The organism is Pantoea phytostimulans (assembly GCF_046118715.1).
Taxonomy (GTDB): Bacteria; Pseudomonadota; Gammaproteobacteria; order Enterobacterales; family Enterobacteriaceae; genus Pantoea; species Pantoea phytostimulans.
This window is the reverse complement of the sequence record NZ_CP173698.1, coordinates 3,914,926-3,972,596: the sequence shown is the minus strand read 5'-3', so window position 1 is coordinate 3,972,596 and position 57,671 is coordinate 3,914,926. Positions and strand designations below refer to the sequence as shown.

Here is a 57,671-nt window from a genome sequence, read left to right as displayed (position 1 = left end):
GAGATCGCCTGCAGTTGGATATGAAAGGCGGCAGACAGGCGGATCGCCGCAGAACCGTCGCGATCCTCGTGTGCCTGTTTTTCTTGTTCGATTAAACCGCTGAGCGCCACCAGATGCGGCGGTTGCAGATGCTCCAGTACCGCGGGCAAGTTGGCGCACTCCATTAAACTGCGAGTACGAAAGATATCGCGCGCCTCGTCAACGCCTGGGGTTGCGACATGTGCACCGCGTTTGGGCGTCAGGGTGATCATTTGCACCGCGGCGAGGCGTTGTAACACCTTGCGAATGCCCGTGCGGCTAACGCCAAAAACCTCTGAAAGCGCTTCTTCTGGCAATTTACTGCCTGGCGGTAGTTGATGTTCAACGATGGCGTTCATCAACGCCTGATAGATAGGTTCATCTTTATCATGCAGATCGGAGGCCGTTCTCTGGCCTGTTTCACTCTTCATTACCCGCTCCGGTAAGTCTCTGTGTGCAAACTATCGTATACGTGAAAAAGAAATTTTGTATACAAGAAAACAAATTTGGCCTGGATCCTGCAATACCGTTTCACGCTGTAATTAATTTTCATCGTATCAACAGAGGAGCAGGTTTCATGCCAAATCATACAACGGTGGCCAGCAAGGCCTCTGAAGCCAATGCACATTACAGCCCAAGGCTGTGTAATGAAGACCTGGCACCGACGCGCGATCAAAACTGGTCGTGGTACAACATTTTCTCTTTCTGGATGTCGGATGTGCATAGCATGGGCGGCTATGTTGTGGCGGCGAGTTTCTTTACGCTGGGCTTAGCCAGCTGGCAGGTTTTACTCTGCCTGCTGGTCGGGATTTGCATTGTGCAGATCTGCGCAAACCTGGTGGCAAAACCGAGTCAAATGGCAGGCGTTCCCTATGCAGTGATTTGCCGTCAGGCGTTTGGCGTGTTTGGTGCCAATATTCCTGCGGTGATTCGCGGTTTGATCGCCTTTGCCTGGTACGGCATTCAGACTTATCTCGCCGCTAATGCCTTAATGCTGGTGCTGCTGAAATTCTTCCCTGTGCTTTCGCCGATGACGCAATCAAGCTGGCTCGGCTTATCCCTGCTGGGCTGGTGCTGCTTTGGCGTGATGTGGTTATTACAGGCGATGGTGTTTTGGCATGGCATGAGTGCCATTAAACGCTTTATTGACGTGGCGGGCCCGGCGGTATACGTGGTGATGGTGGCGTTAGCGGGTTGGATTGTATACAAAACGGGTTTCGATGGGATTTCACTGACGCTTGCCAGCAAGCAGCTGACAACCGGTGAACAGAGCTGGCAGATGCTCACCGCCACTGCGCTGGTGGTCTCCTATTTCTCCGGCCCTTTACTTAACTTTGGCGATTTCTCACGCTATGGAAAAAGCATGGGCGAAATTCGTCGTGGCAACCGCTGGGGCTTACCGTTTAACTTCCTGCTGTTTTCTATTGTCACGGTGGTGATTGTTTCTGGAACGCAGTCGCTGTTTGGCAGAATGATTACCGATCCGATTGAAACCGTGAGCATGGTGGGTAACGATCTCGCGGTCGCTATTGGCTTGCTAACCATGATCACCGCGACAATTGGCATCAATATCGTGGCGAACTTTGTCTCTCCGGCTTTCGACTTTTCCAACTGCTCACCGCAAAAAATCAGCTTCCGTACCGGCGGCATGATTGCGGCAGTAGGCTCTGTTTTGTTAACGCCATGGAACCTGTTTCAATCACCTGAACTGATTCACTACACACTGGATGTGCTGGGTTCGTTTATTGGGCCGCTGTTCGGCATTCTGTTAGTCGATTTTTATGTGATTAAACGCAGCCGTATCTATGTTGATGAGCTGTTTAACGATACGCCGCAAGGTCGCTATTGGTACCGCGGAGGATTTAACCCGAAAGCGATTGCAGCGCTGCTGCCTTCAGTAGGGATTTGTCTGGTGATCAGCTTTATTCCTTCTCTGCACGCCGTCGCGAATTTCAGCTGGTTTATTGGTGTGGCTTTGGGCGGCGGTTGCTACCGTTATCTGGCGCGTGCCGATCGTGAAGTAGATGAGAAAATGGCTGATTACCGTGGTAGCGTCGCGGTGCAGAAAGAGTGATTTGAGGTGGGGAGTGAATGCACTTTATTTGTGCACGCTCTCCTGCCTGCTTTTAGGGAAGTGAGCAAAATGCCGATTCGCCACCGCCTATCCAAAAGCTAAAAAGCAAAAAGCCGATTCATTTCTGAATCGGCTTCTTTAAATAGATTGGCGGAACGGACGGGGCTCGAACCCGCGACCCCCTGCGTGACAGGCAGGTATTCTAACCAACTGAACTACCGCTCCGCGCTTTGTTCCCCGTCGAGAACGAGGCGCATAGTAATAGCAGCTAAATCCGCCGTCAACGCTTTTTCTTTCATAGCTTATCGTTTGCTGTTTTTTTCATCTGGACGGTGTTTTCCTCAACAAAATCACCCGGTTCACCCGCGCCACAAACAGCTGCCGCCCTTCTTCATCACTAAGTCGAGACGTGATTCGTGCGCCACCACTTCTTCTTCGTTGGCAGAAACCACACGCAGTGCCGACGCTGGACGCACAATGCGCTGGATGCCGCCTTCCTGGTTTTGCTGCGACTTGTCCCCTTCCATGGAAAATGTCAGTGAGGTTTGGCCGCCGGTCATGGTGAGGAAGACTTCAGCAAGGATCTCGGCATCAAGCAATGCGCCGTGCAGCGTTCGTTTGCTGTTATCTATTTCATAGCGCGAACACAACGCATCCAAACTGTTGCGCTTGCCAGGAAACATTCTGCGCGCCATCGCGAGACTGTCGGTGATCTTGCAAAACGTTTCCGTTTTCTCGATTCCCCGCTGCAGCTTGCTGAACTCGTAATCCATGAAGCCGATATCAAACGAGGCGTTATGAATGACTAATTCAGCGCCACGAATGTAATCCAGAAACTCGTCAGCGATTTCGCTGAAGCTGGGCTTGTCCGCCAGAAATTCATCTGCAATACCATGCACGCCAAAGGCTTCGGGGTCCACCAGCCGATCGGGCTTCAAATAGAGATGAAAGTTATTGCCGGTCAGGCGACGGTTGATCACTTCCACCGCACCGATTTCGATGATGCGGTGACCCTCATAATGAACCCCGATCATGTTCATGCCGGTGGTTTCTGTATCGAGTACGATCTGGCGGTTATTTGCAGTGCTCATAGGACCTGTTTTATGTCAGACTTGGCGTTTTGTCAGAAGGAAGTCTACCAGAGATGCGCAAACAGGTAGAAATATTCACCGATGGATCTTGCCTTGGTAATCCCGGCCCAGGCGGTTACGGTGCCATTTTACGCTATGGTCAACATGAGAAAACGTTCAGCGCGGGCTATCGCCTGACCACCAATAATCGCATGGAGTTGATGGCTGCGATTGTTTCGTTGGAAGCACTGACTCAGCCTTGCAATGTGGTGCTAAGCACCGACAGCCAGTATGTACGTCAGGGCATTACCAGTTGGATTCATAACTGGAAAAAGCGTGGCTGGAAAACGGCAGATAAGAAACCTGTCAAGAACGTCGATCTTTGGAAACGTCTCGATACCGCACTCAGTACCCACAAAATTGAGTGGGAATGGGTTAAAGGTCACGCCGGGCATCCTGAGAATGAGCGCTGCGATGAACTGGCTCGCAGCGCTGCAGGCAACCCCGCTTTTGAGGATATCGGTTATCAGCCTGAATCTTGATCTTTTGCCTGACGAAACTGACGCGTGGCGTTAACCGTTTGACGCACCTGCGATTTGCTCAGGCTCTTTTTGGCTTTGGTTGGCGTTAGCGGGAAAGTCCGCTTACGCGCCACCACAATATTCAGACAACCCAGCGCCGGTAAATGGGCGCTGATCAGCTTGCCGCCCTGCCGATGCCACGGCAAAACCTGAAAGCGCGTGCGGAAAACGACTTCATAATTCAGCAAGCCTAGCCAGTCGAGTAAACGCATCTGACTGAACATCCGGCCACTCCACGGCGCTTTTCGGTGAACCATCGGCACAAACTTACTGATGCCGAGTAAGCTAAACGGATTGAAGCCGCTGATAATCATCCAACCATCATCGATTAATACCCGATCAACTTCGCGCAATACACGATGAGGATCTTGATTCCACGCCAGCGTATGCGCCAGCAAACAGGCATCAACGGATTTAGATTCAAACGGTAATTGCGAAGGATCTGCCCGTACCTGTAACAGGTCACCTTCACTGCCCACATTAACCTGATGCGAGATAGCGCAGTTTTCGGTATTGATTTCTGCACTCAGGTTGCCAAGCTTAAGCATATGAAAGCCATAAAGCTTTCCGAGATAGGGTTGAAGTTGCTGCGTCAGCGCGTCGCGAAAATATTCTCCCCATGGCATGTCTTGCCATGAGAGCGGCGCGGTCAGAATTTGGCGTGTTTTAGCGGGCTTCATGCTTTACCATCTTCCTTTTCCTACGACCTGCGAGAGGTGATTATGAATCTTACCAGTATTCCGGCGTTGCAAGATAACTACATCTGGACGCTGACAGATAATGAAGGAAAATGCCTGATTGTCGATCCAGGCGAAGCGCAGCCAGTGGTGGAAAAAGTCAAAGCCAATGGCTGGCAACCTGTCGCAATTTTGCTCACGCATCATCATAACGATCACGTAGGTGGTGTGAAAACCCTGCTTGAACACTTCCCTGACATTGAGATTTTCGGACCACAAGAAACCGCAGATAAAGGTGCAAAAACCCTGGTAAGTGAAGGGGATCAGGTGAGTGTGTTAGGCATGACCTTTGACGTGATCGCTACCCCCGGGCACACTTTAGGACATATCTCATATTACAGCGCCCCTTACCTTTTCTGTGGCGACACAATGTTTTCTAGCGGCTGCGGCAGGCTTTTTGAAGGAACTGCCGAGCAAATGTATCAATCATTTCAAAAGCTTAATACATTACCTGAAGAAACTTTAGTCTGTTGTGCTCATGAGTATACGTTATCCAATTTAACCTTTTCTGCGGCTATTCTGCCTCATGACCCGCAAATTATGGCTGAATTCCAGAAAATTAAGGACTTACGTGCCAAAAACGGCATTAGTTTGCCCACAAAACTGGCGCACGAACGGTCAATAAATTTATTTTTGCGTACGCAAGACCCTGATTTACAACGCGCTTTGAACGTTGACCCTTCAGGAAGGCCGATATGGCATACATTTGCCGTTCTACGCGAGAAGAAAGATAGTTTCTGACATTTCGGGTTGTGTTGTGAAAAGTCGTCAAGTATAGTTGCTCGTCTTTTAAGCGACTATTGACACACACATGAAGGCTAAAGCGATATTACTCGCCTCGGTCTTGCTGGTTGGATGCCAGGCTTCACGGAATGACGCCAACATCCCAGAACAGCATGCCCAGAGTCTGTCTTCAGCTGGTCAAAGTGAAAATGGAAAATACGGAGACGAATTATTGTCACCGCGATGGCAGGAAGATGGAACTGGCCTCGCAGACGACAGTGATCTCTGGAGTTTCATTAGTGACGAGTTGAAGATGGGGATTCCGGAAAACAGCCGGATCCGCGAACAAAAAACAAAGTTTTTAAAGAATAAGAGCTATCTCCACGATGTAACATTACGGGCAGAGCCGTACATGTACTGGATAGTCGAGCAAATACAGAAACGTAAAATGCCGATGGAACTAGTACTGCTACCCATAGTGGAGAGCGCTTTTGACCCTCGCGCAACATCATCCGCCAATGCCGCAGGCATTTGGCAGATCGTTGCTGCTACCGGGCGAAACTATGGTTTGAAACAGAACCAATACTATGATGGTCGACGCGATGTGGTCGCTTCAACCAAAGTTGCACTGGATATGATGCAACGCCTTAACACGATGTTTGACGGTGACTGGTTATTAACCATCGCGGCTTACAACAGTGGTGAAGGGCGTGTATTGAAGGCGATGAAACAGAATAAGGCGCGCGGTAAGCCCACCGATTTCTGGCATCTTTCGCTTCCACGTGAAACCACGGTTTACGTCCCTAAAATGTTGGCTTTGAGTGAACTGCTCAAAAACAACAAGCGTTACGGTATTAAACTGCCAGCACCTAATGAAAGCCGCGCTCTGGCGCGTGTTGAAGTAGGTCAGCAGATGCAGTTGACGCAAGCCGCTGAAATGGCCGGTATGTCGCTCAGTAAATTAAAGAGCTTCAATACGGGCTATAAAGGGGGTGCTACAGCACCAAATGGACCGCACTATATTATGGTGCCTAAGTCCAACGTCGCAAAGTTGCGTAATTCACTGGCTTCCGGTGATATCGCAGCCGTACAGCCAACGCAGCTAGCGAAAGCCAGCGCAACCGGTGGGTACAGAGTGCGCACGGGTGATACGCTTTCCGGTATCGCTAATAAGCTGGGCGTCAGCATTGCCACACTGAAGCAGCAAAACAACCTGCGCAGTGCAGCTATCCAGCCCGGTCAAACATTGAACGTGGGCACTAGCGGCACCAAGCTGGCTGATAACGGCAACAGCATCACCTATCGTGTTCGTAAGGGTGATTCTCTTGGCAGTATTGCAAAGCATCACGGCGTCAATATCAAAGACGTGATGCGCTGGAACAGTGTGCTGGATAACTCAAAAGATATTCAGCCAGGCGATAAGTTAACGCTGTTTGTAAATAATAGCGCAACACCAGATACCTGATACGTCGAAAAGGCTGACAATTGTCAGCCTTTTTCTTTTATACCTTTCTGCTTTACATCAGTTCAGCGTTTCGAGTTGAACTCTACCAGTAATGGATTGTGATCCGAGGCACGAGTCACTAACACTGATGCTTCGCTAACATTCATGTCGCGATAGAAAACAAAATCCAAGGGACGCCCAAACGCTTTACGGCGATGGTCGGCAGTAAACATCACCTCTTCCAGATCCATTTGCTGTGCAAACCGATACAGCGCATTGATACGCTGCCGACTCCAGGCATTAAAATCCCCTGCCATGATAACCGGCCCACGATGATGCGTGATCTGCTCACCAATCGGTCCCAACTGTTTACTGTAAACATCAACGCCAAGGCTAAAATTCACGGCATGGATGTTTACGACCATTAGCATTTCACCGGTCGGTAAAGGATAAGCAGTAATGAGCGCCGACTTTGCGAGCCGTAAGAGCGGTTCACGCTCTCGTAACGGGCAGCAATAGACAGGATGCGCCGAAGCTAAGGTCATGACTCCTGAGGGATGCTGTGGCAGCACGAAAGCAGGAACCTGATCGGCTGCGAGATAGTTGCTGGTAGCAAAACGTACCAGCTCTGGCGTAGTCTGCGCCTCCTGAAGCAAAACCAGATGCGCGTCTTTACCGAATCCCTCTAACACTGTCATCCAGTCTGCACGCTGCTGCTTGAAAATATTCCATACCAATACCTTTAAGTTAGGATTGGCAGGCAGCGGAGCACCGGGAGGAAGCGCTTGTCCGAGATGAAGCATTGCACCCGGCGGGAAGATCTGTTCCGCTGGCTGTCCCGCGACATATCGCATTGCATAAGTTTTTTTCCGCACTTTCCCGCCTGACTAATTACTCAACAAAGTATATCTCTTGTCTGTTATAGGGATTTTAGTACGGGGTTTCAATCAATGTCGGTGAATGTCGGAATTCATCTCATTCCTAATGTGCAAAACAGCCGGCGGATTGCAGGCTGTTTCGGGTTTTATTCCATCACTGGCTCGGAGCTAGGCCGATCAAGGCGGCCACTTAGCCGAATCAATAACAGAGCAGAAAAAACGATAAGCGCGCCAATCCACGGCGTTTGAGACAGCCCATAATGTTGAACTACATAGCCTCCAATTGTCGATCCTAACGCAATACCGACATTGAAAGCGGCGATGTTCAGTCCTGACGCAACATCAACCGCGCCGGGTGTATAACGTTCCGCTTTCTGTACTACATACACTTGCAGGCCAGGCACATTGCCAAACGCAAATATTCCCATCACCAACACGGTTGCTAAAGCTGCCCAATGAAGTGAGGCAGTGAACTGAAATAGGAGCAACGATAGCGCCAACGCAGCAAAAATCAGGCTGAGCGCCCGTACCGGGCCTTGTGTATCTGCCAGCTTGCCACCCCAAATATTACCGATCGCGACAGACACGCCATAGCCGAGCAAAATAATGCCTACTGCCGAAGGTGAGAACCCCGCTAACTGCTGCATGACAGGCGCTAAAAATGTAAAGGTGGTAAAAACTCCGCCATATCCTAGCGCGGTAATGGCGTAGATCAGCATCAAGCGAGGATTAACTAAGACCTGTGCCTGTTGTAACAGACTCGTGTTTTTGGGTTGGGCGATATTACGCGGAATAAGTATAGCGCTCGCGATTAAAGCTATGACACCCAGCAACGATACAGCGAGGAAACTTTCGCGCCAGCCAAAATGTTGACCAATAAAGGTTCCCATCGGAACACCCGTCACTAAGGCAACGGTTAATCCACCAAACATGATAGCAATGGCGCTGGCGGCTTTATCTTTACTGACCAGGCTGGTGGCAATTGTTGAACCAACAGAGAAGAAAACGCCATGCGCCAGCCCTGTCAGCAAGCGAGCAATGATCAGCGTGTTGTAATCGGGGGCTCGCCAGGCAACGATGTTGCCCATCGTGAACAGCGCCATTAATCCTACAAGTAAATATTTACGCGGTAATTTTCCTGTCAGCGCAGTCAATACTGGCGCGCCTACCGCAACGCCTATTGCATAGATCGATACCAGCATTCCTGCTGAAGGTAAGGTAATGGTCATCTGTTCGGCGATCGTCGGGATCAATCCTACAATGACAAATTCAGTTGTTCCTATAGCGAATGCGCTGATGGTTAGCGCCCAAAGAGCAAGTGGCATAATTAACTCCATCCAATGATTGATGGCCGCTAGTATTGCCGCATGCTTTAATAACAAAAAGATGCAAAATAACAATAGTCTTTTGTCTGGAGGGAAATAGTGAAAGCATCTTCTGAAGAGCTAAAAGTGTTTGTTAGCGTGGTTGAAAGCGGGAGCTTTAGTCGCGCCGCCGAGCAACTGCACATGGCAAACTCGGCTGTAAGTAGGACCATCAAGAAGTTAGAAAATAAGCTCGGCGTTGCGTTGCTTACGCGAACAACACGACATTTAGCGCTAACACAAGAAGGCGAGCGTTATTTCAGACGGGTGCAAAGTTTCTTACAAGAAATGACATCGGCAGAAAATGATTTAATTGAAAGCCGTTACGCACCAAAAGGTTTATTACGAGTGGATGCAGCAACGCCGGTTATTCTTCATCTACTTATGCCAATGATTAAACCCTTCCGCGAACGTTATCCTGATGTCACTTTGTCGTTAATTTCCTCTGAAAGCTTCATCAATTTGATTGAACGCAAGGTGGATGTGGCTATTCGAGCAGGTAATTTAACGGACTCAACACTGCGAGCCAGACTGCTATTTATTAGCTATCGAAAATTGGTAGCTTCACCTGAATATCTTGAAAAAAGGGGGACGCCGCACAATGTTACAGATTTAGATCGCCATGAGTGCCTGGGCTTTGTTGATCCTTCGCGTCTAAATCGCTGGCCTGTTGCCCAGGAAAGCGGTGAGCTTTACGATATTCATTTGGGAATGTCTTCTAATAGCGGCGAGACCATCAAACAGCTTTGCCTAAACGGCAATGGCATCGCATGTTTGTCTGATTACATGATCGATAAAGAAATTGCTGAGGGAAAGTTAATGGAGGTATTAGCTGAGCAGCGGCTCCTTGTAGAAATGCCGTTTAACGCGGTTTACTACAGCGACATGGGAGTAAGCCAGCGCGTGCGTGCATTTATTGATTTTCTTAGTGAGTGGATGAGTGAACAGCCCTGGCGCGTGCAGGACTGTTTAAGCAAAACTTAATCCCAGTCAGGTGCCAGTCCTTCAGGACTAACCAAACGATGATTACGATCTAATGAAGCAATCTGCATCATATCATCTTCATCCAGTGTGACTTTTATAGCGTCAAGATTACTGACTAAGTTATCACGCTTGGTTGAAGATGGAATAACTGCGTACCCGAGCTGCATAGCCCATGCCAGAACAGCCTGAGCTGCAGTTATCTGATGCTTCATCGCAATCGCTTGAATAACCTCGTTTTTCAAAGCTTCACCATATGCCAGCGTCATATAAGAAGTGATGGGAATAGCATGAGTATTTGCAAAATCTACAACCTGGCGGTTCTGTAAAAAGGGGTGAAGCTCAATCTGATTTGTAGCGATATTTACAGCACCAACCGCATTAATCGCCTGCTGCATAAGATCTATCGTAAAGTTTGATACGCCTATTTGACGCGTTAACCCTTGCTGCTTCGCTTCCATAAGAGCTTGCATGCTTTCAGCTACTGAAATTGCTGCGCCTGGAGAAGGCCAATGGATCAGCGTTAGATCGATATAATCAGTTCTTAGCTTTTCTAAACTCTCTTTGAGACTGGTAATCAAATCGTCTTTCGAAAGGTTTTCGACCCATATTTTCGTGGTAATGAATAAGTCATTACGAGCAATGTCACTTTCAGCGATCGCCTGACCAATAGCCGCCTCATTTTCATAGATCTGAGCGGTATCAATGACGCGATAACCAACGTCTAAGGCAGTTTTTACTGAATGAATAACGACATCATTTTGCAAACGGAAGGTCCCAAGACCAAAAGCGGGAATAGACATTTTATCCTCATTAATGTGAACGGAATTATATAATGAGGTCATTTTGACAGGGTTATTCTTGCTGATTAAGTCGCTGAGAAGCAGAAGATAATTGATTTTTAATCAACCTACCGTTTTTTGCACAAATGAAAAAGCCCTGACTTTTCAGTCAGGGCTTATCAATTAAGTGGCGGAACGGACGGGGCTCGAACCCGCGACCCCCTGCGTGACAGGCAGGTATTCTAACCAACTGAACTACCGCTCCACCGATTCTGTACTGCCGCCCGCGCTGCAGGCTGCAGGTGTTTCGCCCCCGCCGCGTCACCCGCGGGGTCACGACCAGCGTGCTGGTCTTAAATTGATGCCTGGCAGTTCCCTACTCTCGCATGGGGAGACCCCACACTACCATCGGCGCTACGGCGTTTCACTTCTGAGTTCGGCATGGGGTCAGGTGGGACCACCGCGCTACAGCCGCCAGGCAAATTCTGTTGTCCCGCGCCGCTTTCGCCGCGCAGGGTTATCCGTCGAACAAGCTGAAAATCTCTGTCTCTCAACCAAAACGCCTCTGGCGTTGTAAGGTTAAGCCTCACGGGTCATTAGTACCGGTTAGCTCAACGCATCGCTGCGCTTACACACCCGGCCTATCAACGTCGTAGTCTTCAACGTCCCTTCAGGACCCTCAAGGGGTCAGGGAAAACTCATCTCGGGGCAAGTTTCGTGCTTAGATGCTTTCAGCACTTATCTTTTCCGCACTTAGCTACCGGGCAGTGCCACTGGCGTGACAACCCGAACACCAGCGGTGCGTTCACTCCGGTCCTCTCGTACTAGGAGCAACCCCCCTCAGTTTTCCAGCGCCCACGGCAGATAGGGACCGAACTGTCTCACGACGTTCTAAACCCAGCTCGCGTACCACTTTAAACGGCGAACAGCCGTACCCTTGGGACCTACTTCAGCCCCAGGATGTGATGAGCCGACATCGAGGTGCCAAACACCGCCGTCGATATGAACTCTTGGGCGGTATCAGCCTGTTATCCCCGGAGTACCTTTTATCCGTTGAGCGATGGCCCTTCCATTCAGAACCACCGGATCACTATGACCTGCTTTCGCACCTGCTCGAGCCGTCACTCTCGCAGTCAAGCCAGCTTATGCCATTGCACTAACCTCACGATGTCCGACCGTGATTAGCTGACCTTCGTGCTCCTCCGTTACTCTTTAGGAGGAGACCGCCCCAGTCAAACTACCCACCAGACACTGTCCGCAGCCCGGATTACGGGCCTACGTTAGAACATCAAGCATTAAAGGGTGGTATTTCAAGGTTGGCTCCACGCGGACTGGCGTCCGCGCTTCAAAGCCTCCCACCTATCCTACACATCAAGGCTCAAGGTTCAGTGTCAAGCTGTAGTAAAGGTTCACGGGGTCTTTCCGTCTTGCCGCGGGTACACTGCATCTTCACAGCGAGTTCAATTTCACTGAGTCTCGGGTGGAGACAGCCTGGCCATCATTACGCCATTCGTGCAGGTCGGAACTTACCCGACAAGGAATTTCGCTACCTTAGGACCGTTATAGTTACGGCCGCCGTTTACCGGGGCTTCGATCAAGAGCTTCTCCTTGCGGATAACCCCATCAATTAACCTTCCGGCACCGGGCAGGCGTCACACCGTATACGTCCACTTTCGTGTTTGCACAGTGCTGTGTTTTTAATAAACAGTTGCAGCCAGCTGGTATCTTCGACTGGCTTCAGCTCCGGGAGCAAGTCCCTTCACCTACGCGCCAGCGTGCCTTCTCCCGAAGTTACGGCACCATTTTGCCTAGTTCCTTCACCCGAGTTCTCTCAAGCGCCTTGGTATTCTCTACCTGACCACCTGTGTCGGTTTGGGGTACGATTTTGTGTTACCTGATGCTTAGAGGCTTTTCCTGGAAGCAGGGTATCAGTTACTTCAGCACCGTAGTGCCTCGTCGTCACGCCTCAGCCTTGAGGCCGTCCGGATTTACCTGGACTGCCAGCCTACACGCTTAAACCGGGACAACCGTCGCCCGGCTAACCTAACCTTCTCCGTCCCCCCTTCGCAGTAACACCAAGTACAGGAATATTAACCTGTTTCCCATCGACTACGCCTTTCGGCCTCGCCTTAGGGGTCGACTCACCCTGCTCCGATTAACGTTGAACAGGAACCCTTGGTCTTCCGGCGAGCGGGCTTTTCACCCGCTTTATCGTTACTTATGTCAGCATTCGCACTTCTGATACCTCCAGCAGACCTCACAGTCCACCTTCGACGGCTTACAGAACGCTCCCCTACCCAACGGCGCTTACGCGCCGCTGCCGCAGCTTCGGTGCATGGTTTAGCCCCGTTACATCTTCCGCGCAGGCCGACTCGACCAGTGAGCTATTACGCTTTCTTTAAATGATGGCTGCTTCTAAGCCAACATCCTGGCTGTCTGTGCCTTCCCACATCGTTTCCCACTTAACCATGACTTTGGGACCTTAGCTGGCGGTCTGGGTTGTTTCCCTCTTCACGACGGACGTTAGCACCCGCCGTGTGTCTCCCGTGATAACATTCTCCGGTATTCGTAGTTTGCATCGGGTTGGTAAGCCGGGATGGCCCCCTAGCCGAAACAGTGCTCTACCCCCGGAGATGAGTTCACGAGGCGCTACCTAAATAGCTTTCGGGGAGAACCAGCTATCTCCCGGTTTGATTGGCCTTTCACCCCCAGCCACAAGTCATCCGCTAATTTTTCAACATTAGTCGGTTCGGTCCTCCAGTTAGTGTTACCCAACCTTCAACCTGCCCATGGCTAGATCACCGGGTTTCGGGTCTATACCCTGCAACTTAACGCCCAGTTAAGACTCGGTTTCCCTGCGGCTCCCCTATACGGTTAACCTTGCTACAGAATATAAGTCGCTGACCCATTATACAAAAGGTACGCAGTCACCCCATAAAAGAGGCTCCCACTGCTTGTACGTACACGGTTTCAGGTTCTGTTTCACTCCCCTCGCCGGGGTTCTTTTCGCCTTTCCCTCACGGTACTGGTTCACTATCGGTCAGTCAGGAGTATTTAGCCTTGGAGGATGGTCCCCCCATATTCAGACAGGATACCACGTGTCCCGCCTTACTCATCGAGCTCACAGCTTGTGCACTTTTGTGTACGGGACTATCACCCTGTACCGTCGGACTTTCCAGACCGTTCCACTAATGCACAAGCTGATTCAGGCTCTGGGCTGCTCCCCGTTCGCTCGCCGCTACTGGGGGAATCTCGGTTGATTTCTTTTCCTCTGGGTACTTAGATGTTTCAGTTCCCCAGGTTCGCCTCGCAACACTATGTATTCATGTTGCGATGATGCACTGAGTGCACCGGGTTTCCCCATTCGGACATCGACGGCTGTAGCGGTTCATATCACCTTACCGTCGCTTTACGCAGATTAGCACGTCCTTCATCGCCTCTGACTGCCAGGGCATCCACCGTGTACGCTTAGTCGCTTAACCTCACAACCCACAGGCGTTTTGCAACGCTGCGTGCTGTAAGCATTTGAGAGACTCGAACGCGTCGCCTGTGCACCCCTTATTACGGAGGGATGCGGCGCGCGTCGTTTCAATTTTCAGCTTGTTCCGGATTGTTAAAGAGCAATATCTCAAACACGGCTGAAAAGCCGGCTTTGAGATATTTTGTGGAGACACCTTTCACCTGTCACCAAGCAAGTGGCGTCCCCTAGGGGATTCGAACCCCTGTTACCGCCGTGAAAGGGCAGTGTCCTAACCGCTAGACGAAGGGGACACAAAGGTGTGTCACGACTTCGCAGCCGTCTTGCTCATTACTTTTCTATCAGACAATCTGTGTGAGCACTTCGCGGGAAGGTATCTTCAGGTAAGGAGGTGATCCAACCGCAGGTTCCCCTACGGTTACCTTGTTACGACTTCACCCCAGTCATGAATCACAAAGTGGTAAGCGCCCTCCCGAAGGTTAAGCTACCTACTTCTTTTGCAACCCACTCCCATGGTGTGACGGGCGGTGTGTACAAGGCCCGGGAACGTATTCACCGTGGCATTCTGATCCACGATTACTAGCGATTCCGACTTCACGGAGTCGAGTTGCAGACTCCGATCCGGACTACGACGCACTTTGTGAGGTCCGCTTGCTCTCGCGAGGTCGCTTCTCTTTGTATGCGCCATTGTAGCACGTGTGTAGCCCTACTCGTAAGGGCCATGATGACTTGACGTCATCCCCACCTTCCTCCGGTTTATCACCGGCAGTCTCCTTTGAGTTCCCGACCGAATCGCTGGCAACAAAGGATAAGGGTTGCGCTCGTTGCGGGACTTAACCCAACATTTCACAACACGAGCTGACGACAGCCATGCAGCACCTGTCTCAGAGTTCCCGAAGGCACCAAAGCATCTCTGCTAAGTTCTCTGGATGTCAAGAGTAGGTAAGGTTCTTCGCGTTGCATCGAATTAAACCACATGCTCCACCGCTTGTGCGGGCCCCCGTCAATTCATTTGAGTTTTAACCTTGCGGCCGTACTCCCCAGGCGGTCGACTTAACGCGTTAGCTCCGGAAGCCACGCCTCAAGGGCACAACCTCCAAGTCGACATCGTTTACGGCGTGGACTACCAGGGTATCTAATCCTGTTTGCTCCCCACGCTTTCGCACCTGAGCGTCAGTCTTCGTCCAGGGGGCCGCCTTCGCCACCGGTATTCCTCCAGATCTCTACGCATTTCACCGCTACACCTGGAATTCTACCCCCCTCTACGAGACTCAAGCCTGCCAGTTTCAAATGCAGTTCCCGGGTTGAGCCCGGGGATTTCACATCTGACTTAACAGACCGCCTGCGTGCGCTTTACGCCCAGTAATTCCGATTAACGCTTGCACCCTCCGTATTACCGCGGCTGCTGGCACGGAGTTAGCCGGTGCTTCTTCTGCGGGTAACGTCAATCGACGCGGTTATTAACCGCATCGCCTTCCTCCCCGCTGAAAGTACTTTACAACCCGAAGGCCTTCTTCATACACGCGGCATGGCTGCATCAGGCTTGCGCCCATTGTGCAATATTCCCCACTGCTGCCTCCCGTAGGAGTCTGGACCGTGTCTCAGTTCCAGTGTGGCTGGTCATCCTCTCAGACCAGCTAGGGATCGTCGCCTAGGTGGGCCATTACCCCGCCTACTAGCTAATCCCATCTGGGCACATCCGATGGTGTGAGGCCCGAAGGTCCCCCACTTTGGTCTTGCGACGTTATGCGGTATTAGCTACCGTTTCCAGTAGTTATCCCCCTCCATCGGGCAGTTTCCCAGACATTACTCACCCGTCCGCCACTCGTCACCCAGAGAGCAAGCTCTCCTGTGCTACCGTCCGACTTGCATGTGTTAGGCCTGCCGCCAGCGTTCAATCTGAGCCATGATCAAACTCTTCAATTTAAGTTTGATTTGCTTAAACAAGTTAAGCGGTGCTCATCTGTAAAACGTCATAATGAATTTCATTATGTGTTCACTCGTGAGGCTTGATATTTTTTACGTCCGGAGACGCTGATATCCATCCTGCGAGTGCCCACACAGATTGTCTGATAAATTGTTAAAGAGCAGTGCGAACAGCGGCTTGGCCGGTCTGTCGCGAGGTGGCGTATATTACGCTTCTCTCCTTCAGAGTCAACCCCTTTTTCAGAAGTTTTCTCCGGCGACGCAGTTTCCTGTGTCTCCTGAACCGCCATCCCGTTGCCGGTTTGCCGTGTCAGTGGAGGCGCATTATAGGGAACCATTCTGAGAGCGCAAGTGCGAATTCAAACTTTTTTGCTGTTCGCCTGAATTTTAATCACAACGCCTATTTTAAGCGCTTTTAATCCGCTCAGCGAGGTCTGCAAGGCTATTAATTACCCAATCCGCTGCCGCTTCACCTTCAGCTGTTACGGGTTTACCAGTGCGGACCAATACTTTTGTTCCAACACCAGCAGCTTGTCCTGCAAGCATATCCTCAACTTTGTCACCGACTATATAAGAAGAAGCCATATCGATATCCAGTTCTTCCTGGGCGGAGAGCAGCATTCCGGGTTGCGGCTTACGACAGTCACATTGTTGACGATAAGCTTCAACTGACCCTTCAGGATGATGCGGACAGAAATAGATACCATCCAAGTCAACATCACGATCTGCCAGCGACCAATCCATCCACTCGGTTAGCGTCATAAACTGGTCTTCAGTAAACATACCGCGCGCTATGCCTGACTGGTTTGTTACGACTACAAGGGCAAAGCCCATTTTCTTCAATTCTTGCAGCGCCTCGATGGTGCCATCAATGAACTGGAAATTATCGATTTCATGGACGTAGCCATGATCAACATTTAGGGTGCCATCGCGATCAAGAAAAATGGCTGGGACTTTATTCGCCACGTAGAAACTCCTGCTATAAAAATTACCGTTCAGTATCGCATGATTGCAATAAAAGGGAGAACGGCAGATTGAATGACTTTGATTGATTTAGACGTCTGGATGCCTTAACATCCATTGGGCTCTCTTATGGCTAAGCTTATAGAAAGCCTCCCACACCACGGACAACGTAATACGATAATAAATAACGCAATGATAAAACTCGAAAATATAACCAAAGTGTTCCAGCAAGGTACGCGTAAGATTCAGGCGTTATCTGACGTCAGTCTTCATGTCCCTGCGGGTCAGATATATGGTGTCATCGGTTCTTCCGGTGCCGGTAAAAGTACATTAATTCGTTGCGTAAACCTGTTGGAGCGCCCTACTTCTGGTCGCGTGCTGGTTGATGGTGCTGATTTAACTGCATTGAATGAACGCCAACTGACTCAAGCCCGTCGCCAGATAGGCATGATCTTCCAGCATTTTAATCTGATGAATTCACGCACCGTGGCGGGCAATGTCTCGCTTCCGCTGGAATTAGGTAATCTGTCGCGTAGCCAGATCAACCAACGTGTTACCGAATTGCTGGACTTAGTGGGATTGTCTGACAAGCACGATGCCTGGCCAGCTAACCTTTCTGGGGGCCAAAAGCAGCGGGTTGCCATTGCTCGTGCGTTGGCCAGTAATCCAAAAGTCTTGCTGTGTGACGAAGCCACCAGCGCACTTGATCCCGCAACCACGCGTTCCATTCTTGAGTTACTAAAAGATATTAATCGTCGCCTGGGCCTGACCATTCTCTTAATTACCCATGAAATGGATGTTGTGAAACGCATCTGTGATCAGGTTGCCGTTATTAGTCACGGCGAATTAATCGAGAAAGACAGCGTCAGCGAAGTGTTCTCACACCCTAAAACGCCGTTAGCGCAACAATTTATTCAGTCCACACTGCATCTGGATATTCCTGACGACTATCAGCAACGCATGTCATCGGAAGCGAAAACCGATAGCGTACCGCTGTTGCGCCTGGAATTTACCGGTAAATCAGTGGATGCCCCACTGTTGTCAGAGGCCGCTCGTCGCTTCAATGTTAATAACAACATTATTAGCGCGCAGATGGATTACGCCGGTGGCGTTAAGTTCGGCATCATGCTGGCTGAAATGCACGGTACAGAAAGTGACACCAAAACAGCCATCGCCTGGCTGCAAGAGAACCATGTAAAAGTTGAGGTATTAGGTTATGTCTGACGCGATGATGTGGTTACTGGCGCGTGGCGTATGGGAAACGCTAATGATGACCTTTGTCTCGGGCTTTTTTGGTTTTGTGCTGGGCTTGCCGGTCGGCGTATTGCTGTATGTGACACGCCCCGGACAAATTCTTGAAAACCAAGGTTTGTATCGCGTGCTCTCAGCGGTAGTGAATATCTTCCGCTCCATTCCTTTCATTATCTTATTGGTGTGGATGATTCCCTTCACCCGCGTCATTGTAGGTACTTCGATTGGTTTACAAGCCGCTATTGTGCCATTGACGGTTGGGGCCGCACCTTTTATTGCACGTATGGTGGAAAACGCCCTACTGGAACTACCCACTGGATTGATTGAAGCGTCCCGCGCCATGGGCGCAACGCCAATGCAGATTGTGCGTAAGGTGTTGCTGCCTGAAGCGCTGCCAGGTTTGGTGAACGCCGCGACAATAACGTTGATTACCTTAGTCGGTTATTCAGCCATGGGCGGTGCAGTCGGTGCAGGCGGATTAGGTCAGATTGGTTATCAGTACGGTTATATCGGATACAACGCTACCGTGATGAATACAGTATTGGTATTACTGGTGGTTCTGGTGTATCTCATTCAATTCTGTGGCGACCGCATCGTGCGTGCTGTGTCCCATAAGTAAGCAAGCAATATCAATATTAAGGAAAGGATATGTCTTTCAAGTTTAAAAACATTGCCGCTGTGGGTGCACTAATTGGCGCGATTGCGCTGGCTGGATGCGATCAGAAAGAAAAAGATCCAAACCACATTAAAGTGGGTGTGATTGTCGGTGCTGAACAGCAGGTTGCTGAAGTGGCTCAGAAAGTCGCTAAAGAGAAATATGGCCTCGATGTCGAGCTGGTGACGTTCAACGATTATGTTTTACCAAACGAAGCGCTGAGCAAAGGTGACATTGATGCCAACGCTTTCCAGCATAAGCCCTATCTGGATCAGCAAATCAAAGATCGTGGTTACAAGCTGGTATCGGTAGGCAATACCTTTGTTTACCCAATCGCCGGCTATTCGAAAAAAATCAAATCACTGGACGAATTGCAGGATGGCGCACAAATCGCCATTCCTAACGATCCGACCAATCTGGGACGTACCTTGCTGCTGCTGCAGAAAGTGGGCCTGATCAAATTGAAAGATGGCGTTGGCTTGCTGCCGACTTCACTGGATATCACTGAAAACCCGAAAAAATTAAAAATTGTTGAGCTGGAAGCGCCGCAGCTGCCACGTTCACTGGACGATGCCCAGATTGCATTGGCAGTGATCAACACCACTTACGCTAGCCAGATTGGCCTGACGCCAGCGAAAGACGGTATCTTTGTTGAAGATAAAGATTCACCTTACGTCAATATGATTGTGGCGCGTGAAGACAATAAAGACGCAGAGAACGTGAAAAAGTTTGTTCAGGCTTATCAGTCTGACGAAGTGAATGACGCGGCTAATAAAGTCTTTAACGGTGGCGCAGTAAAAGGCTGGTAATTCTGCCTTGCTCCTTCCCTCAGGGCGGCGCTATGCCGCCCTTTCTTTTGCTTAGCGCCTCGCTCGACTTGTTATTTATTCTGGTCCTTGTTTCAATAACGCCACTTTTTACAACATGAGGATGTTGCTATGCGTTTTTTACCGCTCTGCTTGTTAGCATTGATGCTGACTGGGTGTGTTCGGGAATATCACCCCATAAGCAGCGCACCTTCTCGCCCGCAGGCATCCAGCGAGCCGACACGTAAGCCTGCGTCGCGTCCTGCGCCGGTCAAAGTTTATACCGATGCTACCGATCTGGTCAGCAAACCGTTCCGCGATTTAGGTGAAGTGTCCGGCGATGATTGCCAGACCAGCACGCAAGATTCACCCCCCAATATCGCGACGGCACGCAAACGCTTACAAGTAAAAGCGTCTCAGATGAAAGCCAACGCCGTTTTACTGCACAAATGCGAAATTGTCAGCAGCACGCCAGGTTGTTATCGCCAGGCTATTTGCCAAGGCTCGGCGCTGAAAGTCAGTAATCAATGAGTGAATTCGCCTTTGCGCAAATTGGTGTAATCCGTTCACCGTGGAAAGAGAAATTCGCCGTGCCGCGCCAGCCAGGTCTGGTTCAGGATGGCGGCGGCGAGCTCCATCTTTTGCCCCCTTACAATCAGCCTGAGGCCGTACGTGGACTGGAAGATTTCAGTCACCTTTGGGTGCTGTTTGTGTTTCATCAAACGATGGAAGGTGGATGGCGGCCCACGGTGCGACCACCGCGCCTCGGCGGTAATGCACGCGTAGGTGTTTTTGCTACGCGTTCAACGTTTCGACCTAACCCAATTGGCATGTCGCTGGTTGAGTTAAAAGGTATTCGCTGCGCGAAGCAGCAGGTCATTCTGGATCTGGGTAGTCTGGATTTAGTTGATGGCACGCCAGTGGTGGATATCAAACCTTACCTGCCTTTTGCTGAAGCCTTACCGAATGCGCGTGCTGGCTTTGCTCAGGCTGCACCTGAAGCGGATATGCCAGTGCGTTTTTCTCTGCTGGCACAACAACAGCTTTTGCAGCAGCAAGTGAGCTATCCCCAACTCGCGCGATTTATCAGCGACGTTTTGGCGCAGGATCCCCGCCCCGCTTACCGCAAAGGCGAAGCGCTGGAGCGGGAATATGCTGCCTGGTTGCTGGATTTTAATGTGCGCTGGCGTATTGATGAAGCCGGCACTGAAGTCGTTGCTATCGACCCACGTTAAAACCCGCTTTTGAGCCAGAGATCTCGCTGGTACACTAGCCGCCAGCAAAATTCTGTCTGTGACTTTCCGATCAACTGGAATCGTAACCAATGCGTACTACTCAATATCTGCTCTCTACTCAGAAAGAGACGCCATCCGACGCTGAAGTGATCAGCCATCAGCTGATGCTACGCGCCGGAATGATCCGCAAACTGGCCTCGGGCTTGTATACCTGGTTGCCGACCGGTGTGCGTGTGCTGAAAAAAGTCGAAAACATCGTGCGTGAAGAGATGAACAACGCGGGCGCGATTGAGATTTCAATGCCGGTCGTTCAGCCTGCCGATCTGTGGCAAGAGAGCGGCCGCTGGGAACAGTATGGCCCAGAGCTGCTGCGCGTTGCGGATCGCCATGAGCGTCCCTTCGTGCTGGGTCCAACGCATGAAGAAGTGGTCACTGACCTGATTCGTAACGAGCTCAGCTCCTACAAACAGCTACCACTTAACCTGTATCAGATTCAAACCAAATTCCGTGACGAAGTCCGTCCGCGTTTTGGTGTGATGCGTTCACGCGAATTCATTATGAAAGATGCGTACTCATTCCACATTTCGCAGGAATCTCTGCAAGAAACGTATGATGCGATGTATCGCGCCTACAGCCAAAGCTTTAGCCGCATGGGACTCGATTTCCGCGCCGTACAGGCAGATACCGGCTCAATCGGCGGCAGCGCATCACATGAATTCCAGGTGCTGGCACAGAGCGGCGAAGATGATGTGATCTTCTCCACTGATTCCGATTACGCCGCTAACATTGAGTTCGCAGAAGCGGTGGCTCCAGCGGGTGAACGCGCTATGCCAACGCAGGAACTGAGCCAGATCGATACGCCGAATGCGAAAACCATCGCGGATCTGGTTAATCAATTCCAGCTGCCCATTGAGAAAACCGTCAAGACGCTGATCGTCAAAGGTGCCGAAGAAAGCGGTCATGCGCTGGTTGCGCTGCTGGTCCGTGGCGATCATGCGTTGAACGAAATCAAAGCTGAGAAATCAGACATGGTTGCCTCACCGCTGGTTTTCGCCACTGAAGAAGAGATTCGTGCAGCCGTGGGCGCAGGTCCAGGCTCGCTTGGCCCAATTAACCTAAATATGCCGATTATCGCCGATCGTACGGTCGCGAAGATGAGTGATTTTAGTGCAGGTGCCAACGTTGATGATAAACATTACATTGGCATTAACTGGGAGCGCGATCTGCCCGCACCACATGTTGCGGATATTCGTAATGTAGTAGAAGGCGATCTGAGTCCAGATGGCAAAGGCACGCTGCAGATCAAACGCGGCATCGAAGTGGGACACATCTTCCAGCTAGGTACCAAATATTCTGAAGCGATGAAAGCCGCGGTTCAGGGTGAAGATGGCCGTAACCAAGTGTTGACCATGGGTTGTTACGGTATCGGTATTACGCGCGTAGTGGCGGCGGCTATTGAGCAAAACCATGATGAACGCGGCATTACCTGGCCTGCGGCCTTGGCTCCGTTCGAAGTGGCCATTCTGCCAATGAACATGCAGAAATCTTTCCGAGTGAAAGAAGTGGCAGAAGAGCTCTATAACCAACTGCGCGCCAAAGGCATCGATGTGATTCTTGACGATCGCAAAGAGCGTCCTGGCGTAATGTTTGCTGATATGGAACTGATTGGCGTACCGCATACTATCGTTATTGGCGATCGTAACCTCGATAACCAAGAGATTGAGTACAAAGCGCGCCGCGACAGTGAAAAACAGATGATTAAGCAGGACGATATTGTCGATTTCCTGCTGAAAGCGCTGAATAAGTAGCATCTTCACGTTCAAACGCCCCGGTTATGGGGCGTTTTTTATTGCACTTTTCCACGCAACGCTTTGGTATTTGCACGCCGTATTTTGCCTTCCAGACGCCGTACTTTTGATGCACGCGTAGGTCGCGTTGCGCGTCGCGTTTTCTCAACCGTAGTAAGTTCAGCAATCAAATTAACTAAACGCTGTAAAGCAGCTTCACGGTTCATCTCCTGACTGCGATATTCCTGAGCCTTAATCACTACCACGCCTTCGCCAGTAATCAAATGGTGATTAGCGGCCAGCAACCGTTCTTTGTAAAACGGCGGCAGGGACGATGAAGCGATATCAAAGCGCAGATGAATCGCCGTGCTGGCTTTATTCACATGCTGCCCACCCGCGCCTTGTGCACGGATCGCCGTCAGTTCGATTTCGTTATCGGGGAGCTCAATATTGCGCGACAGCATAATCATCTGTCACCTTCCAGAGCGAAATCGCTGCTTAAATGCTTTAACTGATTCATCAACTTAACCTTTTGTGCGGGTATTAATCTGGTGTCAAACAGCGGAATCTGTCACTTTAGCAGTGAATCGCGTGTCGATCCTGCTTTAGCCGGGCTGATTTCCTGTAAATGCCTGTGTTATAGTCGCCTATCATCCAGAGTATTTACGCTCTGCTGAGGAGGGGCTTGTGCAAAAATATTGTGAATTAGTTCGCCAAAAATATGCCGAAATCGGCAGTGGGGATTTAGGCTATGTCCCGGATGCAATTGGCTGCGCTTTAAAGGCGCTTGATGATATTGCCGCGAATTCTGCGCTAAACTCTTCTGTCAGGGAACAGGCGGCATACGCCGCTGCAAACTTATTGGTGAGCGACTATGTTGATGAACGAAGCTTATAAACCCATCAATTGCGATGACTACGATAATCTGGAACTCGCCTGCCAAAAGAATTGGATGCTGTCGCTGGAATTGAAGGATGGCGAGCAGCTCAAGGCAAAAGCTAATGTTATCGTGTCCCGTAAAAACGTGGAGTATCTGGAGATTGACCTTTCTGGTGAAACGCGTGAATTGCGTCTCGATCACATCGCCAGTTTCAGCCACCCCGAACTGGGAAAGGTTGTCGTCAGCGAAGAGTAACGCAATCCTCATGGGCGGGATTCTATCCCGCCTCCTTCGTTACGGTTTCAAAGAGTTATAATAGGCCGCAATATCCGCCATATCTTCATCACTTAATCCCGCCACAAACGCTTTCATTACTTCCGCTTGCCCACCGCTGCGCTCACCTTTTTTATAAGCCTGTAAAGCATGATTAAGATAAGCGCTATTTTGCCCGGCAAGATTAGGATAGAGCGGTACCGCCGTTTTTCCTTCCGCACCATGACACGCCATGCAACTCGCGGCTTTTTGTGCGCCTGCATTCACATCACCCTCGGCAAAAGCCGGCACTGCCGTTACCACCAATAAGGCGGCAATAAAGTTTTTCATCATTGCTCTCCAGCACTATTATTGTTTGTGCCAGATCGCTTGCCAGCCGTGCGCATCCACGGTCGCGCCTTCCCGGGTAACAAACAAACCGGGCGCGCAGACAAGCGTCTGATTATAAAAAATTAAAGGAATGCGTTCGCGCTGCCATGGCGGAACATTTAATTCCTGCCAAAGCTTTTTCATTTCTCGACCACCCGCGCGATTAACCAGATGCAAATAGCCTTGTGCCTGAAAACGGACAAAGACGTGCTCATCAGCCTTTGGCTGCCGTAATACATTTTCCGAGTGATCAGCCTGCAGCGAGCCTAAATTAGGCGGAAGCGTCAGTGAGTCGTTGAGATCGGGCCAGCACAATTCACTGTTACGCAAAGATTCCTGTAACGGCAGCCAGTAAAGTTGCTGGCGAAAGCGGCGTATTTCAAAATGGCCTAGCTGCAAACGCGGCTGAGCATCTTCCCGGCTCAACATCACTTCCCGATGAATACGCTTTAGCGCGTCACGGGAAGGCATCTTGCCGCCCTGCCCGGCAATCCAGCGGCGAAGCAGCGCATTAACACGCACATCGCTGAAATTCAGGAGTTCGGTGAACGTCAGGCTACCGTCGGCCTGAACCAGCGACTTTAATTGCTCAGACAATAACTCATCCAGCAGCTGTTCTTGTTCACCACATAACGCGGCGCTGCGCGCTGTCGCTTCGGCAAAATGGGGCCAACGCGTTAATAATTCAGGTAATAAACGCTGACGTAAAAAATTACGGTCATAACGTACATCCTGATTACTTTCATCCTCTATCCAGATGAGTTGATGCTTGTGAGCATAATCTTCCAGCACCTGACGGGAGATATCCAGCAGAGGACGCAGCAGGCGATGATTTCCCAACTGCATTGCTTTTGGCATTGCTGCTAAGCCTGCCGGGCCGCTACCGCGTTTCAACGCGAGCAGTAAAGTTTCACACTGATCGTCAAGATGCTGCGCGGTTACCAATATTTCATCTGGCTTTAACGCGCCACTCAACGCCTGATAACGTGCCTGACGAGCTGCCGCTTCAATGCCTTGCTCGCGGCTATCAACGTTTACCCGCAATACCTCACAGCTCAGCTGCCACTGCTGGCAAATCGCTACGCAATGCGCAGCCCAAGCGTCAGCATTTGGGCTGAGCCCATGATGAACGTGTAAGGCACGTAAACGAATTTGAGGATGATGTTGCTGCCATGCCAGCATATGATGCAACAGCACAGTTGAATCCAGGCCACCGCTGAAAGCCACGACAAGCGCAGCGTCAGAATTCAACAAATGATCAAGATGTGGCAAAGACATGGCGCAATCCAAAGATTCGGGCCGCCGAATGCGGCCCGTTGAAGCGCGCTATTTTACGCCTGATACAGCTCCAGCGGCAAACCATCTGGATCAGCAAAGAAGGTGCATTGCTTACCGGTAAGATCATCAATGCGAATCGGCTCGCAAGTTACCCCTTTTTCTGCCAGCGCCTGAACCGCGATTTCAACGTCTGCCACGGTAAAAGCGAGATGACGTAAGCCGCAGGCTTCGGGATGACTAACCCGAGCAGGTGGCGTAGGGAAAGAAAACAGCTCAATGGTGTACTGGCCATTAAGCGCTAAATCCCCTTTCCATGAATCGCGCGCTTCCCGATAGTATTCGCCTAACAGGCTAAACCCGAGCACGTCGCAATAAAAGGCTTTACTGCGCTGGTAATCGGACGCAATGATAGCGATATGATGGATTTGAGTTAACTGCAGCATGCTGGCTCCTTGAGTTCGATAATTCATTACCTTACGGCCGAGACTCTACGCTGACAATGCGTAATCTTCTGAACTCATTCACTTTTCAGCACCCGCACGCGATATTCACCCTCTTCAGTCAGTGTTGCGCCATGAATATCGGTCTCGAAACCGGGATAATGACGGCCAATGCTGCAAAGCATTAACAGAAAATCGAGCACGGCACGGCTCGCCTCAGTGATCATTTCACCTGGCATGACCAGCGGAACACCTGGCGGATAAGGCAAAATCATATTGGCCGAGACACGCCCAACCAGTTCACTGATATCCACCGTTTCGATATTGCCTTTAACCTGTTGTTGAAAAGCCTGGTGCGGCGTCATTTTCATCTCTGGCAAGACATCAAAAGCTTTCAGCATCAGGCGCGGCAGATCATGTTGACGGATCATCTGATGGATCCCTTGCGCCAGCGTCTGAATGCGCATGTTGCGATAGAAATCAGGATCTTCTGCATACAGATCCGGCAGCATATTTTTGACCCGCAAATTCAGATCGTAAGCGCGTTTAAACTCAGTTAAGCCCCGCAGCACACTCATCGCTTTAGTTTTATCGATGCCGATACTGAACAAAAACAGCAAATTGTACGGCCCGGTTTTTTCCACCACGATACCGCGCTCATCAAGGAATTTGGCTACCAGCGCAGCCGGAATACCGTCATCTGCCATCACGCCCAGTTCGCTCATGCCTGGCGTGAGGATGGTGACTTTGATCGGATCCAGATACATATGATCGCGATCGGCCTGCGTAAAACCGTGCCACTCCTCTTCACCCGGCTGGATCGGCCAGCACTGCGCTTCATCGACGTGCTCAGGCTGCCAGATATCAAAAAACCAGCTGTCAGACTCTTCTCGCAAACGCTGAATCTCACGACGGAAATGCAGCGCACGCTCGACTGAACGGTTAATTAAACGCTTGCCGGGATTACCGCGCAGCATTGCCGCTGCCGTTTCGATTGAGGAAACAATTGCATAGTTCGGCGATGTGGTGGTGTGCATCATGTAGGCTTCGTTAAACGTCTGCTCGTCGTAATCGCCTTTAATATGGATCATTGATGCCTGCGAAAATGCTGCCAGCAGCTTATGCGTCGACTGCGTTTCGTATACCACTTTTCCCGGCGTGCGCTCGCCGCTCATGCCGCTTTTACCCTCATAAATAGGATGGAAATTAGTGTAAGGCACCCAGGCTGAATCAAAATGAATCGACGGAACTTCCAGCGTCTGTTTGATGTATTGCGTGTTGTACAGCAAGCCGTCATAGGTGGAGTTAGTGATGACTGCATGCACCGGCCAGGTCGCGCGGGGTGTTGCCGCAACCTTTGCTTCGATGTTCGGGCGAGTAAATTCACGTTTAGGAATACCGCCAAGAATGCCGAGTGCATTTCGTGTCGGCTTCAACCAAATCGGCACCAGATCGCTCATCATCAGCAGATGCGTGAGGGATTTATGGCAATTACGGTCAATCAACACCGTGCTGCCTGCGGGTGCTGCATACATCCCCACTATTTTGTTCGACGTTGAGGTGCCATTGGTCACCATGTAGCTCTGTTCCGCCCCGAAGGTTCGCGCAATATACTCTTCCGCTTCAAGATGCGGCCCGGTGTGATCGAGCAGCGATCCCAACTCGGTAACGGAAATTGAAATATCAGACTTCAGCGTATTCGCACCAAAGAAATCGTAAAACAAGCAGCCAACCGGGCTTTTTTGAAACGCGGTACCCGCCATGTGGCCCGGCGTACAGAAGGTGTACTTGCCTTCTTTTACATAGGTAAACAGTGCTTTCGTCAGCGGCGGAGTAATGTGATCCAGATAGTCGTCAGTGTATTGACGGATATGCAGCGCAATATCTTCAGCAGCATTGAGCGCGTATTCAAAAAAATGCAGAGGCATACGCATTTCATTGATGCTGATGTCCATTTGCGAATGGGTGTTGATGAAAGCATACAGCGGCAGATATTCGTTCAGCTGATTGATTTCGCCACATAACTCCATGCTGTTATGCGCATCCCAGTCAAAAATCACGCCACTGATACGGGGATTGTGTTCGATCAGCTTGAGCAAATCGACGGCGTTTTTGGGATAGATGAGTTGGAACCCCTGCTGACTTAAAGCAGCATCCAGTTCGCGCAACGGTTCATCTTTATAGAACACACCGTGCCCGCCCATGATTGCCAGAATATTCAATGCGCACCTCCTAAGTTGTTGTGGCATTGGCTAAGCATAGCGAATTGCAGGGCCGCTCTCAGTCAGAATTAAGGCATAAAAAAAGCGGACCGAGGTCCGCTTAGTTTTTTATCATGCAAAATCAGGCGTAGCCGTAGCTCATCAGACGCTGATAACGACGATCCAGCAACTCTTCAGTCGTGAATCCATCGAGATCGGCCAAGTCAGCCAGCAGTTGCTGTTTCAGCGAGATCGCCATATCCACTGGGCGACGATGCGCGCCACCCAACGGTTCTGGGATCACAGAGTCAATCAGCTTCAGCTCTTTCAAACGTTCGGCAGTGATGCCCATCGCTTCCGCAGCCAGTGGCGCTTTGTCTGCGCTCTTCCACAGAATTGACGCACAACCTTCCGGTGAAATCACCGAATAGGTGCTGTATTGCAGCATATTCACTTTGTCGCCAACGCCGATCGCTAACGCACCACCTGAACCGCCTTCACCAATCACGGTACAAATGACCGGCACTTTTAGGCCAGACATTTCACGCAGGTTACGAGCAATCGCTTCAGACTGGCCGCGCTCTTCTGCACCTACACCCGGATAAGCCCCCGGCGTATCAATGAAGGTAATGATTGGCATTTTGAAGCGCTCAGCCATTTCCATCAAACGCAGTGCCTTACGATAGCCTTCAGGTGCAGGCATACCGAAGTTGCGACGAATTTTCTCTTTGGTTTCGCGACCTTTCTGGTGGCCGATGATCATCACCGGACGTCCTTCAAGACGAGCAATACCGCCGACAATTGCTTTGTCATCAGCATAAGCACGGTCGCCAGCTAACTCATCAAAATCGTCAAACGCGTTGCGCACGTAGTCAAAGGTATAAGGACGCAAAGGATGGCGCGCCAGTTGAGCGATCTGCCATGCGCCTAAGTCGGCGAAGATTTTACGCGTCAGCTCAACGCTTTTTTCGCGCAAACGCTGAACTTCTTCATCCAGATTTACGTGTTTATCATCCTGACGACCAATCGATGTCAGCGAATCAATCTTCGCTTCCAGTTCTGCGATTGGTTGTTCAAAATCCAGGTAATTAAGACTCATAATGTTCCTGTTTTAGTCAAACTCCAGTTCTACCTGCTCCGATCCGATCAACGACCGCAGATCATTAAGTAAACGATCGCTGGGCGAAATTCGCCACGCTGCACCAAAGCGCAGCTTGGCACGCGCGTCGGCTCTCTGATAGTAGAGATGCACCGGAATGGTCCCTGATCGATGAGGTTCCAGGGACTGGCGGAGTCGGTTTAATAGCTGGTCATCAATTTGCCTGTCCGTCAGCGAGATAGCAAGACCACGCGCATATTTTTCGCGTGCTTCGTCAATGTCCATGATTTCGCGGGCGGTCATTTTAAGGCCTCCACTGAAGTCATCAAAGCTGACCTGTCCGCTGACGATCAGGATACGGTCTTTCTCCAGCAACTGCTGGTATTTATCTAACGCATCGGTAAATAACATGACTTCCAGACGACCGGAACGATCGTCCAAAGTACAAATACCAATTCGGTTGCCGCGCTTAGTCACCATTACACGCGCGGCAATCACCAGACCGGCCGCGACAGTAATTTTACCACGATCGGTGGGATGCATATCTTTAAGACGTACACCGCCGACATAGCGCTCAATTTCTTTCAAATACTGGTTGATGGGATGACCGGTAAGATACAGTCCCAACGTTTCACGTTCACCATCCAGTTGGACTTGTTCAGGCCACGGTGTGACGCTCGCGTAAGACTTTTCAACCTGCTCCGGCTCTTCCGCCAATACACCAAACATATCTGCCTGGCCAATCGCTTCGGCTTTGGCATGTTGATCGGCAGCTTTTAGCGCATCGCTGAGCGAACTCATCAGCGCGGCGCGGTGCGGGCCAAGGCGATCAAACGCACCGGACATGATCAATTTTTCCATCACGCGACGGTTGATTTTTTTCGTGTCAGTGCGCGCACAGAGATCGAACAGCTCGCGGAAATAGCCACCTTCGTTACGCGCATCAATGATCGCTTCGATTGGGCCTTCGCCGACGCCTTTGATCGCGCCAATACCGTAAACGATCTCTCCTTCTGGATTAACATGGAACTGATACAAGCCAGAGTTAATATCTGGCGGCAAGACCTTCAGTCCCATGCGCCAGCATTCATCCACCAGCCCAACCACTTTCTCTGTGTTATCCATATCGGCAGTCATTACCGCTGCCATGAATTCGGCTGGATAGTGCGCTTTTAGCCACAGCGTTTGATAGGAAACCAATGCATAAGCAGCGGAGTGCGATTTGTTAAAGCCGTAGCCAGCAAACTTTTCGACCAGGTCGAAGATTTTCATCGACAGCTCGCCGTCGACGCCCATCCGCTCCGCGCCATCTTTAAAGACAGAACGCTGCTTGGCCATCTCTTCCGGTTTCTTTTTACCCATCGCGCGACGCAGCATATCTGCACCGCCAAGGGTATAACCGGAAAGTTCTTGGGCGATCTGCATCACCTGTTCTTGATACAGGATGATGCCATAAGTCGGTTCCAGCACTGGCTTCAGCGTGTCGTGCTGCCACTGAATATCTGGATAGGAAATCGCTTCGCGACCATGTTTACGGTCGATAAAGTTATCCACCATGCCCGATTGCAGCGGCCCAGGACGGAACAGCGCCACCAATGCGATCATGTCTTCAAAACAGTCAGGCTTAAGGCGTTTGATCAAATCTTTCATGCCGCGCGATTCAAGCTGGAAAACCGCTGTGGTCTCCGCGCGCTGCAGCATATCGAAACTTTTTTTGTCTTCTAACGGAATCGCCGCAATATCGATGGGCGGCTCGCCCTGCTTCTCGCGTCGGGCGTTGATCATTTCCAGCGCCCAGTTAATGATGGTTAACGTACGCAGGCCAAGGAAGTCGAACTTCACCAAGCCAGCATATTCAACATCATTTTTATCAAACTGAGTCAGTGGATTCTGGCCGTTCTCATCGCAATAAAGCGGTGCAAAATCGGTGATTTTAGTGGGTGCGATAACAACACCACCGGCGTGTTTACCGGCATTTCGCGTCACGCCTTCCAGCTTGCGCGCCATGTCAATCAGCGCCCGGACTTCTTCATCCGCCTCGTAAATTTCTGGCAACTGCGGTTCAGCAGCAAATGCTTTTTCCAGCGTCATGCCAGGATCAGGTGGAATGAGTTTAGAAATGCGATCAACGAAACCGTATGGATGGCCCAATACACGCCCTACATCACGAATAACCGCTTTTGCCGCCATGGTACCGAAGGTGATGATTTGCGATACCGCTTCGCGGCCATACATATCGGCAACGTGCTCAATAACCTGATCGCGCTTCTCCATACAGAAGTCGACGTCGAAGTCTGGCATCGATACACGTTCCGGATTGAGGAAGCGTTCGAATAGCAGATCAAACTCCAGCGGATCGAGATCGGTAATTTTTAGTGCATACGCCACCAAAGAGCCAGCACCAGAACCACGACCCGGCCCGACGGGCACGCCGTTATCTTTCGACCACTGGATAAATTCCATTACGATCAGGAAGTAGCCGGGGAAGCCCATCTGGTTGATTACGTTAAGCTCTATTTCCAGGCGTTCATCATATTCTGGGCGTTTCTCAACGCGAACGGCTTCGTCTGGGAACAAGAATTCGAGACGCTCTTCTAACCCTTCACGCGACTTCATTACCAGGAAATCTTCGGTGGTCATTTCGCCGGTCGGAAATTGTGGCAAGAAGTATTCGCCCAACCGCACCGTAACGTTACAACGCTTAGCAATCTCTACGCTGTTTTCCAGCGCTTCAGGAATGTCCGAGAACAGCTCGCACATCTCCTCTTCGCTACGCATGTATTGCTGAGGACTGTATTTGCGTGGACGTTTAGGATCATCCAGCGTGTAACCATCGTGAATAGCAACGCGGATTTCGTGTGCGTCAAAATCTTCTTCATTAATGAAGCAAACTTCGTTGGTCGCTACGACTGGAATGCCTTCGGCGATGGCTAGCTCAACGGCTGCATGCAGATAGCTTTCTTCATCCTGACGTCCGGTGCGTGTAAGCTCAAGATAATAGCGATCGGCAAAATGCTGTTGATAAAAATTCAGGCATTGCGAAACCAGACCGGTATTACCACGTAACAGGCAGCGGCCCACATCACCACAGCGTCCCCCTGAAAGCAGAATTAAGCCTTCCTGTAACTCAACCAACCAGTCACGGTCAATGACTGGGCCGGCAATGCCATAACCACGCTGGTAGGCACGCGAAATGAGTAAAGTAAGATTTTGATAACCGACATTGTTGCTGGCTAACACTGTCAACTGCGTTAATTCATCGCCCATCAGTTCGCTGGCAACGCTAAAGTCAGCACCGATTACGGGCTTTATCCCTGCGCCATGCGCGCTGCCATAGAACTTCACTAACCCGCACAGGTTGGTATAGTCGGTAATCGCAATAGCAGGCATACCCAAAGCAGCCGCTTTCTTGATCAATGGCCCGGTTTTCGCCAAGCCATCGACCATCGAATAGTCGCTGTGGACACGCAAATGTATAAAACGAGGTTCAGCCATATCAGTTTCCGATTAAAACAGTGTCAGGCTATTAAAGCGTGGTTGTCTGGCACGTAGCCAGTACTTCGGCGTCGATAAGGACATTACGCACCGGCGCAAAGCTGCGGCGATGGTGCGGTGTCGCACCGTACTGCGTCAGTTTTTCCATATGCAGCGCAGTTGGATAGCCTTTATGCTGAGCAAATCCATATTGCGGAAACAGCAGATCTAACTCGGCCATTTCACGATCGCGCGTCACTTTAGCAATAATGGATGCGGCGCTAATTTCTGCCACCAAGCTGTCGCCTTTTATTACTGCTTGCGAAGGCATGGGTAACGCCGGGCAGCGATTTCCATCGATCAAGACATAATCGGGCATTATCGACAACCCCGCTACTGCGCGTTGCATCGCGAGCATGGTGGCGTGCAGAATGTTGATTTGATCGATCTCTTCTGGTTCAGCGCGGCCTAAACTCCATGACAACGCCTTCTCTTTGATTTCGTCATACAACGCCAGCCGACGTTTCTCGGATAACTTTTTCGAGTCAGCTAAACCCACGATCGGCTTCGCCGGATCGAGAATCACCGCAGCGGTAACTACCGCACCAACCAATGGTCCACGCCCGACTTCGTCTACACCCGCGATAAGGCTAGCAATAGGATAGATAAAATCAGACATCAGCGATCTCCAGTACCGCATCCGCCGCTTGCTCATCGGCATTCCAGCGGATCTGTTGGTGTAATTCATGGAAATTGTTCAGCAACTCGTCGCGCTCAACACCGGGGTGCAGCAACGGCTCTAAAGCCGCCGCCAACGCTTCAGGCTGACATTCATCTTGCAGCAACTCTTTAACGAGTTCACGTCCGGCCAATAAATTGGGCAACGATACATACGGCGTTTTTACCAGCCGTTTCGCCAACCAGAAAGTGAAAGGCTTCATGCGATAGCCAACAACCATGGGGCATTTTGCCAGCATACATTCCAGTGCGGCAGTTCCCGATGCCAGCAATGCGGCATCGCTCGCAATCATTGCTTCACGCCCTTTGCCATCCAGCAGATGCATAGGCAATTCTGGGGCAACTTCGGCTTTTATCCGCTCAAATTGTTCACGGCGCTTTGCGTTGACCAGCGGTACAACAATTTCCAACGCAGGATATTGCACACGCAGCAGTTGGGCTGTTCTTAGAAAATCGCCGCTTAACATCTCGACTTCTGCCCCACGACTACCAGGCAATAGCGCGAGACAGAGCGCATCATCAGCAATACCCAGGTAGCGGCGAGCAGCAAGCTTATCTGGCTGTAATGGCATAGCATCAGCCATGGTATGGCCAATGAAACGGCAAGGTACATCAAAGCGATCATAAAAAGCTTTTTCAAACGGTAAAAATGCCAACACCAGATTGGTGTTGCGACCGATTTTGAATACACGTTTTTGCCGCCATGCCCACACCGATGGGCTGACGTAATGAATAGTGCGGATCCCCGCTCGCTTCAATCGTCCTTCAAGCGTGATATTGAAATCCGGTGCATCAATACCGACGAACACATCCGGTTTAAGATCGATAAATCGTTGGGTTAAATCGCGGCGGATTTTTAGCAGGCGCGGTAAGCGACCCAGCACTTCCACAATTCCCATCACCGCCAACTCTTCCATTTCGTACCAGGTTTCGCAGCCTTCCGCTTGCATCAACGGACCCGCTACACCAACGAAATGGGCATTAGGATGACGCGCTTTAAGCGCACGAATCAGGCCTGCGCCAAGAATATCGCCGGAGGTTTCTCCGGCGATTATGGCTATCGTTAAAGGACGCGATGACATGAATTAGCGAATTAATCCACGGGTTGAGCGGGCAAAGAAGTCATAGAATGGCTGCACTTCGCTGTGCTGCTTAGCGATTTCTTCAATTTCCGGCTTCACTTCATCCAGCGTTCTTCCGCTACGATAAAGCAATTTATATGCATTGCGTATCGCGTGCAGTGACTCTTTACTGAAGCCACGGCGTTTCAGACCTTCAATATTGATACCAAACGGTGTCGCGTGGTTGCCCTGCGCGATCACGTAAGGGGGCACGTCTTGTGCCACGCCTGAACAACCGCCAACCATCACATGTGCACCGATAGTGCACCACTGATGCACGGCCGTCATGCCACCAATAATGGCAAAATCATCCACGGTTACATGACCGCCAAGGGTTGCATTATTAGCAAAAATGCAACGATTGCCGACTACGCAATCATGCGCAATATGCGCATTAACCATCAGCAGGTTGTCGCTACCCAGTGTCGTGACGTGACCCCCCTGGATGGTGCCACGATGAATGGTGACGCTTTCGCGAATACGGTTGCGATCGCCAATCTCAACGCGAGTCGGCTCACCGGCGTACTTCAGATCTTGATTTACTTCACCAATCGAGGCGAACTGATAGATCTGGTTATCTTTACCAATGCGCGTATGGCCGTTAACGACCACGTGCGATTTAAGTACCGTTCCTTCACCAATCTCCACATTTGCCCCAATAAAGCAGAACGGGCCGATGTGAACATTGGGACCAATAATGGCCCCATCTTCAATGACAGAACTGGGATGGATGTTGGCGGTTGGATCAATCACGAATTATGCCTCCCGGCTGCGGGCACACATCATGGTTGCTTCACAAACGATTTTACCGTCGACGGTCGCCACGCCTTTGAAGCGAGTCAGGCCACGGCGGGTTTTTTCGAAAGTGACTTCCATGATCATTTGATCGCCCGGTACGACTGGACGTTTAAAACGCGCATCATCGATACCGGCGAAGTAATACAGCTCGCCCGGCTCCAGTTTGCCGACGCTTTTAAACGCCAGAATACCGGTAGCCTGCGCCATCGCTTCAAGGATCAGAACGCCAGGAAAAATCGGTTTACCAGGGAAATGGCCCTGGAAAAACGGTTCATTTACGGAAACGTTCTTCACTGCACGCAGGTATTTGTGCTCTTCAAATTCCAGCACACGGTCAACCAGCAAAAACGGATAGCGGTGCGGCAGCAGCTCTAAAATCTCTTCAATTTTCAGAGTATGAGTTTCAGTAGTCAAAATACTCTTCCTGTCCTAAAAATCTGATGACATCAATAACACGGCCTGCACAGATCAACATGATCTTCCGCAGGCCGCAAATAGGTTCCGTGGCGCCTGGCTTCCTGCTTAACACTTTTATTATGAAAGCCGGGCAGGTTTGGGATGCCGCTTAGTCTTTACCGACTTTGCGTTCGATGGCTTTTAAGCGTTTGCTTATTTCATCGATGTTCATCACCAGCGCTGCAGTTTTACGCCAGGTTTTGTTAGGTTGTAGCGGAATGCCTGAGGAGTATACACCAGGCTCTGTAATAGGACGCATCACCATGCCCATACCGGTCACGGTCACCTTGTCACAGATTTCCATATGGCCGTTAATGACGCTGGCACCGCCAATCATACAGTAACGACCAATTTTCAAACTACCCGCCATGATCACACCACCTGCAACAGCGGTATTGTCACCAATAACCACGTTGTGGGCGATCTGACATTGGTTGTCTATGATAACACCATTGCCGATTAGAGTGTTATCCAAGGCGCCGCGATCAATGGTGGTACAAGCCCCAATTTCGACGCGATCGCCGATAATTACCGCACCCAGCTGTGGGATTTTCACCCAATTGCCGCGATCGTTAGCGTAACCAAAACCATCGGAACCAATTACTGTGCCTGACTGAATCAGACAATCCTGACCAATTTGAATCTCATGATAGATAGAAACGTTGGCCCATAAACGCGTACCGCTGCCGATGCGTGTTTTTTTACCCACAAAACAGCCTGCGCCGATAACAACGTTATCACCCAGTTCAACATCTGACTCGATCACCGCATTAGCACCAACTGAAACGTTGTTGCCTAATTTTGCACTGGGATCGATGACGGCGCTGGGAGCGAGGTTTTGGGCTGGCTGGGGTGTAGTATCAAGCAGCTGCGCCATACGCGCATAGGTCAGGTAAGGATTTTTCACCACCAACGCTGCCGTGTTGCACCACTCCAGATCCGCTTCCGTCAGCACCACGGCTGAGGCCTTAATCAGGGCGAGTTGCTCGCGGTAACGGCTGTTTGCAAGAAAAGTGATTTGGCCAGTTGTGGCGGATTGCATAGAAGCAATGCCGGAGATGACGATATCGCCATCTCCGTGCAATTCTGCATCCAACTGCTGGGCTAAATCAGCCAGTCGAATAGATGACATCGATTATTTAACCTGTTTCAGCACGTCTGCAGTAATGTCTTTCGCGTTTGAAGCGTAAGCCACAGCATTAGCGTCGATGACTACGTCGTAACCATCGTCATCAGCAACTTTCTTCACTGCGTCCTGAATACGGCTCAGCAGTTTGTTACGCTCTTCCGTCTGACGACGGCGATTGTCTTGCTCAAAAGCCTGCGCTTTGGTTGAGAAAGTCTCACGCTGTGACATGACGTCTTTTTCCATGCGGCTACGTTCGCTGGCCTTCATGGTAGAACCGTCACGCTGCAGGCGCTGCATTTTAGTCTGCAGATCGCGCTCCTGGCTTTGCAACTCGGTTGCACGGCCTTTGAACTCATTTTCCAGCTGTTTAGCAACAGTCGCACGTTGCGGTAACTGTTGGAAAATGCTGGACACGTTTACCACTGCAATTTTGTCAGCAGCCTGAACACCAGCGGAAACCGCTAAAGCAAGACCCAGACCGGCGGCACACAACAACTTTTTCACTATAAACTCCTTACCATCAACGTTTGTGTCAGCGACACAGTGTTTGCCCCGGAACAGCTGTTAGCAGCTGCCCGGCGGCAATACTCTAGCTTATGCATCCATGCTCAGAACATTACCAGGTTTTACCAATGTTAAACTGGAATTGCTCTGATTTGTCTCCCTCGTATTTCTTGATCGGCTGGGCGTAAGAGAACACCAGCGGACCCAACGGTGACATCCATTGCAAAGCGATACCGCTTGATACACGAATGTTACTTGGATCGCTGTAGTCCGGCACGTCAGCAGCGCGTGTATCGTCAGTATTTTCCCACTTGGTATCCCATGCGGTACCGGCATCAACAAACAGTGAAGTACGCACTGAGTTAGAGTATTTCTCACTCAGGAACGGCGTCGGTGTAATCAGCTCAAGGCTGGCGATCGCCATTGCGTTACCACCTACAGCATCATCTGAGTTACAGATTCTGTTCGTGCCAGAACAAGTAGACGAGTTATCATTCAAATACGCGGCCTTAGGACCAATCGTATTCGACTGGAAACCACGCACAGTACTTGAACCACCCGCATAGAAGTTCTCATAGAATGGCAATTCTTTGCCACTCAAGCCGTCACCGTAGCCTACACGACCACGACCTAACAGCACCCAAGTACGATCTTGGTTGATCGGCATGTACTGTTGGCTGTCCAGCGTCACTTTATAGAAACTGTTATCAGAACCTGGAATAGTGACTTTACCATTCAGGTTAGTGCGGTTACCTGCGGTTGGGAAGAAGCCGCGGTCCAGCGTGTTGTACGTCCAACCATAGTTAAAGGTGAAGTCATCCGCAGAGAAATCACCTTCATCGTTAAGCTGTTGTGGTTTACCAACCGAGTCGAGATAACGCCACATAGCAACTTGTGGTTGCATGTTAGACAGGTCGTTGTGTACATAACCTAATCCCACGCGCAGCGTGTTGTTCTCGTTAATCGGGAAGCCTAGCGTACCGTCTAAACCGTAACTTTTGTTGGTGTAGTCGGAGAGATCAGCATCGTCAGCTTTAAAGTCGTTATAGAACAGACGACCGCCTAAGCTCACCCCATCAACCGTGAAATAAGGATCGGTAAGCGAGAACTCGGCATAGGTCTGGTAATCGTTTTTGGTACCGCTGATACCGACGGTATTACCGGTGCCAAGCCAGTTGTCCTGCGTGACGCCAACCTGGAAGCTGACGCCGCTTTCCGTACCGTAACCCACACCAAAGTTGAAGGTACCGGTGTTACGCTCTTTAACTTTATAAACCACGTCGACCTGATCAGGAGAACCCGGCACGCGCTGCGTATCGACATCAACTGTCTCAAAATAGCCGGTGCGGTTCAGACGCTCTTTACCCTGATCGACCAAATCGCTGCCTAGCCATGCACCTTCCATCTGACGCATTTCACGGCGCAATACGGAGTCTTTCGACGTGTCGTTCCCTTCAAAGCGAACATTGCGCACGTAGTAGCGGTTGCCAGCATCGACATTAATATGCAGTTTTACTGTTTTATCAGCATCGTTAATTTCCGGCTGTGTAACAACGCGCGGATAGGCATAACCATAACGGCCCAGCAGCTTTTTGATATCATCTTCCATCTGCGTCACTTTGGTGCCGTTATACAGCTCGCCCGCAGGGATTTTGGTCAGATGTTCGATTTCTGCCGAGTGGCCCGCCATGCTGCCATTCACAATCACGCCAGCAATCTTGTACTGATCGCCTTCGTTGATGTTCACCGTGATGTAAATGCCTTTTTTATCTGGCGTCAGGCTCACTTGCGTTGAGTCGATGTTAAAGCGTGCGTAACCGCGATCAAGGTAGAAGCTGCGCAGGGTTTCAAGATCGCCCGCCAGTTTCTGTTTCTGATATTTGCGATCGCCTACCACGTTCCACCACGGCACTTCGTCGCGCAGCTGGAAACGTGAAATGAGTTCATCGGAACTGAACGCTTTGTTACCAACGATGTTTATCTGCTGAATTTTTGCAGAAACACCTTCAGTAAACACCAGCTTCAAGTCGACACGGTTGCGTGGCAACGGCGTAACGACCGCTTTTACGCTGGCGGTGTATTTACCGACGCTGTAGTAAAAGTCTTCAAGACCTTTCTCGATTGAAGAGAGCATGGTGCGGTCCAGCGCTTCGCCGACACGAACACCTGATGCTTCAAGATTCTGTTTGAGCTGATCCTCTTTAACCGCTTTGTTACCGGTGAAGGTAATGCTGGCAATGGTAGGACGTTCTTTGACCTGGACAATCAGCGTATTACCGTCTCGCAGGACCTGAACATCCTCAAAGTTGCCAGTAGCGAACAGCGAGCGAATCGTATTTCTGACGTCGTCGTCAGACACCGTATCGCCAACCCGTACCGGCATGCTCAGCAGAGCCGCGCCGACGGCGACTCGCTGCAGCCCTTCGAAATGAATATCCTTCACCACGAAACCGTCTGCACCGTAAACGGTGGCGCTGCTAAACAGCAGCGACGCTATGAGCAACTTTTTCATCGCCATCGTTATTATGCGTTTTCCTAACACATCCCTCGTCTGTCCGCTATCCAGCTATTACAGACGTGAGAAATCATTGAAAAGTGCAAGCCCCATTAACAACACCAGCAAGATTGAGCCAATGCGATAACTAAAGTCCTGAACTCGTTCGGACACCGGTCCACCTTTGATCTTTTCGATCGCCAGAAAGAGCAAGTGCCCACCATCTAAAACCGGGAGAGGGAACAGGTTGATGATGCCAAGGTTGACGCTAATCAACGCTAAGAACATCAGGTAGTAAATCATCCCGTACTCTGCTGACAATCCTGCACCTTGCGCGATAGAAATCGGCCCGCTCAGATTGTTTAACTTCACATCACCGGTTATTAACTTGCCCAGCATGGAAACAGTTAGCTTCATCAGTTGCCAGGTTTTTACACTGGCCTCACCAACAGCTGCGAACGCGCCATACTGTCGTACCGTTTTATATTCTTCCGGCAGCGGAATGATACGTGGGATAACACCCGCAAATCCTTCCGTTTTCGCTCCCGGCTTCGCTTCAGGTGTCATGGCTAACTGCACCGATTCACCATTACGAACAACCTCAAGTGCCATGCTTTTGCCAGGATTATCTCTCACCTGTGTGACAAAAACCTGCCACTGCGATAATGGCTGACCATCGACTTTAACGATCCTGTCACCAGCTTGCAAACCAGCTTCACTGGCTGGGGAGTTCGCCTGCACTTCTGCCAACGTAGTTTCAAGCTGCGGTCCACGTGGTCGAATACCCAATGCCACAATCGGATCTTGCTTATCAGGCTCAAAATGCCAGTTACGCAGATCAAGCTGTTTCTGCTGAGTTGCCTGTTCACCAAAACGCGCCACCGTTAACGTGGTTGCGCTGTCGCCGATTTTTCCTACCAGCTCCATACGCACAGCATCCCAATCAGGCGTTTCGATACCGTCAACGGCCTTAAGTTCCATACCCGGCGCAATTTGCGCTTCAGCAGCGACCGATCCGTTTAATATTTCACCAATTACTGGGCGCACACCGGGTACGCCGTGAATAAACACAACCCAGTAAGCCAGGATGGCGAAGATGAAGTTTGCGACAGGACCTGCCGCAATAATTGAGGCGCGCTGCCATATAGCTTTGTTATTAAAAGCCTGATGGCGCAGCTCCGCAGGAACGCTCTCGACGCGCTCGTCGAGCATTTTGACGTAACCGCCAAGGGGAATAAGCGCAATAACAAATTCGGTGCCGTGACGATCCTGACGTCGCCACAGTGTTTTACCGAAGCCAACAGAGAAACGTTCCACGTGCACACCGCAACGGCGCGCTACCCAAAAATGGCCAAATTCGTGCACGGTAATCAATACGCCAAGTGCAACGATAAAGGCGACGAAACTCCAGAGTATGCTCAACATCTTTGCCTGTCCTCAGAGGGTGCGGAACACCAATAGCAATAAACAGGCAAAAACCGGCACGGCTGCGGTCAGACTATCAATGCGGTCAAGAATACCACCGTGGCCAGGAATCAAATTGCCACTGTCTTTAATACCCGCTTCACGTTTGAACATGCTCTCGGTGAGATCACCCAGCGCCGATGCTAATGTCGCGATGACGGCGCAAATGACCAGCGTACCGACAGGCACGCTCAACGGCGCCAGACTAGCAAATAATAATGCAATGATGGCTGAAGAAATCAGACCACCAATAAAGCCTTCCCAGGTTTTACCGGGTGAAACTTTTGGTGCCAGCTTATGTTTACCGAACAGTTTGCCGAACATAAACGCACCTGAATCCGCACCCCATACCAGAAACATAACAAACAGCAGCCACCAGGCTCCCGCGAAGTGATCGCTGTCGTAATGATATTGGCGCAGTGCAAGCATGCCCCAGAAGAAGGGGATAATGGTTAAGATGCCAAACAGTAGGCGCAGCGGGCGCGAATGACGCCATAATGCTGCAGAAGCGGGATAACAGAGCACCAGTAAAAGCGCTACAACCCACCACACTAATGACGCCCAAAGAGAAATTTCCACCTGCGGCAGATGGACATCATGCTGATAGGGAGGAAGTGTAAAAAGCATCAGCGACAGCAATAAGCCACAAAGTACGGCTAACCAGATGCGTTGTTGACGGGATGCCATGCCCGCAAGCTGCCCCCATTCCCAGGCGGCCAGCATGCAGATAATAATGGTTGTAATCGCAAAACCAACGGGCGGTAACCAGAACAGCGCAGCAATCACCAGCGGTATTAGAATAAACGCGGTAATCAGACGAGACTTCAGCAAAGGTTACCCCCAGATTGCTCAGGCGCCGCCTGGTGCAGCGCCGCCATAGCGTCGCTCCCGCAGAGAGAATGCATTCAGTGCACCTTCAAAAACGTGTTCATCGAAATCAGGCCAAAGAACATCGGTAAAATAGAATTCAGCATAGGCAATTTGCCACAGCAGGAAGTTGCTAATCCGATGCTCTCCCCCGGTCCTTATCACTAAATCCACTGGCGCTTGATCCTGCATACACAGGTGCGGTGCCAGATTCTCTTCGGTAATTTGGTCAGGACGTAATAATCCTTCCTGAACCTGTTCTGCCAGTTTTTTTACGCCTTCGATGATATCCCAACGCCCACCATAGTTGGCGGCAATGTTAAGGGTCAAACCATCGTTATTTTCAGTCAGCATTTCAGAACGACGAATACGTTCCTGGATGCGGGCACTGAAACGACTAATATCGCCGATAATACGTAAACGAACATTGTGTTTGTGCAGGCTCTTCACTTCACTGTCGAGTGCCCAGACAAACAGTTCCATTAAGGCAGTCACCTCTTGCGCTGGGCGGCTCCAGTTTTCGCTACTGAAGGCGTACAGCGTCAAGGATTCTAAATTGTTGCTGACAGCAAAGCTAACGGCACGTCGTACCGACTTCACACCGGCTTTATGACCGGTTATACGCAATTTTCCCTGATTTTTAGCCCAGCGACCATTGCCATCCATAATGATAGCAACATGACGTGGACCGTTTCCCTGTTGGTCATCGGTGTTGTTTTGATTGTTAGACGACATAACGCGTAATCAATTCCTTTCATCAGAAATGCTGTGGTTTCTGAATACATTGCGCTCGGTACAAATCCCGACACTCTATGTCGGGCCACACCGAATTCGGTGTCAGACCGTGAAACGCGAGCCAGCGACTATACCAGTTTCACCGGAAGTGAACAAACAGCCTCGGCGCGATCAACGTAATGACGTGACGCGCGGCAACATTTCTGTTGCAACTTTGCGCGCTATGCGATCGATTTCAAGGACTGCGTCCACCGAATCCGGTTCCTGACACGTTTGCGCTGCCAGCACCTCACTATTAAGTGCCGCAATATCAGTAAAGCGGATCTGGTGACTCAGGAAAGCCGCGACGGCAACCTCATTGGCGGCGTTAAGCGTGGTGGTCGCTGCTTGTCCGGCTTCACAGGCATCAATGGCCAGTTTCAAACACGGATAGCGACCATAATCGGGTTCTGCGAATGTCAACGCCGACATGCGGGTGAAGTCCAGCGGCGTGACGCCCGCCTTGATACGCGCTGGCCACGCCATGCTGTGAGCAATCGGCGTACGCATATCGGGAGAACCCAGCTGGGCTAACACGCTCCCATCGCAGTAACGCACCATGGAGTGAATGACCGATTGCGGATGCAAAATCACTTCCATCTGCGCTGCGCTAGCGTTAAACAACCAACGGGCTTCAATGTATTCAAGACCTTTATTCATCATGGTGGCTGAATCAACAGAGATTTTTCGCCCCATTGACCAGTTCGGATGTGCACATGCCTGATCGGGCGACATACCCGCCAGATCGGTTAATTGCGTGTCACGAAAAGGACCACCTGATCCCGTAAGAATAATCGACTCAATGCCATTATCCTGGAGGTCAGCGTAACCTAACTGATGCTGGATGGAAGCCGGTAAACTCTGAAAAATGGCGTTATGCTCGCTGTCGACGGGCAGTAATTGCGCGTTATGTTGGCGTACAGCCTCCATAAACAAACGGCCGCAGGTGACAAGGGATTCTTTATTCGCCAACAGGACAGTTTTACTGGCGCGAATAGCGGCCAGCGTGGGGAGTAAGCCCGATGCACCAACAATCGCCGCCATGACCTGATCGACGTCGTCCAATGCTGCCAGTTCGCAAGCCGCCTGAACGCCGGAGAGCACTTCGGTATTTACCTTGAGTGCTCTCAGTCGTTCACGCAGCGCCGCTGCTGAAGTTTCATCGGCCATCGCCGCATAGCGTGGTTGAAAAGTTGCGCACTGTTCAGCCATCAAATCAACGTTGTGGCCGGCAACTAATGCGGTTACCTGATATAAATCTGGATTAGCGCGAATTACCGCCAGCGTGCTGACGCCAATCGAACCGGTTGAACCTAGCAGAGTTAGTCGCTTCATTATGCTGTCCATGTGAAGTCAAAAAGGCCGTGCTAAGAAGCACAATGTAAAACGCCGCCAGATAGCGTATTCGAGAGAATACTTCATCTGTACGGCGTTTTGTCTGGCAGTGATGGGATTAGAAATCCATCAGCTCTTTCTCTTTTTCTGACAGAGCAGCATCAACATTCTTGATGTGTGCATCAGTCATTTTTTGAATCTCGTCTTGCGTACGACGCTCGTCGTCTTCGCTGATCTCTTTATCTTTCAGCAATGCTTTGATTTTATCGTTGGCATCGCGGCGGACGTTACGTACCGACACTCGGCCCTGCTCGGCTTCGCCGCGCACGATTTTAATCAAATCTTTACGACGTTCTTCGGTTAACGCAGGCAGCGGAACACGGATGTCTGTACCGGCTGAACTTGGGTTCAGACCGAGATCAGACGTCATGATCGCTTTCTCAACGGCTGGGCCGAGTGAGCGATCAAACACGTTGATTTTCAGCGTGCGTGAGTCTTCTACGGTAACAGAAGCCAGCTGACGCAGCGGCGTCGGCGTGCCGTAATATTCGACGATGATACCGTCGAGCAGCGAAGGTGAAGCACGGCCCGTGCGTATTTTGCTGATGGTGTTTTTGAATGCTTCCACGCATTTGTCCATGCGCATATCAGCATCTTTTTTGATGTCGTTAATCACGTTGAAACCCTTGGATTCGGTTTGACCTGGCCAGTTCCGGCATAACCGGAAGCGGGATCGATAATCATCGATAATCCTGACTGGTGCGCGATGAATTGTCACCGCGCTGACAGAATATACCTTATTTTATCTCGCCTCGGGTATTAATGCGTAATCAGGGTACCTTCTTTTTCACCCATCACTACGCGGCGCAACGCGCCAGGCTTATTCATGTTGAAGACGCGAATCGGCAATTTATGGTCACGCGCCAGCGTAAAGGCAGCAAGATCCATCACTTTCAGCTCTTGATCCAGCACTTCAGCATAGGTCAATTGTTCGTAAAGTGTCGCATCAGGATTTTTCACTGGATCGGCTGAGTAAACACCGTCAACCTTGGTCGCTTTCAATACCACGTCGGCTTCAATCTCGATGCCGCGCAGGCAAGCTGCAGAGTCAGTGGTGAAGAAAGGATTACCCGTACCCGCAGAGAAAATCACAACACGGTTATTCCGCAACAGGCTGATAGCTTCGGCCCAGCTGTAATTGTCACACACGCCATTCAGTGGAATTGCAGACATCAGGCGCGCATTAACATATGCACGGTGCAGCGCATCACGCATCGCCAGGCCGTTCATCACGGTCGCCAGCATGCCCATGTGATCGCCTACAACGCGATTCATGCCAGCTTGTGCAAGACCAGCACCACGGAACAAGTTACCGCCGCCAATCACGACGCCAACCTGGATGCCCAGTTCGACCAGCTCTTTCACCTCTTGTGCCATGCGGTCAAGCACACTCGCGTCAATACCAAAACCTTCGGCGCCTTGCAGTGCTTCGCCACTCAGTTTTAGCAGGATACGTTGATAAACAGGTTTTGCGTTGGTCGCCATGGCAATTCTTCCTGGAAGATATGATGAAAAGGAGAAGTAAAATCTGATCGATCATCCGCTTACCGCAATGAAATTGCTATTGGGATGAGACTGAAAATGTATCTGTTGCAAATCACAGACAAAAAAGAACCGCCTTCTGGCGGTTCTTTCAGAACATTAAGACTGTTTAGACATTGCTGCAACTTCTGCAGCGAAGTCAGATTCAGCTTTCTCAATGCCTTCACCCACTTCGAAGCGGATGAAGTTGATAACGTCAGCGCCCTGCTCTTTCAGAGCCTGGCCAACAGTTTTGCTTGGGTCGATAACAAAAGCCTGACCGGTCAGAGAAACTTCGCCGGTGAATTTCTTCATGCGGCCTTCAACCATTTTCTCTGCGATTTCTTTTGGCTTGCCAGATTGCATCGCGATGTCCAGCTGAACCTGGTATTCTTTGTCAACCACTTCAGAAGATACGTCTTCTGGTTTAACAAACTCAGGCTTGCTCGCTGCAACATGCATAGCGATCTGCTTAATCAGCTCTTCGTTAGCGCCTTTGGTTGAAACCAGAACGCCAATACGTGCGCCGTGCAGGTAGCTGCCCAGCTCTTCGCCTTCCAGGATCGCAACGCGACGAATGTTGATGTTCTCACCGATTTTAGCAACCAGCGCCACGCGCTCTTCTTCGAATTGCGCTTTCAGAACTTCAACATCAGTAACGCGGTCGGTCGCAGCAGCTTCCAGAACTTTGTCTGCGAATGCCTGGAAACCACCATCTTTAGCGACAAAGTCGGTCTGGCAGTTGACTTCCAGAATCACACCGTAGTTGCCAACGATTTTGGTTTTGATCACGCCGTCAGCAGCTACGTTGCCTGCTTTTTTCGCTGCTTTAATTGCGCCAGACTTACGCATGTTTTCGATTGCCAGCTCAATGTCGCCATTCGCTTCAGTCAGCGCTTTTTTGCAATCCATCATGCCTGCGCCAGTACGTTCGCGCAGTTCTTTTACCAATGCAGCGGTAATATCAGCCATTCCAGAATCCTCGGTTCGTACCTGTGTACATTTGCACTAGCAGGCACTTATTGCGGAAAGATTACTCTGTCCCGCCTTCCCAATGGGGGCGTTACAGACTTAGATAAAATAAAGGGGCCAATCTTGGCCCCTTACAGATCACATCTGAATACTAAGGGCTCTTATGCAGAGCAAACCTTATTAAGCGTTTTCTAAAGACGCTTCTTCAGCTTGCTCAGCCAGATCCTGAGAACGGCCTTCGCGAACAGTGGTCGCAACGGCAGTCAGGTACAGGCTTACAGCACGGATCGCATCGTCGTTACCAGGGATAACGAAATCAACGCCATCTGGATCAGAGTTGGTATCAACGATAGCAAATACTGGGATACCCAGGTTGTTTGCTTCTTTGATTGCGATGTGTTCGTGGTCAGCATCGACAACAAACAGTGCATCCGGCAAACCGCCCATATCTTTGATACCGCCCAAGCTGTTTTCCAGCTTGGCCAGTTCACGAGCGCGCATCAGCGCTTCTTTTTTGGTCAGTTTGTCGAAAGTACCGTCCTGAGACTGAGTCTCAAGGTCTTTCAGACGTTTGATAGACTGACGAACAGTTTTCCAGTTAGTCAGCATGCCACCCAACCAGCGGTGGTTTACGAAGAACTGGTCGCAGCTCAGTGCAGACTCTTTTACCGCTTCAGCAGCAGCGCGCTTAGTACCAACGATCAGGATCTTACCTTTACGGGAAGAGATCTTGTTCAGTTCAGCCAGAGCGTCGTTGAACATTGGTACAGTTTTCTCAAGGTTGATGATGTGAACTTTATTACGTGAACCAAAGATGAATGGCTTCATTTTTGGGTTCCAGTAACGGGTCTGGTGACCGAAGTGAACACCAGCCTTGAGCATGTCGCGCATGGAAACAGTTGCCATGATTACCTCTATGAGTGATTGGGGTTGGGCCTCCATGTATCCCATACAACCGACCTCTTACAAGGCACCCCGGCGTATGTGTCGATACATGTGTGTTTTATTACACATAATGAGAGTTATGCGTTTCCTGCCGACCAAAACGGTCGTACAGAGAATCGTCGGCGCGCTTTATACCATAATCACGCCCGAGACACCAATAATAGTTCGCTAACTCAGGCCAGCGCGTTCTCTATTTGGCAGCCTATTTGCTGGCTGCTAACATGACAGCACAGAATTTATTATTGTCGATATTTTCGACAAATGCGGATTAATTTAATGGCAATCTCAATAAAAACCCCTGAAGAAATCGAAAAAATGCGCGTCGCGGGCCGTCTGGCTGCCGAGGTGCTGGAGATGATTGAACAGCACGTAAAGCCGGGTGTCACCACTGGCGAGCTGGATCGCATCTGTCACGACTACATCACCAACGAGCAGCACGCGATTTCCGCTTGCCTCGGCTATCACGGTTTCCCGAAATCCGTGTGCATCTCTATCAATGAAGTTGTGTGTCATGGTATTCCCAGCGATGATCGTCCCCTAAAAGATGGAGATATCATTAACATTGACGTCACCGTGATCAAAAATGAGTATCATGGAGACACCTCAAAAATGTTTCTTGTTGGCAAGTCCACTATTCAGGGCGAGCGTCTGTGCCGCGTCACTCAGGAAAGCCTTTATCTGTCGCTGCGCCTGATCAAGCCAGGCATTCGCTTACGCGAGCTGGGCCGCGCTATTCAAAAATATGTTGAAGCGAACGACTTCTCCGTAGTACGTGAATATTGTGGTCACGGCATTGGCAAAGGCTTCCATGAAGAGCCGCAAGTATTACATTACGATGCAGACGACAGCGGCGTTGTGCTGCAAGCGGGCATGACCTTCACGGTTGAACCGATGGTCAACGCGGGTGATTACCGCATCCGCACCATGAAAGATGGCTGGACGGTGAAAACCAAAGATCGCAGCTTGTCCGCACAGTACGAGCATACTATTGTGGTGACGGAAAACGGCTGTGAGATTTTAACCCTGCGTAAAGACGACACCATTCCTGCAGTGTTAGTCAACGAAGGGTGATTCCCCCACTTAAGAAAAGGCCGGCGCTATGCCGGTTTTTTTATGGCTAAAGAAGAGAAGAGCTGCATGAGTGTGAGCCTGTCGGATGATGTTAAAAATGGCCTAAAAGATTCCCCCGCGCATTGGGATGATGACCAGCTAACACGCGAACTGCTAAAACAGCGGCTGGAGAATTTTCAGCAATATTTAGCTGCAGCGTTCGACGCAGGTGAAGCGGTTGAAACATTGATCGATGCGCGTACGTTGTATATCGATCGCCTGCTGCGTCGTTTGTGGCGTTTCTTTGGTTTTGACAGCATGAAGTCTATCGCCTTGGTTGCGGTAGGTGGTTATGGGCGCGCCGAACTGCATCCCCTTTCCGATATTGATGTCCTGATCCTCAGCCGTCAGCCACTCGACGAACAGGCGGCGCAGCGCACCAGCGAACTGCTGACCCTGATGTGGGATCTCAAACTTGAAGTCGGTCACAGCGTCCGAACGCTGGAAGAGTGTTTGCTGGAGGGTTTGTCCGATCTGACTGTCGCCACCAACCTGATTGAATCACGCATGCTGACTGGCGATGTCGCGCTCTTTCTTGAATTGCAAAAAAATGTCTTCAGCGATGGGTTCTGGCCTTCCTCTGATTTCTTTGCCGCCAAAATTGAAGAGCAGCAAGAGCGTCATAAACGCTACCACGGCACCAGTTATAACCTTGAACCCGATATTAAAAGTAGCCCCGGCGGATTACGCGATATTCACACGCTGCAATGGGTTGCGCGACGCCATTTCGGTGCCACCACGCTGGATGAAATGGTTGGGTTTGGCTTCCTCACGGAGGTTGAGCGCAACGAACTCAATGAATGTCAGGATTTTCTCTGGCGTATCCGCTTCGCCCTGCACCTTTCGCTGACGCGTTATGACAACCGTTTGTTATTTGATCGCCAGCTAAGCGTGGCTCAGCGCCTGAATTATCAAGGCGAAGGCAACGAGCCGGTTGAACGCATGATGAAAGATTTTTATCGCGTCACCCGTCGCATCAGCGAACTGAACCACATGCTGCTTCAACTGTTCGATGAAGCGATTTTAGCCCTTTCTACCAGTGAAAAACCGTGTCCAATAGATGATGATTTCCAGCTACGCGGTGACTTGATCGATCTGCGCGATGAAACCCTGTTTGGTCGCGAGCCGCAGGCGATTCTGCGCATGTTCTACGTCATGGTACGCAACGAAAATATCAAAGGTATCTACTCCACAACCTTGCGCCATTTGCGTTATGCACGTCGTCATCTTAAGCAACCGCTATGTCAGATTCCCGAAGCGCGTCAGCTGTTCATGGCCATTTTGCGCCATCCAGGTGCTGTTAGCCGTGCGCTGGTTCCTATGCATCGCCATAGCGTGCTGTGGGCTTATACGCCGCTTTGGGGACATATCGTCGGGCAAATGCAGTTTGACCTGTTTCATGCTTACACCGTTGATGAACATACTATTCGCGTGTTGCAGAAACTGGAAAGCTTTGCCAACGAAGCAACGCGCCCGCAACATCCTCTGTGCGTCGAACTGTGGCCGCGTCTGCCGCAGCAAGAACTGCTGCTGATGGCAGCATTGCTGCACGATATCGCCAAAGGACGCAACGGCGATCATTCGATTCTCGGCGCGCAGGACGCACTCGATTTCGCCGAACTGCATGGGCTCAATTCGCGTGAAACGCAATTAGTGGCCTGGCTGGTGCGCCATCATTTGTTGATGTCAGTCACCGCCCAACGTCGTGATATTCAGGATCCTACTGTTATTCAACAGTTTGCTGAAATCATGCAAAATGAAAACCGCCTGCGCTATCTGGTGTGTTTGACCGTAGCGGATATCTGCGCAACCAATGAAAGTTTATGGAACAGTTGGAAGCAGAGTTTATTGCGAGAGCTGTTCTTTGCGACGGAAAAACAGCTGCGTCGTGGCATGGAAAATAGCCCGGATCTGCGCGAACGCGTGCGCCATCATCGCTTACAGGCTTTGGCCCTGTTGCGCATGGACAATATCGATGAAGAACGTTTGCACCAGATTTGGAATCGCTGTCGCGCTGATTATTTCCTGCGACATACGCCAAACCAAATTGCCTGGCACGCTCGACATTTAATGGGACACGATCTGACTAAACCGTTGGTATTGGTCAGCCCGCAAGCCACGCGCGGCGGCACTGAGATTTTTATCTGGAGTCCGGATCGCCCTCACCTATTCGCGGCGGTTGCTGGCGAACTGGATCGCCGTAACCTCAGCGTTCACGATGCACAAATTTTTACCAGCCGCGATGGCATGGCAATGGACACGTTTATTGTGCTGGAACCGGACGGCAGCCCACTGGCACCGGATCGTCACCCCATCATCATTCAAGCGCTGGAACAGGCGATTACCCAATCAGATTGGGTTCCGCCACGCACTCGCCGTCAGTCCGCCAAGCTGAAACACTTTAGCGTTGATACCGAAGTCAACTTCCTGCCTACGCACACCGATCGGCGCAGTTATCTTGAACTGGTGGCGCTCGATCAGCCGGGCTTGTTGGCACGCGTAGGTGAAGTGTTCGCCGATCTCGGCGTCTCACTGCACGGCGCACGCATCAGCACCATTGGCGAACGCGTCGAAGATTTGTTTATTTTAGCAAACAGCGATCGCCTGGCGCTTGATGAGGAAATGCGCAAAGCGTTGCAACAACGGTTGACAGAAACCCTTAATCCAAACGATAAAGTGTGACCGCAATCGATTTGTGAAATTAAAACTCTTTACTTGTATCGGGTCATTACCCGGCACTGAACACGACAAATCAGGAAAAAAACATGCAACAGTTACAGAGCGTTATTGAATCCGCCTTCGAACGTCGCGCCGACATGACACCGAACAATGTCGATACCGAAACCCGTGATGCCATCAATCAAGTTATCTCATTACTGGACAGCGGTGCGCTGCGCGTTTCTGAAAAGATTGACGGCGAATGGATAACGCATCAGTGGCTGAAGAAGGCGGTACTGCTGTCATTCCGCATCAATGACAACCAGGTTATGGAAGGCGCTGAAACGCGTTTTTATGACAAAGTGCCAATGAAATTTGCCGGTTGGGATGAGGCGCGCTTCAAAGAAGCCGGTTTCCGTGTGGTGCCACCCGCAGCCGTTCGTCAGGGCGCGTTCATTGCACGTAATACCGTGTTGATGCCTTCTTACGTCAACATTGGTGCTTTCGTTGACGAAGGAACAATGGTTGATACGTGGGCGACCGTGGGTTCTTGCGCGCAGATCGGTAAAAACGTTCACCTGTCAGGCGGCGTTGGCATTGGTGGTGTGTTGGAGCCGCTGCAGGCTAACCCAACCATCATTGAAGATAACTGCTTCATTGGTGCACGTTCAGAAATCGTAGAAGGCGTGATCGTAGAAGAAGGCGCTGTGATTTCAATGGGTGTCTACATTGGACAAAGCACCAAGATTTATGATCGTGAAACCGGTGAAGTGCATTACGGACGCGTACCAGCAGGTTCTGTGGTGGTTTCCGGTAACTTGCCGTCTAAAGATGGCAGTTACAGCTTGTACTGTGCAGTAATCGTTAAGAAAGTTGACGCGAAAACCTTGGGTAAAGTAGGCATCAACGAACTGTTGCGTACTATCGACTAAAGCATCAGACGGGCTGGAAATCAGTCCGTCATCTTTTCTTTACACTTCTCGCCCAACATCCTGATTCGCGCCACGAATTAACAGGTGCGTTTGTTTTTCAAACAGTTCATAATCCGCGCCAGTTAAATCCTGTCGCGCAATGTTCATCCTGTTATTAATGTCTACAGTTGTTAAGTCATGAACACATCTGCGCGCTTCTCAATCTTGGTGGAAACAACGCTATGTACGACAATCTTAAAAGCTTAGGCATCAATAATCCCGACGATATCGACCGTTACAGCCTGCGTCAGGAAGCAAACAACGACATTCTGAAGATTTACTTTCGCAAAGATAAAGGTGAATTCTTCGCTAAAAGCGTCAAGTTTAAATACCCACGTCAGCGCAAAACCGTGGTTGCCGATCACGCGAGTCAGGGTTACAAAGAAGTTCAGGAAATCAGCCCGAATCTGCGCTATGTGATTGATGAATTAGATCAAATTTGCCAGCGCGATCAGGTTGAAGTTGATCTGAAACGTAAAATTCTTGATGACTTGCGTCATTTAGAAAGCGTGGTCTCACACAAGATCACAGAAATTGAATCAGACCTTGATAAATTAACCCGTAATTCACGTTAATCTCACCGCTCTGATATAAAAGGCTGGCTGACGCTGGCCTTTTTTATTTTCGGCCGAATACCCCTTAATACGCATGGTTTCTCTCAACATCGCTACGCAGCGACTTGCTGCGTTTGCCGTCAAAAAGCGGGCTAGCCGCCCTGCTCATCAAGCTGTAGTGCCACATACAACAACAGCCGATCGTCAAAATGGCTCAGATTAAGCCCCGTCAATTCAGAGATACGGTTCAGTCGATATTCCAGCGTATTACGATGTATAAACAGCGCCCGCGCCGTGGCGCTCGGCTGTACGTTATGGGTAAACCAGGCAATTAAGGTACGGCGCAACAAGCCGTTATTATCCATGCTTTTTAGCTTCGCCAACGGCCGCGCCAGCTCGTTCGCCTGCCATCCACCACGCAAACTATCCAGCAATACCGGCAACACTAAATCCTGATAAAAATAACTTCTTACATCCGGCATCCGCTGTTTACCGACCATCATGGTGGTGCGAGCGGTACGATAAGATCGCGCAATGCTACCAGGCCCCGTAAAATAGTTACCCAAGGCGATGCGCATACGTATTTGTCCGCTCTCTTTCATACGATGCAAAAGCTGTTCAACACGCTTACGGTGGTCTTCCTGATCGTAACGTCCGTGCGGATTAAGTGCCGGTTTCAGCACCACCATTTCTGTTAACGAAACAATGGCGATCAAGTTATCGCGCTCCGGCGTAGTAAGCAGCGTTTGCAGCTGTTGGAGTTCGGACATGGCACTGTCAACGCCGAGCTGTCCGCTGTCCACTTCCACGACTGCGACGACACGTGGCTGATTAAGATCGATGCCCAGCCGCTGCGCCCACTCGGTTAGCTGTGGCGATAAGGTATCGCTGCGAATCAGATTAAGCACCAGCTCTTCACGTAAACGGCTGTCCTGTGCCAGCATGTGCAGCAAGCGCGCCTGCTCCAGCATCATTTCTGCAGTCATACACACCAGCTCGCCATAATGACGCAGCGCGACTGGCTCGCCGGTCAGTCCGATCACTCCAACGATATCGCCATCAATACGCAGTGGCAGATTTATGCCTGGCCTGACGCCGTGCAGATGCTTAGCTACCGCTTCATCAATGTCTACCACCCGTCCCTGAGAGAGCACCAGCAAAGCACCTTCGTGCAATTCTCCAATACGCTCCCGATCACCGCTGCCAATAATCCGTCCACGTGCGTCCATGACGTTGACATTGCTATCAATAATTCTCATGGTGCGTGCCACAATATCTTGGGCTAGTCGAGCGTCGAGGTGATAGGTAGCCATCCATTACTCCTGACAAAGAGGGGAATGACAGAATACGCGTAGGTTACGTACAGAACATTGTGCAACTGCACAGAGCCAGAGTGTCATTTACTCATTTTGCGGCGGCCATCACATTCTGATCGTTTAGCGCGTGGGTACAAAAAAGGCGGGCCAAAGCCCGCCTGAATCAGATAATCTTGAATTTTTACTGCATCAGCAAGTAAAGGTTACTGTCGCCGCGCTTCACGTTAAGCGCGAGCACGGAGGGCTTGCTGTCGAGGATCTTGCGCAGTTCGCCCAGATTAGCGACGCTTTGCTGGTTCACGCCCATGATCACATCGCCTTTCTTCAGGCCAATGCGCGCAGCTGAGCTGCCCGGCTTAACATTATCGATACGCACACCTTTATCACTGGTGTCGCTGTTGCTGAGATCGGCGCCTTCAATACCGGTATAAATGATGGCGGATTGCACTTTATCCTGCGTGCTTTGCTGCAACTGCACGGAAACGTCCATGGGTTTACCGTCACGCAACAAGCCCAGTTTTAAGGTTGTACCAATCGGTAATGTACCTACTTCGGCACGCAGCGCAGCGAAGCTGGTTAATGGCTTACCGTTCATCGACACCACGACATCGCCCGCTTTGATACCCGCTTTTGCTGCGGCGGAATTGGGCAGCACCTGGCTAACAAATGCACCGCGCTGGGCATCCACTTTCATCGCTTTTGCCAGTTCAGAGTTAAGCTCGGTGCCCATAACGCCCAGTTCACCGCGTTTCACCTGACCAAACTCCACCATCTGTCCGGTGAGGTTTTTAACCATGTTACTTGGGATAGCAAAACCGATACCGATATTACCGCCATCTGGTGCCAAAATTGCGGTGTTAATCCCAATCAGTTCACCGTTGAGATTGACCAGCGCTCCGCCGGAGTTACCACGGTTAATCGCCGCATCGGTCTGAATAAAGTTTTCGTAGTTTTCTACGTTCAATCCGCTACGACCCAGCGCTGAAACGATGCCCGATGTTACGGTTTCACCCAAGCCGTAAGGGTTGCCGATGGCGACGGTGTAGTCACCCACGCGCAAATTATCGGAGTCAGCAATTTTCACAGCAGTGAGGTTTTTGGCATCTTGCAGCTGAATTAACGCGATGTCAGAGCTGGGATCTTTACCAATCACTTTAGCGTCATAACGGCGACCATCGCTGAGCTGCACCTGAATTTTGGTGGCGTTGTTAACCACATGGTTATTGGTTACTACGTAGCCTTTTTCAGCATTAATGACCACGCCTGAACCCAGAGCCCGGAATTTTTCTTTCTGGGTATCTGGCGCGTTGCCCCCCTCGCTGCCGCCACCGTTTTGACACATTGGCGAGCTCTGGAACGGCGAACCGTCCTGGCAGAACGGTGAATCATCACCAAAAAATTGTTGGAACTGCTGCGGCATGCGCGGCGTTTTTACCGTAGTGCTGCCTTCAACACTGATACTGACAACAGAAGGCATCACTTTTTCTAACATAGGAGCCAAGCTGGGTAATTGCTGACTGGTAGAAGAGGCCGTTTCTGCTGCGAGAACACTAACAGGCGTCAGTGCCATACCAAGACTCAGCGCCAGCGCGCTTAACATTAGAACTTTTTTTTTCATTTTTCGGTATCTCTCAAAAATTATCGTCCAGACCCTTGCTGTGGTCGTATGATGAGATAAATGTTTTAACGTGAAGTTCCAGGAAAAGTTTTAGGTAAAAGTAAAAATTTATGCGCGCTCTTTACAATTCGCCCTTTATTCCACCGCCATCAAGCGACGATACTCATCCCAGGCATAAAGGTCGGTCATGCCGCTAATGTAATCCTGAATAAGGCGAAAACGATAATAACGCTCCCATAACAGACGCTCATATTTATGTTTTACCACCAGCGAACGCATTGCCTGCTGATAAGCTTTACGATGTTTTCCTGAAAGTTTATGAAACAAACGGGTTTCAATGGGATGCTGAGGAAGAAAATCTTCATTAATCAATGCAGTGAAAGCTTCGTAATTCAGCTTCATCAACGGTTCATAAATTTCTAATAGTCCTTTAATGACGCGATAACCTTGTAACTCCAGCTGTTCGACTTCGGAATGGTTAAATACCTGCTGCCGCGCCACGGTTTTAAATATCTGAAGAAGCCGCCCTTCTTCCCCCTCATCCTCTAATAAAGCATGATTAAAGCTACCATCAAAAATAGCGGCAAGATTATCAACAAAACGTTTTACTGCGTAGCCCACCAAAACGTTTTGAACATTGACACGTAGCGACATAAAAAATTGATCGCTGCGGCTGCGGCGCTTTTTGCTGCAGGCTTCACGCCAGGCCTCACCAATAGTTCGGCTAAATGCATCGTTGGGTTTAATTGTTCCCCAGGCTTTACTGAGAAATTCATACAAACTGTCGACATTAAAAATGGCTTTTTCTACCGCATCATCCAGATCGGCAATGCAATAAGAGATATCATCTGCCGCTTCCATTATATAAGTCAGCGGGAAACGATGATGCTCATCCATATTCGTCTCAGCCCGTAGCTCAGCAATATAATCTCGCTCGGATAAATAGAAGCCCGGTTTTTTCATTAATACGCTATATTCAGCCGGTTTTTCGCCTTGCCACCAGGCGGGTGCTGTATATTTCAACACGCAGGCAACTTGTGAATAGCTGAGATTCAGCTGCAGCAAAGTATGCACCATGCGAATGGCCTGCGCGTTGCCTTCAAAATGACATAAATCCTGGCGAATCATGGCATTCATTTGATCAAAAGCGCTGCGCTGCTCATCGGTTTCAACGCCAGCAACCAACGGATCCACCAAGTTTGCGGGTAACTTATCCTCAAACCAGTCGTTAATTGCCGCTTCGCCAAAATGGCCAAACGGCGGATTGCCGACGTCGTGCAGCAGGCACGCCATTTCCACTAAGCTCTCAAAGGCACCTTCCAGCTCATCCAGACCATATTGCGCCAGCCCGCCCTGCATTTTCAGGGTTTGCAGGATCTCTTTACTGATATAGCGTCCGGTTTGTTGCACTTCAAGCGAATGGGTTAAACGCGAGCGCACCGCCGCATTTCGCTCTAAAGGAAAGACCTGGGTTTTCTGTTGCAAACGACGAATGGCCG

Annotated in this window: 49 protein-coding genes, 3 tRNA genes and 3 rRNA genes (2 of these 55 only partly in view); 17 read left to right on the top strand and 38 right to left on the bottom strand. The window is 50.4% G+C overall.

The window, feature by feature from the left end:
• A protein-coding gene (locus ACF2G4_RS18380; protein WP_409075271.1) for a GntR family transcriptional regulator crosses the window boundary here: on the bottom strand, window positions 1-449 show its 5' portion. The gene continues 274 nt to the left of window position 1, outside the view; 449 of the gene's 723 nt are visible here — the first part of the coding sequence; the start codon lies at window positions 447-449; its stop codon lies beyond the left edge, outside the window.
• 146 nt (window positions 450-595) lie between these two features.
• Between ACF2G4_RS18380 and ACF2G4_RS18375 the strand changes: the two genes are divergently transcribed.
• The gene (locus ACF2G4_RS18375) at window positions 596-2,092 is read left to right on the top strand and encodes an NCS1 family nucleobase:cation symporter-1 (RefSeq protein WP_215847545.1); all 1,497 of its coding nucleotides are present in this window, start codon (window positions 596-598) and stop codon (window positions 2,090-2,092) included.
• Window positions 2,093-2,240: 148 nt separating this feature from the next.
• Here the strand turns inward: ACF2G4_RS18375 and ACF2G4_RS18370 are convergent.
• Together ACF2G4_RS18370 and dnaQ are read right to left on the bottom strand one after the other, a co-directional pair.
• Window positions 2,241-2,317 (bottom strand) — tRNA-Asp (locus ACF2G4_RS18370).
• A 134-nt stretch (window positions 2,318-2,451) separates the two neighbouring features.
• Window positions 2,452-3,183 (bottom strand): DNA polymerase III subunit epsilon, encoded by a 732-nt coding sequence (gene dnaQ, locus ACF2G4_RS18365; protein WP_215847546.1) that lies wholly within the window; start codon window positions 3,181-3,183, stop codon window positions 2,452-2,454.
• A gap of 53 nt (window positions 3,184-3,236) precedes the next feature.
• Here dnaQ and rnhA point away from each other — a divergent pair, with 53 nt between their 5' ends.
• Entirely contained in the window at window positions 3,237-3,704 is a 468-nt protein-coding gene (gene rnhA, locus ACF2G4_RS18360) for a ribonuclease HI (protein WP_215847547.1), read from the top strand.
• Here rnhA and ACF2G4_RS18355 read toward each other — a convergent pair.
• On the bottom strand, window positions 3,689-4,423 hold the full coding sequence (locus ACF2G4_RS18355; protein WP_409075270.1) for a class I SAM-dependent methyltransferase: 735 nt from the start codon (window positions 4,421-4,423) through the stop codon (window positions 3,689-3,691). The genes rnhA and ACF2G4_RS18355 overlap by 16 nt on opposite strands.
• 42 nt (window positions 4,424-4,465) lie before the next feature.
• Between ACF2G4_RS18355 and gloB the strand changes: the two genes are divergently transcribed.
• Together gloB and mltD are read left to right on the top strand one after the other, a co-directional pair.
• Window positions 4,466-5,221, top strand: a complete 756-nt coding sequence (gene gloB / locus ACF2G4_RS18350) for a hydroxyacylglutathione hydrolase (protein ID WP_409075269.1) — start codon at window positions 4,466-4,468, stop codon at window positions 5,219-5,221.
• A 70-nt stretch (window positions 5,222-5,291) separates the two neighbouring features.
• Complete coding sequence (gene mltD, locus ACF2G4_RS18345) at window positions 5,292-6,668, top strand: murein transglycosylase D (protein WP_243080093.1); 1,377 nt, start codon at window positions 5,292-5,294, stop codon at window positions 6,666-6,668.
• Between the two features lie 62 nt (window positions 6,669-6,730).
• Here mltD and ACF2G4_RS18340 read toward each other — a convergent pair whose 3' ends face one another.
• Together ACF2G4_RS18340 and ACF2G4_RS18335 are read right to left on the bottom strand one after the other, a co-directional pair.
• Complete coding sequence (locus ACF2G4_RS18340; RefSeq protein ID WP_215847550.1) at window positions 6,731-7,522, bottom strand: endonuclease/exonuclease/phosphatase family protein; 792 nt, start codon at window positions 7,520-7,522, stop codon at window positions 6,731-6,733.
• A gap of 149 nt (window positions 7,523-7,671) precedes the next feature.
• On the bottom strand, window positions 7,672-8,850 hold the full coding sequence (locus ACF2G4_RS18335; RefSeq protein ID WP_215847551.1) for an MFS transporter: 1,179 nt from the start codon (window positions 8,848-8,850) through the stop codon (window positions 7,672-7,674).
• Window positions 8,851-8,949: 99 nt separating this feature from the next.
• On the opposite strand from ACF2G4_RS18335, the gene yafC reads away from it, so the two are divergent.
• On the top strand, window positions 8,950-9,873 hold the full coding sequence (yafC, locus tag ACF2G4_RS18330) for a DNA-binding transcriptional regulator YafC (RefSeq protein WP_409075268.1): 924 nt from the start codon (window positions 8,950-8,952) through the stop codon (window positions 9,871-9,873).
• Here yafC and dkgB read toward each other — a convergent pair.
• The 7 genes from dkgB to gmhB all read right to left on the bottom strand — a co-directional run bounded on the left by dkgB (window position 9,870) and on the right by gmhB (window position 17,022).
• Window positions 9,870-10,673, bottom strand: coding sequence for a 2,5-didehydrogluconate reductase DkgB (dkgB, locus tag ACF2G4_RS18325; protein WP_409075267.1), 804 nt, complete (start codon window positions 10,671-10,673; stop codon window positions 9,870-9,872). The genes yafC and dkgB overlap by 4 nt on opposite strands.
• Before the next feature lie 167 nt (window positions 10,674-10,840).
• A tRNA-Asp gene (locus ACF2G4_RS18320) sits at window positions 10,841-10,917 on the bottom strand.
• Between the two features lie 98 nt (window positions 10,918-11,015).
• Window positions 11,016-11,131 (bottom strand): 5S ribosomal RNA (gene rrf, locus ACF2G4_RS18315).
• A 96-nt stretch (window positions 11,132-11,227) separates the two neighbouring features.
• Window positions 11,228-14,134: ribosomal RNA gene (locus ACF2G4_RS18310) — 23S ribosomal RNA — on the bottom strand.
• Between the two features lie 214 nt (window positions 14,135-14,348).
• Window positions 14,349-14,423 (bottom strand) — tRNA-Glu (locus ACF2G4_RS18305).
• Window positions 14,424-14,514: 91 nt separating this feature from the next.
• A 16S ribosomal RNA gene (locus tag ACF2G4_RS18300) occupies window positions 14,515-16,056 on the bottom strand.
• The 16S, 23S and 5S rRNA genes sit together here with 2 tRNA genes alongside, the layout of an rRNA operon.
• Before the next feature lie 405 nt (window positions 16,057-16,461).
• Window positions 16,462-17,022, bottom strand: a complete 561-nt coding sequence (gene gmhB, locus ACF2G4_RS18295; protein WP_215847553.1) for a D-glycero-beta-D-manno-heptose 1,7-bisphosphate 7-phosphatase — start codon at window positions 17,020-17,022, stop codon at window positions 16,462-16,464.
• Between the two features lie 189 nt (window positions 17,023-17,211).
• Between gmhB and metN the strand changes: the two genes are divergently transcribed.
• From metN to proS, 6 genes are all read left to right on the top strand, one after another.
• Window positions 17,212-18,243 (top strand): methionine ABC transporter ATP-binding protein MetN, encoded by a 1,032-nt coding sequence (gene metN, locus ACF2G4_RS18290; protein ID WP_215847554.1) that lies wholly within the window; start codon window positions 17,212-17,214, stop codon window positions 18,241-18,243.
• Window positions 18,236-18,889: a methionine ABC transporter permease MetI gene (locus ACF2G4_RS18285; protein ID WP_243078536.1), complete on the top strand. Its 654-nt coding sequence runs from the start codon at window positions 18,236-18,238 to the stop codon at window positions 18,887-18,889. Before metN ends, ACF2G4_RS18285 begins: the two co-directional genes overlap by 8 nt.
• Window positions 18,890-18,918: 29 nt before the next feature.
• Window positions 18,919-19,734 carry a MetQ/NlpA family lipoprotein gene (locus ACF2G4_RS18280; RefSeq protein ID WP_243078537.1) on the top strand — a complete coding sequence of 272 codons (816 nt, stop codon included), beginning with the start codon at window positions 18,919-18,921 and terminating at the stop codon, window positions 19,732-19,734.
• A gap of 129 nt (window positions 19,735-19,863) precedes the next feature.
• Window positions 19,864-20,262 carry an Rcs stress response system protein RcsF gene (rcsF, locus tag ACF2G4_RS18275; RefSeq protein WP_243078538.1) on the top strand — a complete coding sequence of 133 codons (399 nt, stop codon included), beginning with the start codon at window positions 19,864-19,866 and terminating at the stop codon, window positions 20,260-20,262.
• The gene (tsaA, locus tag ACF2G4_RS18270; RefSeq protein WP_243078539.1) at window positions 20,259-20,966 is read left to right on the top strand and encodes a tRNA (N6-threonylcarbamoyladenosine(37)-N6)-methyltransferase TrmO; all 708 of its coding nucleotides are present in this window, start codon (window positions 20,259-20,261) and stop codon (window positions 20,964-20,966) included. Before rcsF ends, tsaA begins: the two co-directional genes overlap by 4 nt.
• 89 nt (window positions 20,967-21,055) lie before the next feature.
• Entirely contained in the window at window positions 21,056-22,774 is a 1,719-nt protein-coding gene (gene proS / locus ACF2G4_RS18265; protein ID WP_409075266.1) for a proline--tRNA ligase, read from the top strand.
• Window positions 22,775-22,812: 38 nt separating this feature from the next.
• Here the strand turns inward: proS and arfB are convergent, their stop codons facing one another.
• Entirely contained in the window at window positions 22,813-23,223 is a 411-nt protein-coding gene (arfB, locus tag ACF2G4_RS18260; RefSeq protein WP_409075265.1) for an alternative ribosome rescue aminoacyl-tRNA hydrolase ArfB, read from the bottom strand.
• Between the two features lie 217 nt (window positions 23,224-23,440).
• Between arfB and ACF2G4_RS18255 the strand changes: the two genes are divergently transcribed.
• Both ACF2G4_RS18255 and rof read left to right on the top strand, forming a co-directional pair.
• Window positions 23,441-23,650, top strand: coding sequence for a YaeP family protein (locus tag ACF2G4_RS18255; RefSeq protein ID WP_215847557.1), 210 nt, complete (start codon window positions 23,441-23,443; stop codon window positions 23,648-23,650).
• Window positions 23,628-23,888, top strand: coding sequence for a Rho-binding antiterminator (rof, locus tag ACF2G4_RS18250; protein WP_215847558.1), 261 nt, complete (start codon window positions 23,628-23,630; stop codon window positions 23,886-23,888). Before ACF2G4_RS18255 ends, rof begins: the two co-directional genes overlap by 23 nt.
• A 39-nt stretch (window positions 23,889-23,927) precedes the next feature.
• Here rof and ACF2G4_RS18245 read toward each other — a convergent pair whose 3' ends face one another.
• From ACF2G4_RS18245 to rpsB, 21 genes are all read right to left on the bottom strand, one after another.
• Window positions 23,928-24,236 (bottom strand): cytochrome c, encoded by a 309-nt coding sequence (locus tag ACF2G4_RS18245; protein ID WP_215848332.1) that lies wholly within the window; start codon window positions 24,234-24,236, stop codon window positions 23,928-23,930.
• A gap of 18 nt (window positions 24,237-24,254) precedes the next feature.
• Complete coding sequence (gene tilS, locus ACF2G4_RS18240; protein WP_409075264.1) at window positions 24,255-25,553, bottom strand: tRNA lysidine(34) synthetase TilS; 1,299 nt, start codon at window positions 25,551-25,553, stop codon at window positions 24,255-24,257.
• 53 nt (window positions 25,554-25,606) lie between these two features.
• Complete coding sequence (locus ACF2G4_RS18235; RefSeq protein ID WP_215847560.1) at window positions 25,607-25,996, bottom strand: VOC family protein; 390 nt, start codon at window positions 25,994-25,996, stop codon at window positions 25,607-25,609.
• Between the two features lie 74 nt (window positions 25,997-26,070).
• Window positions 26,071-28,215: a lysine decarboxylase LdcC gene (locus tag ACF2G4_RS18230; RefSeq protein WP_332625514.1), complete on the bottom strand. Its 2,145-nt coding sequence runs from the start codon at window positions 28,213-28,215 to the stop codon at window positions 26,071-26,073.
• Between the two features lie 121 nt (window positions 28,216-28,336).
• Window positions 28,337-29,293 carry an acetyl-CoA carboxylase carboxyl transferase subunit alpha gene (gene accA / locus ACF2G4_RS18225; RefSeq protein ID WP_409075263.1) on the bottom strand — a complete coding sequence of 319 codons (957 nt, stop codon included), beginning with the start codon at window positions 29,291-29,293 and terminating at the stop codon, window positions 28,337-28,339.
• A gap of 12 nt (window positions 29,294-29,305) precedes the next feature.
• Window positions 29,306-32,788, bottom strand: a complete 3,483-nt coding sequence (gene dnaE / locus ACF2G4_RS18220) for a DNA polymerase III subunit alpha (RefSeq protein WP_409075262.1) — start codon at window positions 32,786-32,788, stop codon at window positions 29,306-29,308.
• A gap of 31 nt (window positions 32,789-32,819) precedes the next feature.
• A complete protein-coding gene (gene rnhB / locus ACF2G4_RS18215; RefSeq protein WP_243078544.1) occupies window positions 32,820-33,446 on the bottom strand; it encodes a ribonuclease HII in 627 nt (208 codons plus the stop codon).
• Window positions 33,439-34,587 (bottom strand): lipid-A-disaccharide synthase, encoded by a 1,149-nt coding sequence (lpxB, locus tag ACF2G4_RS18210; protein WP_409075261.1) that lies wholly within the window; start codon window positions 34,585-34,587, stop codon window positions 33,439-33,441. Before lpxB ends, rnhB begins: the two co-directional genes overlap by 8 nt.
• Before the next feature lie 3 nt (window positions 34,588-34,590).
• Complete coding sequence (gene lpxA / locus ACF2G4_RS18205) at window positions 34,591-35,379, bottom strand: acyl-ACP--UDP-N-acetylglucosamine O-acyltransferase (protein ID WP_215847563.1); 789 nt, start codon at window positions 35,377-35,379, stop codon at window positions 34,591-34,593.
• Between the two features lie 3 nt (window positions 35,380-35,382).
• A complete protein-coding gene (fabZ, locus tag ACF2G4_RS18200; protein WP_031375286.1) occupies window positions 35,383-35,838 on the bottom strand; it encodes a 3-hydroxyacyl-ACP dehydratase FabZ in 456 nt (151 codons plus the stop codon).
• A gap of 151 nt (window positions 35,839-35,989) precedes the next feature.
• A complete protein-coding gene (gene lpxD / locus ACF2G4_RS18195; protein WP_409075260.1) occupies window positions 35,990-37,012 on the bottom strand; it encodes a UDP-3-O-(3-hydroxymyristoyl)glucosamine N-acyltransferase in 1,023 nt (340 codons plus the stop codon).
• A 3-nt stretch (window positions 37,013-37,015) separates the two neighbouring features.
• Window positions 37,016-37,513, bottom strand: a complete 498-nt coding sequence (gene skp / locus ACF2G4_RS18190; protein WP_215847565.1) for a molecular chaperone Skp — start codon at window positions 37,511-37,513, stop codon at window positions 37,016-37,018.
• A gap of 112 nt (window positions 37,514-37,625) precedes the next feature.
• Window positions 37,626-40,031: an outer membrane protein assembly factor BamA gene (gene bamA / locus ACF2G4_RS18185; RefSeq protein WP_215847566.1), complete on the bottom strand. Its 2,406-nt coding sequence runs from the start codon at window positions 40,029-40,031 to the stop codon at window positions 37,626-37,628.
• Window positions 40,032-40,082: 51 nt separating this feature from the next.
• Window positions 40,083-41,432 carry a sigma E protease regulator RseP gene (rseP, locus tag ACF2G4_RS18180; RefSeq protein ID WP_215847567.1) on the bottom strand — a complete coding sequence of 450 codons (1,350 nt, stop codon included), beginning with the start codon at window positions 41,430-41,432 and terminating at the stop codon, window positions 40,083-40,085.
• A gap of 12 nt (window positions 41,433-41,444) precedes the next feature.
• A complete protein-coding gene (gene cdsA, locus ACF2G4_RS18175) occupies window positions 41,445-42,302 on the bottom strand; it encodes a phosphatidate cytidylyltransferase (RefSeq protein WP_215847568.1) in 858 nt (285 codons plus the stop codon).
• Between the two features lie 18 nt (window positions 42,303-42,320).
• Window positions 42,321-43,073, bottom strand: coding sequence for a (2E,6E)-farnesyl-diphosphate-specific ditrans,polycis-undecaprenyl-diphosphate synthase (gene ispU / locus ACF2G4_RS18170; RefSeq protein ID WP_243078547.1), 753 nt, complete (start codon window positions 43,071-43,073; stop codon window positions 42,321-42,323).
• 171 nt (window positions 43,074-43,244) lie between these two features.
• Window positions 43,245-44,447, bottom strand: coding sequence for a 1-deoxy-D-xylulose-5-phosphate reductoisomerase (ispC, locus tag ACF2G4_RS18165; protein ID WP_332625532.1), 1,203 nt, complete (start codon window positions 44,445-44,447; stop codon window positions 43,245-43,247).
• 118 nt (window positions 44,448-44,565) lie between these two features.
• Window positions 44,566-45,123, bottom strand: a complete 558-nt coding sequence (frr, locus tag ACF2G4_RS18160) for a ribosome recycling factor (RefSeq protein ID WP_215847570.1) — start codon at window positions 45,121-45,123, stop codon at window positions 44,566-44,568.
• Window positions 45,124-45,266: 143 nt separating this feature from the next.
• The gene (gene pyrH / locus ACF2G4_RS18155) at window positions 45,267-45,992 is read right to left on the bottom strand and encodes a UMP kinase (protein ID WP_128084920.1); all 726 of its coding nucleotides are present in this window, start codon (window positions 45,990-45,992) and stop codon (window positions 45,267-45,269) included.
• A gap of 156 nt (window positions 45,993-46,148) precedes the next feature.
• Entirely contained in the window at window positions 46,149-47,000 is an 852-nt protein-coding gene (tsf, locus tag ACF2G4_RS18150; RefSeq protein WP_215847571.1) for a translation elongation factor Ts, read from the bottom strand.
• A gap of 180 nt (window positions 47,001-47,180) precedes the next feature.
• Window positions 47,181-47,906, bottom strand: coding sequence for a 30S ribosomal protein S2 (gene rpsB, locus ACF2G4_RS18145; protein ID WP_243078550.1), 726 nt, complete (start codon window positions 47,904-47,906; stop codon window positions 47,181-47,183).
• A 315-nt stretch (window positions 47,907-48,221) separates the two neighbouring features.
• Between rpsB and map the strand changes: the two genes are divergently transcribed.
• From map to ACF2G4_RS18125, 4 genes are all read left to right on the top strand, one after another.
• Window positions 48,222-49,016: a type I methionyl aminopeptidase gene (gene map, locus ACF2G4_RS18140; RefSeq protein ID WP_215847572.1), complete on the top strand. Its 795-nt coding sequence runs from the start codon at window positions 48,222-48,224 to the stop codon at window positions 49,014-49,016.
• Window positions 49,017-49,082: 66 nt separating this feature from the next.
• The gene (gene glnD / locus ACF2G4_RS18135) at window positions 49,083-51,737 is read left to right on the top strand and encodes a bifunctional uridylyltransferase/uridylyl-removing protein GlnD (protein WP_215847573.1); all 2,655 of its coding nucleotides are present in this window, start codon (window positions 49,083-49,085) and stop codon (window positions 51,735-51,737) included.
• 83 nt (window positions 51,738-51,820) lie between these two features.
• Window positions 51,821-52,645 (top strand): 2,3,4,5-tetrahydropyridine-2,6-dicarboxylate N-succinyltransferase, encoded by an 825-nt coding sequence (gene dapD, locus ACF2G4_RS18130; RefSeq protein WP_215847574.1) that lies wholly within the window; start codon window positions 51,821-51,823, stop codon window positions 52,643-52,645.
• A 221-nt stretch (window positions 52,646-52,866) separates the two neighbouring features.
• Window positions 52,867-53,259: a DUF3461 family protein gene (locus tag ACF2G4_RS18125; protein WP_215847575.1), complete on the top strand. Its 393-nt coding sequence runs from the start codon at window positions 52,867-52,869 to the stop codon at window positions 53,257-53,259.
• Window positions 53,260-53,390: 131 nt separating this feature from the next.
• Here the strand turns inward: ACF2G4_RS18125 and ACF2G4_RS18120 are convergent, their stop codons facing one another.
• The 3 genes from ACF2G4_RS18120 to dgt all read right to left on the bottom strand — a co-directional run.
• Window positions 53,391-54,551, bottom strand: coding sequence for a CdaR family transcriptional regulator (locus ACF2G4_RS18120; protein WP_215847576.1), 1,161 nt, complete (start codon window positions 54,549-54,551; stop codon window positions 53,391-53,393).
• A 184-nt stretch (window positions 54,552-54,735) separates the two neighbouring features.
• Complete coding sequence (gene degP / locus ACF2G4_RS18115; protein WP_409075259.1) at window positions 54,736-56,172, bottom strand: serine endoprotease DegP; 1,437 nt, start codon at window positions 56,170-56,172, stop codon at window positions 54,736-54,738.
• Between the two features lie 135 nt (window positions 56,173-56,307).
• Window positions 56,308-57,671: the 3' portion of a dGTPase gene (gene dgt / locus ACF2G4_RS18110; protein WP_215847577.1), read on the bottom strand. It continues 127 nt past the right edge of the window; the window shows 1,364 of its 1,491 coding nt (coding positions 128-1,491); its start codon lies off the right edge, out of view — the gene reads right to left on this strand; the stop codon is at window positions 56,308-56,310.

Excerpts from the sequence above, each read along its gene's own strand:
- ACF2G4_RS18335 (WP_215847551.1), bottom strand. The coding sequence starts at position 8,850 with ATGCCACTTGCTCTTTGGGCGCTAACCATCAGCGCATTCGCTATAGGA.
- dkgB (WP_409075267.1), bottom strand. The coding sequence starts at position 10,673 with ATGTCTATTCCCGCTTTTGGTCTTGGGACCTTCCGTTTGCAAAATGAT.
- rnhB (WP_243078544.1), bottom strand. The coding sequence starts at position 33,446 with ATGTCTGATTTTATCTATCCTATTGCTAGCCTTATCGCGGGTGTAGAC.
- proS (WP_409075266.1), top strand. The coding sequence starts at position 21,056 with ATGCGTACTACTCAATATCTGCTCTCTACTCAGAAAGAGACGCCATCC.
- arfB (WP_409075265.1), bottom strand. The coding sequence starts at position 23,223 with ATGATTATGCTGTCGCGCAATATTGAGCTCCCCGATAACGAAATCGAA.
- ACF2G4_RS18355 (WP_409075270.1), bottom strand. The coding sequence starts at position 4,423 with ATGAAGCCCGCTAAAACACGCCAAATTCTGACCGCGCCGCTCTCATGG.
- ispU (WP_243078547.1), bottom strand. The coding sequence starts at position 43,073 with ATGTCGTCTAACAATCAAAACAACACCGATGACCAACAGGGAAACGGT.
- map (WP_215847572.1), top strand. The coding sequence starts at position 48,222 with ATGGCAATCTCAATAAAAACCCCTGAAGAAATCGAAAAAATGCGCGTC.
- ispC (WP_332625532.1), bottom strand. The coding sequence starts at position 44,447 with ATGAAGCGACTAACTCTGCTAGGTTCAACCGGTTCGATTGGCGTCAGC.
- dapD (WP_215847574.1), top strand. The coding sequence starts at position 51,821 with ATGCAACAGTTACAGAGCGTTATTGAATCCGCCTTCGAACGTCGCGCC.
- ACF2G4_RS18245 (WP_215848332.1), bottom strand. The coding sequence starts at position 24,236 with ATGAAAAACTTTATTGCCGCCTTATTGGTGGTAACGGCAGTGCCGGCT.
- accA (WP_409075263.1), bottom strand. The coding sequence starts at position 29,293 with ATGAGTCTTAATTACCTGGATTTTGAACAACCAATCGCAGAACTGGAA.
- tsf (WP_215847571.1), bottom strand. The coding sequence starts at position 47,000 with ATGGCTGATATTACCGCTGCATTGGTAAAAGAACTGCGCGAACGTACT.
- metN (WP_215847554.1), top strand. The coding sequence starts at position 17,212 with ATGATAAAACTCGAAAATATAACCAAAGTGTTCCAGCAAGGTACGCGT.
- dnaE (WP_409075262.1), bottom strand. The coding sequence starts at position 32,788 with ATGGCTGAACCTCGTTTTATACATTTGCGTGTCCACAGCGACTATTCG.
- lpxB (WP_409075261.1), bottom strand. The coding sequence starts at position 34,587 with ATGTCATCGCGTCCTTTAACGATAGCCATAATCGCCGGAGAAACCTCC.
- ACF2G4_RS18120 (WP_215847576.1), bottom strand. The coding sequence starts at position 54,551 with ATGGCTACCTATCACCTCGACGCTCGACTAGCCCAAGATATTGTGGCA.
- rcsF (WP_243078538.1), top strand. The coding sequence starts at position 19,864 with ATGCGTTTTTTACCGCTCTGCTTGTTAGCATTGATGCTGACTGGGTGT.
- rof (WP_215847558.1), top strand. The coding sequence starts at position 23,628 with ATGTTGATGAACGAAGCTTATAAACCCATCAATTGCGATGACTACGAT.
- rnhA (WP_215847547.1), top strand. The coding sequence starts at position 3,237 with ATGCGCAAACAGGTAGAAATATTCACCGATGGATCTTGCCTTGGTAAT.
- ACF2G4_RS18375 (WP_215847545.1), top strand. The coding sequence starts at position 596 with ATGCCAAATCATACAACGGTGGCCAGCAAGGCCTCTGAAGCCAATGCA.
- tilS (WP_409075264.1), bottom strand. The coding sequence starts at position 25,553 with ATGTCTTTGCCACATCTTGATCATTTGTTGAATTCTGACGCTGCGCTT.
- degP (WP_409075259.1), bottom strand. The coding sequence starts at position 56,172 with ATGAAAAAAAAAGTTCTAATGTTAAGCGCGCTGGCGCTGAGTCTTGGT.
- tsaA (WP_243078539.1), top strand. The coding sequence starts at position 20,259 with ATGAGTGAATTCGCCTTTGCGCAAATTGGTGTAATCCGTTCACCGTGG.
- ACF2G4_RS18235 (WP_215847560.1), bottom strand. The coding sequence starts at position 25,996 with ATGCTGCAGTTAACTCAAATCCATCATATCGCTATCATTGCGTCCGAT.
- mltD (WP_243080093.1), top strand. The coding sequence starts at position 5,292 with ATGAAGGCTAAAGCGATATTACTCGCCTCGGTCTTGCTGGTTGGATGC.
- gloB (WP_409075269.1), top strand. The coding sequence starts at position 4,466 with ATGAATCTTACCAGTATTCCGGCGTTGCAAGATAACTACATCTGGACG.
- ACF2G4_RS18280 (WP_243078537.1), top strand. The coding sequence starts at position 18,919 with ATGTCTTTCAAGTTTAAAAACATTGCCGCTGTGGGTGCACTAATTGGC.
- ACF2G4_RS18125 (WP_215847575.1), top strand. The coding sequence starts at position 52,867 with ATGTACGACAATCTTAAAAGCTTAGGCATCAATAATCCCGACGATATC.
- rseP (WP_215847567.1), bottom strand. The coding sequence starts at position 41,432 with ATGTTGAGCATACTCTGGAGTTTCGTCGCCTTTATCGTTGCACTTGGC.
- glnD (WP_215847573.1), top strand. The coding sequence starts at position 49,083 with ATGAGTGTGAGCCTGTCGGATGATGTTAAAAATGGCCTAAAAGATTCC.
- rpsB (WP_243078550.1), bottom strand. The coding sequence starts at position 47,906 with ATGGCAACTGTTTCCATGCGCGACATGCTCAAGGCTGGTGTTCACTTC.
- ACF2G4_RS18285 (WP_243078536.1), top strand. The coding sequence starts at position 18,236 with ATGTCTGACGCGATGATGTGGTTACTGGCGCGTGGCGTATGGGAAACG.
- bamA (WP_215847566.1), bottom strand. The coding sequence starts at position 40,031 with ATGGCGATGAAAAAGTTGCTCATAGCGTCGCTGCTGTTTAGCAGCGCC.
- lpxD (WP_409075260.1), bottom strand. The coding sequence starts at position 37,012 with ATGTCATCTATTCGACTGGCTGATTTAGCCCAGCAGTTGGATGCAGAA.
- dnaQ (WP_215847546.1), bottom strand. The coding sequence starts at position 3,183 with ATGAGCACTGCAAATAACCGCCAGATCGTACTCGATACAGAAACCACC.
- pyrH (WP_128084920.1), bottom strand. The coding sequence starts at position 45,992 with ATGGCGACCAACGCAAAACCTGTTTATCAACGTATCCTGCTAAAACTG.